Source organism: Aquimarina algicola (assembly GCF_006443095.1).
Taxonomy (GTDB): Bacteria; Bacteroidota; Bacteroidia; order Flavobacteriales; family Flavobacteriaceae; genus Aquimarina; species Aquimarina algicola.
Window position 1 is genome coordinate 1 of record NZ_VFWZ01000002.1, and the last position, 57,671, is coordinate 57,671.

At 33.5% G+C, this 57,671-nt stretch carries 58 protein-coding genes (1 of these 58 running past the window's edge); 19 read left to right on the forward strand and 39 right to left on the reverse strand.

Annotated features, from left to right (window positions below; translation table 11 throughout):
- Positions 1-313: 313 nt before the first annotated feature.
- Positions 314-1,558: a DUF6242 domain-containing protein gene (locus FHK87_RS03600; protein ID WP_140589894.1), complete on the forward strand. Its 1,245-nt coding sequence runs from the start codon at positions 314-316 to the stop codon at positions 1,556-1,558.
- A gap of 314 nt (positions 1,559-1,872) precedes the next feature.
- On the opposite strand, the gene FHK87_RS03605 is transcribed toward FHK87_RS03600, so the two are convergent.
- Complete coding sequence (locus FHK87_RS03605) at positions 1,873-3,843, reverse strand: putative porin (RefSeq protein ID WP_140589897.1); 1,971 nt, start codon at positions 3,841-3,843, stop codon at positions 1,873-1,875.
- 148 nt (positions 3,844-3,991) lie between these two features.
- Between FHK87_RS03605 and FHK87_RS03610 the strand changes: the two genes are divergently transcribed.
- Entirely contained in the window at positions 3,992-4,591 is a 600-nt protein-coding gene (locus tag FHK87_RS03610; RefSeq protein WP_140589900.1) for a ribonuclease HII, read from the forward strand.
- A gap of 151 nt (positions 4,592-4,742) precedes the next feature.
- Complete coding sequence (locus FHK87_RS03615) at positions 4,743-7,211, forward strand: hypothetical protein (RefSeq protein ID WP_140589902.1); 2,469 nt, start codon at positions 4,743-4,745, stop codon at positions 7,209-7,211.
- 23 nt (positions 7,212-7,234) lie between these two features.
- Here FHK87_RS03615 and lipB read toward each other — a convergent pair whose 3' ends face one another.
- Both lipB and FHK87_RS03625 read right to left on the reverse strand, forming a co-directional pair.
- Positions 7,235-7,948 carry a lipoyl(octanoyl) transferase LipB gene (lipB, locus tag FHK87_RS03620; protein ID WP_140589904.1) on the reverse strand — a complete coding sequence of 238 codons (714 nt, stop codon included), beginning with the start codon at positions 7,946-7,948 and terminating at the stop codon, positions 7,235-7,237.
- 87 nt (positions 7,949-8,035) lie between these two features.
- Positions 8,036-8,194 carry a YqaE/Pmp3 family membrane protein gene (locus FHK87_RS03625; protein WP_140589908.1) on the reverse strand — a complete coding sequence of 53 codons (159 nt, stop codon included), beginning with the start codon at positions 8,192-8,194 and terminating at the stop codon, positions 8,036-8,038.
- Between the two features lie 349 nt (positions 8,195-8,543).
- Between FHK87_RS03625 and FHK87_RS03630 the strand changes: the two genes are divergently transcribed.
- The 3 genes from FHK87_RS03630 to lysS all read left to right on the forward strand — a co-directional run bounded on the left by FHK87_RS03630 (position 8,544) and on the right by lysS (position 12,363).
- On the forward strand, positions 8,544-9,602 hold the full coding sequence (locus FHK87_RS03630; protein ID WP_140589910.1) for a response regulator transcription factor: 1,059 nt from the start codon (positions 8,544-8,546) through the stop codon (positions 9,600-9,602).
- 105 nt (positions 9,603-9,707) lie between these two features.
- Positions 9,708-10,604, forward strand: a complete 897-nt coding sequence (locus FHK87_RS03635) for a thioredoxin family protein (RefSeq protein WP_140589912.1) — start codon at positions 9,708-9,710, stop codon at positions 10,602-10,604.
- Between the two features lie 70 nt (positions 10,605-10,674).
- Entirely contained in the window at positions 10,675-12,363 is a 1,689-nt protein-coding gene (gene lysS / locus FHK87_RS03640; protein ID WP_140589915.1) for a lysine--tRNA ligase, read from the forward strand.
- Positions 12,364-12,483: 120 nt separating this feature from the next.
- Here lysS and FHK87_RS03645 read toward each other — a convergent pair whose 3' ends face one another.
- The gene (locus FHK87_RS03645; protein ID WP_140589918.1) at positions 12,484-14,241 is read right to left on the reverse strand and encodes an alkaline phosphatase D family protein; all 1,758 of its coding nucleotides are present in this window, start codon (positions 14,239-14,241) and stop codon (positions 12,484-12,486) included.
- Between the two features lie 223 nt (positions 14,242-14,464).
- Between FHK87_RS03645 and FHK87_RS03650 the strand changes: the two genes are divergently transcribed.
- A complete protein-coding gene (locus FHK87_RS03650) occupies positions 14,465-15,082 on the forward strand; it encodes an SPOR domain-containing protein (RefSeq protein WP_140589920.1) in 618 nt (205 codons plus the stop codon).
- Between the two features lie 67 nt (positions 15,083-15,149).
- On the opposite strand, the gene FHK87_RS03655 is transcribed toward FHK87_RS03650, so the two are convergent.
- From FHK87_RS03655 to yiaA, 7 genes are all read right to left on the reverse strand, one after another.
- Complete coding sequence (locus FHK87_RS03655) at positions 15,150-15,497, reverse strand: DUF6515 family protein (protein ID WP_140589923.1); 348 nt, start codon at positions 15,495-15,497, stop codon at positions 15,150-15,152.
- 75 nt (positions 15,498-15,572) lie between these two features.
- Entirely contained in the window at positions 15,573-16,046 is a 474-nt protein-coding gene (locus tag FHK87_RS03660) for a DinB family protein (protein ID WP_140589925.1), read from the reverse strand.
- 79 nt (positions 16,047-16,125) lie between these two features.
- Entirely contained in the window at positions 16,126-16,584 is a 459-nt protein-coding gene (locus FHK87_RS03665; RefSeq protein WP_140589928.1) for an SRPBCC family protein, read from the reverse strand.
- Positions 16,559-16,948, reverse strand: a complete 390-nt coding sequence (locus tag FHK87_RS03670) for an ArsR/SmtB family transcription factor (RefSeq protein WP_226294068.1) — start codon at positions 16,946-16,948, stop codon at positions 16,559-16,561. Before FHK87_RS03670 ends, FHK87_RS03665 begins: the two co-directional genes overlap by 26 nt.
- 167 nt (positions 16,949-17,115) lie before the next feature.
- On the reverse strand, positions 17,116-17,709 hold the full coding sequence (locus FHK87_RS03675) for a GDYXXLXY domain-containing protein (protein ID WP_140589930.1): 594 nt from the start codon (positions 17,707-17,709) through the stop codon (positions 17,116-17,118).
- Between the two features lie 11 nt (positions 17,710-17,720).
- Positions 17,721-18,998: a DUF2157 domain-containing protein gene (locus FHK87_RS03680; protein ID WP_140589933.1), complete on the reverse strand. Its 1,278-nt coding sequence runs from the start codon at positions 18,996-18,998 to the stop codon at positions 17,721-17,723.
- Positions 18,999-19,132: 134 nt separating this feature from the next.
- Positions 19,133-19,597 (reverse strand): inner membrane protein YiaA, encoded by a 465-nt coding sequence (gene yiaA, locus FHK87_RS03685; RefSeq protein ID WP_140589935.1) that lies wholly within the window; start codon positions 19,595-19,597, stop codon positions 19,133-19,135.
- Between the two features lie 169 nt (positions 19,598-19,766).
- Here yiaA and FHK87_RS03690 point away from each other — a divergent pair, with 169 nt between their 5' ends.
- On the forward strand, positions 19,767-21,251 hold the full coding sequence (locus tag FHK87_RS03690; protein WP_140589938.1) for a hypothetical protein: 1,485 nt from the start codon (positions 19,767-19,769) through the stop codon (positions 21,249-21,251).
- A gap of 167 nt (positions 21,252-21,418) precedes the next feature.
- Positions 21,419-21,961 carry a TIR domain-containing protein gene (locus tag FHK87_RS03695; protein WP_140589941.1) on the forward strand — a complete coding sequence of 181 codons (543 nt, stop codon included), beginning with the start codon at positions 21,419-21,421 and terminating at the stop codon, positions 21,959-21,961.
- A gap of 288 nt (positions 21,962-22,249) precedes the next feature.
- Here the strand turns inward: FHK87_RS03695 and FHK87_RS03700 are convergent, their stop codons facing one another.
- Genes FHK87_RS03700 through FHK87_RS03715 form a run of 4 tightly spaced genes read right to left on the reverse strand, consistent with a single transcriptional unit; the run spans position 22,250 to position 26,035 of the window.
- On the reverse strand, positions 22,250-22,816 hold the full coding sequence (locus FHK87_RS03700; protein ID WP_140589943.1) for an adenylate kinase family protein: 567 nt from the start codon (positions 22,814-22,816) through the stop codon (positions 22,250-22,252).
- Between the two features lie 30 nt (positions 22,817-22,846).
- Positions 22,847-24,133, reverse strand: coding sequence for a glutamate-1-semialdehyde 2,1-aminomutase (hemL, locus tag FHK87_RS03705; RefSeq protein WP_140589945.1), 1,287 nt, complete (start codon positions 24,131-24,133; stop codon positions 22,847-22,849).
- Positions 24,134-24,150: 17 nt separating this feature from the next.
- Positions 24,151-25,062 carry a glucosaminidase domain-containing protein gene (locus FHK87_RS03710; RefSeq protein WP_140589947.1) on the reverse strand — a complete coding sequence of 304 codons (912 nt, stop codon included), beginning with the start codon at positions 25,060-25,062 and terminating at the stop codon, positions 24,151-24,153.
- Between the two features lies 1 nt (position 25,063).
- Entirely contained in the window at positions 25,064-26,035 is a 972-nt protein-coding gene (locus FHK87_RS03715) for a 1-aminocyclopropane-1-carboxylate deaminase/D-cysteine desulfhydrase (protein WP_226294069.1), read from the reverse strand.
- 61 nt (positions 26,036-26,096) lie between these two features.
- On the opposite strand from FHK87_RS03715, the gene FHK87_RS03720 reads away from it, so the two are divergent.
- On the forward strand, positions 26,097-27,029 hold the full coding sequence (locus tag FHK87_RS03720; RefSeq protein WP_140589950.1) for a polysaccharide lyase family 7 protein: 933 nt from the start codon (positions 26,097-26,099) through the stop codon (positions 27,027-27,029).
- Between the two features lie 29 nt (positions 27,030-27,058).
- Here the strand turns inward: FHK87_RS03720 and FHK87_RS03725 are convergent, their stop codons facing one another.
- Entirely contained in the window at positions 27,059-27,385 is a 327-nt protein-coding gene (locus tag FHK87_RS03725) for a hypothetical protein (RefSeq protein WP_140589952.1), read from the reverse strand.
- 28 nt (positions 27,386-27,413) lie between these two features.
- Between FHK87_RS03725 and FHK87_RS26025 the strand changes: the two genes are divergently transcribed.
- The 7 genes from FHK87_RS26025 to FHK87_RS03755 all read left to right on the forward strand — a co-directional run bounded on the left by FHK87_RS26025 (position 27,414) and on the right by FHK87_RS03755 (position 31,707).
- Positions 27,414-27,590, forward strand: coding sequence for a DUF5522 domain-containing protein (locus FHK87_RS26025; RefSeq protein ID WP_226294070.1), 177 nt, complete (start codon positions 27,414-27,416; stop codon positions 27,588-27,590).
- An 80-nt stretch (positions 27,591-27,670) separates the two neighbouring features.
- Positions 27,671-28,201 (forward strand): DUF4136 domain-containing protein, encoded by a 531-nt coding sequence (locus tag FHK87_RS03730; protein WP_140589955.1) that lies wholly within the window; start codon positions 27,671-27,673, stop codon positions 28,199-28,201.
- Between the two features lie 91 nt (positions 28,202-28,292).
- Entirely contained in the window at positions 28,293-28,907 is a 615-nt protein-coding gene (locus tag FHK87_RS03735; RefSeq protein WP_140589957.1) for a DUF4230 domain-containing protein, read from the forward strand.
- 138 nt (positions 28,908-29,045) lie between these two features.
- Positions 29,046-29,372 (forward strand): single-stranded DNA-binding protein, encoded by a 327-nt coding sequence (locus FHK87_RS03740; RefSeq protein WP_140589959.1) that lies wholly within the window; start codon positions 29,046-29,048, stop codon positions 29,370-29,372.
- Positions 29,373-29,582: 210 nt separating this feature from the next.
- On the forward strand, positions 29,583-30,824 hold the full coding sequence (locus tag FHK87_RS03745) for a peptidase U32 family protein (RefSeq protein ID WP_140589961.1): 1,242 nt from the start codon (positions 29,583-29,585) through the stop codon (positions 30,822-30,824).
- Positions 30,824-31,054 (forward strand): ferredoxin, encoded by a 231-nt coding sequence (locus tag FHK87_RS03750; protein WP_140589963.1) that lies wholly within the window; start codon positions 30,824-30,826, stop codon positions 31,052-31,054. Before FHK87_RS03745 ends, FHK87_RS03750 begins: the two co-directional genes overlap by 1 nt.
- A gap of 47 nt (positions 31,055-31,101) precedes the next feature.
- Positions 31,102-31,707 carry a methyltransferase domain-containing protein gene (locus FHK87_RS03755; RefSeq protein ID WP_140589965.1) on the forward strand — a complete coding sequence of 202 codons (606 nt, stop codon included), beginning with the start codon at positions 31,102-31,104 and terminating at the stop codon, positions 31,705-31,707.
- 25 nt (positions 31,708-31,732) lie between these two features.
- Here FHK87_RS03755 and FHK87_RS03760 read toward each other — a convergent pair whose 3' ends face one another.
- From FHK87_RS03760 to FHK87_RS03855, 20 genes are all read right to left on the reverse strand, one after another.
- A complete protein-coding gene (locus FHK87_RS03760; RefSeq protein WP_140589967.1) occupies positions 31,733-32,263 on the reverse strand; it encodes a hypothetical protein in 531 nt (176 codons plus the stop codon).
- Between the two features lie 30 nt (positions 32,264-32,293).
- On the reverse strand, positions 32,294-34,357 hold the full coding sequence (locus FHK87_RS03765; RefSeq protein ID WP_140589969.1) for an alpha-ketoacid dehydrogenase subunit alpha/beta: 2,064 nt from the start codon (positions 34,355-34,357) through the stop codon (positions 32,294-32,296).
- A 50-nt stretch (positions 34,358-34,407) separates the two neighbouring features.
- On the reverse strand, positions 34,408-35,481 hold the full coding sequence (locus tag FHK87_RS03770; RefSeq protein WP_140589971.1) for a branched-chain amino acid aminotransferase: 1,074 nt from the start codon (positions 35,479-35,481) through the stop codon (positions 34,408-34,410).
- Positions 35,482-35,569: 88 nt separating this feature from the next.
- Positions 35,570-36,868: a dihydrolipoamide acetyltransferase family protein gene (locus FHK87_RS03775; RefSeq protein WP_140589973.1), complete on the reverse strand. Its 1,299-nt coding sequence runs from the start codon at positions 36,866-36,868 to the stop codon at positions 35,570-35,572.
- 44 nt (positions 36,869-36,912) lie between these two features.
- Positions 36,913-37,692, reverse strand: a complete 780-nt coding sequence (locus tag FHK87_RS03780) for a DUF3050 domain-containing protein (RefSeq protein ID WP_140589975.1) — start codon at positions 37,690-37,692, stop codon at positions 36,913-36,915.
- Complete coding sequence (locus FHK87_RS03785) at positions 37,689-38,288, reverse strand: acyltransferase (RefSeq protein ID WP_140589977.1); 600 nt, start codon at positions 38,286-38,288, stop codon at positions 37,689-37,691. Before FHK87_RS03785 ends, FHK87_RS03780 begins: the two co-directional genes overlap by 4 nt.
- A 73-nt stretch (positions 38,289-38,361) precedes the next feature.
- Positions 38,362-38,727 (reverse strand): four helix bundle protein, encoded by a 366-nt coding sequence (locus FHK87_RS03790; RefSeq protein WP_140592691.1) that lies wholly within the window; start codon positions 38,725-38,727, stop codon positions 38,362-38,364.
- 140 nt (positions 38,728-38,867) lie between these two features.
- Positions 38,868-39,620, reverse strand: a complete 753-nt coding sequence (locus FHK87_RS03795; protein ID WP_140589979.1) for an enoyl-CoA hydratase/isomerase family protein — start codon at positions 39,618-39,620, stop codon at positions 38,868-38,870.
- A 169-nt stretch (positions 39,621-39,789) separates the two neighbouring features.
- Positions 39,790-42,285, reverse strand: a complete 2,496-nt coding sequence (gene paaZ / locus FHK87_RS03800; RefSeq protein WP_140589981.1) for a phenylacetic acid degradation bifunctional protein PaaZ — start codon at positions 42,283-42,285, stop codon at positions 39,790-39,792.
- A gap of 146 nt (positions 42,286-42,431) precedes the next feature.
- Entirely contained in the window at positions 42,432-43,643 is a 1,212-nt protein-coding gene (gene pcaF / locus FHK87_RS03805; RefSeq protein WP_140589984.1) for a 3-oxoadipyl-CoA thiolase, read from the reverse strand.
- 90 nt (positions 43,644-43,733) lie between these two features.
- Positions 43,734-44,156, reverse strand: coding sequence for a PaaI family thioesterase (locus FHK87_RS03810; protein WP_140589986.1), 423 nt, complete (start codon positions 44,154-44,156; stop codon positions 43,734-43,736).
- The gene (locus tag FHK87_RS03815; protein WP_140589988.1) at positions 44,153-44,536 is read right to left on the reverse strand and encodes a four helix bundle protein; all 384 of its coding nucleotides are present in this window, start codon (positions 44,534-44,536) and stop codon (positions 44,153-44,155) included. The genes FHK87_RS03810 and FHK87_RS03815 overlap by 4 nt, the downstream gene beginning before the upstream one ends.
- Before the next feature lie 41 nt (positions 44,537-44,577).
- A complete protein-coding gene (locus FHK87_RS03820; protein WP_140589990.1) occupies positions 44,578-45,753 on the reverse strand; it encodes a 3-hydroxyacyl-CoA dehydrogenase NAD-binding domain-containing protein in 1,176 nt (391 codons plus the stop codon).
- A gap of 98 nt (positions 45,754-45,851) precedes the next feature.
- Entirely contained in the window at positions 45,852-46,631 is a 780-nt protein-coding gene (locus FHK87_RS03825) for an enoyl-CoA hydratase-related protein (RefSeq protein ID WP_140589993.1), read from the reverse strand.
- A 5-nt stretch (positions 46,632-46,636) separates the two neighbouring features.
- Positions 46,637-47,140: a 1,2-phenylacetyl-CoA epoxidase subunit PaaD gene (paaD, locus tag FHK87_RS03830; protein ID WP_140589995.1), complete on the reverse strand. Its 504-nt coding sequence runs from the start codon at positions 47,138-47,140 to the stop codon at positions 46,637-46,639.
- A 47-nt stretch (positions 47,141-47,187) separates the two neighbouring features.
- Positions 47,188-47,943 (reverse strand): 1,2-phenylacetyl-CoA epoxidase subunit PaaC, encoded by a 756-nt coding sequence (paaC, locus tag FHK87_RS03835; protein ID WP_140589997.1) that lies wholly within the window; start codon positions 47,941-47,943, stop codon positions 47,188-47,190.
- Between the two features lie 88 nt (positions 47,944-48,031).
- Entirely contained in the window at positions 48,032-48,316 is a 285-nt protein-coding gene (gene paaB, locus FHK87_RS03840) for a 1,2-phenylacetyl-CoA epoxidase subunit PaaB (protein ID WP_140590000.1), read from the reverse strand.
- A 10-nt stretch (positions 48,317-48,326) separates the two neighbouring features.
- Entirely contained in the window at positions 48,327-49,283 is a 957-nt protein-coding gene (gene paaA, locus FHK87_RS03845) for a 1,2-phenylacetyl-CoA epoxidase subunit PaaA (protein WP_140590003.1), read from the reverse strand.
- A gap of 64 nt (positions 49,284-49,347) precedes the next feature.
- Positions 49,348-50,421 carry a 2Fe-2S iron-sulfur cluster-binding protein gene (locus FHK87_RS03850; RefSeq protein ID WP_140590006.1) on the reverse strand — a complete coding sequence of 358 codons (1,074 nt, stop codon included), beginning with the start codon at positions 50,419-50,421 and terminating at the stop codon, positions 49,348-49,350.
- Positions 50,422-50,523: 102 nt separating this feature from the next.
- Positions 50,524-51,093, reverse strand: coding sequence for a TetR/AcrR family transcriptional regulator (locus FHK87_RS03855; RefSeq protein WP_140590009.1), 570 nt, complete (start codon positions 51,091-51,093; stop codon positions 50,524-50,526).
- A 156-nt stretch (positions 51,094-51,249) separates the two neighbouring features.
- On the opposite strand from FHK87_RS03855, the gene FHK87_RS03860 reads away from it, so the two are divergent.
- Entirely contained in the window at positions 51,250-51,678 is a 429-nt protein-coding gene (locus tag FHK87_RS03860; RefSeq protein ID WP_140590012.1) for an META domain-containing protein, read from the forward strand.
- Between the two features lie 12 nt (positions 51,679-51,690).
- On the opposite strand, the gene FHK87_RS03865 is transcribed toward FHK87_RS03860, so the two are convergent.
- Positions 51,691-53,472, reverse strand: a complete 1,782-nt coding sequence (locus FHK87_RS03865) for a T9SS type A sorting domain-containing protein (protein WP_140590014.1) — start codon at positions 53,470-53,472, stop codon at positions 51,691-51,693.
- Positions 53,473-53,584: 112 nt separating this feature from the next.
- On the opposite strand from FHK87_RS03865, the gene FHK87_RS03870 reads away from it, so the two are divergent.
- Positions 53,585-55,348: an aromatic amino acid hydroxylase gene (locus FHK87_RS03870; RefSeq protein WP_140590016.1), complete on the forward strand. Its 1,764-nt coding sequence runs from the start codon at positions 53,585-53,587 to the stop codon at positions 55,346-55,348.
- Between the two features lie 31 nt (positions 55,349-55,379).
- Here FHK87_RS03870 and FHK87_RS03875 read toward each other — a convergent pair whose 3' ends face one another.
- Both FHK87_RS03875 and alaS read right to left on the reverse strand, forming a co-directional pair.
- The gene (locus FHK87_RS03875) at positions 55,380-56,327 is read right to left on the reverse strand and encodes a GSCFA domain-containing protein (RefSeq protein WP_140590018.1); all 948 of its coding nucleotides are present in this window, start codon (positions 56,325-56,327) and stop codon (positions 55,380-55,382) included.
- A gap of 47 nt (positions 56,328-56,374) precedes the next feature.
- Positions 56,375-57,671, reverse strand: the final stretch of a protein-coding gene (gene alaS, locus FHK87_RS03880; protein WP_140590019.1) for an alanine--tRNA ligase. It continues 1,337 nt past the right edge of the window; 1,297 of the gene's 2,634 nt are visible here — the last part of the coding sequence; its start codon lies beyond the right edge, outside the window; its stop codon occupies positions 56,375-56,377.

Consider the following 57,671-nt stretch of genomic DNA (forward strand, 5'->3'; position numbering starts at 1 on the left):
GGGTGCAAACATACAACCCTTTTTTAAATCAACAACAAAAAAATTACCTTTTTTTAACCAAAAAAAATAACAAAAATCTTAACACTCTAGTAACCTTAGCTTTACAATAAAAATAATCCTCAAAATAAAATCGCTTTTTTCTGAAACAGGTGTAAACACCTTGATTTTTATTCTAGAAAATAGAGTATTGATGAACACTCATATTTTTTACATACCAAACTTAAAGTTGAATAAAAACTCCTAGATGTAGTAGTTTTTTTACTAAATCGTGAATATAGATTTGTTTTTACTACAAACAATACCAATTTATATTATGTACACACGCTTTTTTTTAATTTTAGTATTTATAATTACCAATTCCGTTTATATAAGTTGTAGCAGCAGCGATGATTCTATAGTCGATGATCCTGGTTCTTCTGTTAATTTTGAGAATGCTTTGCTCAAAACCTTTCCTTTGTCTGAAGTTGATCCTGGTTCTGAGGAACGCTTTTCTACTGAACAACCTACGTTGGTTAATGGAGTTCCTCAAAATAAAGGAAAGATCACAATACAGATTTCTTATACAGAAGTATCTAAATTTAGTCTCAAACAAGTTGAGTTTAATTCTTCGGATTTTAGTATTTCTCCAGAGGTAGGGGAACCAAGTATTATTCCTAATCAGATTATTACTTATACCATAACTTCTACCAAAGACTCTTCTATTTCTTTGCAATACGATGTACTAGTTACCATTAAAGAAGTAAATCCCGGGGATGAAATGTTGGGGATTACGAGTTTTCGTTTTCTAAAAGACAATAATAGCACCCTTGATAAGGACATTAATAGTTTTGAAATCAGAGAAGAGAACACTGTTCCACATATTCGTAATGCTAGAATTGCAATTGTTGTCCCTCCGGGAACTGATTTTTCTAATCTCACTCCTACTATAAATTTTAAAGGCAGTTCTCTGACTTATCATACAGACACAGATGGTAATGATTCAGATTTTAAAGAATTTACCAATGAAACATCCTTAGATTTCAAATACCCAAACATTATCACTTTTAGAATTTACAATAGTAATAAATCAAAATCTTATACTGTTCCTATTTATGTAGATGTTAAAAACCCTATTGTTTTTGATGAATCTAGAGTTACCCTCAATAATGGAAATACAGTATCCAGAGACAATTTATTTGATAATGTTGTTGAATTTACAAATCAAGGGAATTACCCAATTACCGCTAGCCGTATTAATGCTTCTGAAATAAAAATTACGGAGACTCCAGAAGTGAACTCGGTAAACTACTATCGTAATATTAGCTTAAGGTCTGGCAAAATAATACATGCCGGGAAAAAAGGAAGATTAGTCGTTCAAACCAACTTTCCTGCAAATTTTGTTGGGCCGGGGTTTCCGGGTATTAAAGAATATATTGTTAATGCCAAGTTTGAAACTGTGCTTAATGTTACTAATGAAGAAATTGATCTTCTACCTTTTTCTATCCGTTCAACAGATTTTCACATATACGATCCTGTCGATATAGAAATAATAGCTAAAGTATTTGTATTTGAAACATAATCATTCATTCACTTTATATGTATAATTCCAAATGCTCTGGTTATAAGAATCTAATCAGAGCATTTTTTTACTTCTTTTGAATACTATAGTACTTTTATTGAAAACCCTATGAATGAATATATTTAAAATACCAAACTTTTTGAGGATTACTTACTATTTATCTATTCCAAAAAAGACAAAAAACATTCAACTTTGTTCATGAAAATGATTGATAGATCGCTTTTAAATTCTCGAAACAAGAAGTTTCAATTATTTATACAATTATACTTATAATTATATAAATCAAATCTTATATGTGGTCTAAAAGCAAAACATTACAAAAAGAAATTCCAAACTAAACCAAAACGTAATACTGCATCTCTTGTAGCATATCCGGGAGCAGAAAACTCATTGTTTTGCATGAAAGCTTCTCCTATGTTTTCAAATTTTAAGTAAATACGCGTTTGTCTAACTTTGGCATTGAAAAAGATATCAAACTGAGGAAAACCTCCTATTTCTTCTTCATTTTGAACATAAAATTCTGCCAAAACAGGATCATAGGCATCTGCCGTATAGCTTGTAAAATATTTAAATGTCACTCCCGTCTGTAAGAAAAGTGCTCTTTTAAATAAATGATTTTGATAATACAATGTGTTTCTTGTTACGATATCAGGAACATTATAAATCTGGTCTCCTCCTTGAACATTTTGATACATTACTGTATTATTAAGTCCAAAATTACGAAATGTTAGATCCTGACTTAACTTAACCTTCAGCACATCGATATTATCAGAAAATTGATCTGGCTCTATAATTCCTTCCGAATTTTGGTTGAAATATGTATAATTTTTGATCGTGGAGTATTCAGCTTGAATTTCAGCAAATTTCTTTGCCTTAAGATTTACTTGAATTTTTTGAGTCTCGGTATTATCGAGATCATTTTGCCAATTGTAATTTACATAATCACTTTGATATAAAAGAAAATTATAATTTGGCGCTACAGAACTGGTTCCTATTTTGGCTTCGATCTGATACTGTTCATTTAATTCATATCCCGCTCCGGCATTAAAATAATTGCCTGTAAAATCTCCTGACACAATCGTCATCCCATCTGCAAATAGTTGAAATCCCCTATAATTATTATGATACTCTCCTCCTATAGTAAATATATCTCCTTTAATTCTGTTTGTAATATTGGTCAAGTTCCCCAAAGTATCAACTTGTGTCAAGATTGAGTTATACCCATAATTATAATTAGAGTTACCTCCTTTTATTTTAAGATTACCCAACCATGTATTCGTAAAATCAATAAACAACTGGTTACTCAAATCTTCTAGTGCTACATTATCAGAGATAGCTGCTGCCACGTATGCCTCTCCCAGTAATCCATTTGGTGCTATTGCGGCCTGGTCGTATGTATATCTCTTGTCTGTAAGATCGAGAATATGCCCTATTGATAACCCTGTATCGGTACTATCTGTTTTTTTGATTATTGAATATTCGTGGTTTACATATGTTCTTCTACCTACAAGTTTATTTTCTGCATCTTCAAAATTTACTGAAATAGCGCCTCTATCTGAAAATTCGCTTTCTTCTCCTACAAACGCCCCTCTACCTAGATACTGATCTAAACCTTCTTCTGAGAGTCCTCCATTCTCTTCATTAAGTAAGTCTTGTGATACAAAATGAGCTTTCATTTTATATCGTTCATTTTTGGTATAATAACTAGCTGTTGCTCTAAAGTTCCCTGTACTTGTTAGCGCATGTTGAAATTTACCAAGAGAACGCACTCCTTTGTATGCGATAGATAAATTTAATCTAGGCGAAGTATTTACCGTAAAAAATGCATCTAATTGTTGTCCTTGCTCAAAAGTAGTTCTAAAATATAATTCTGTAAGTGGTGTTGGAACAAGATAATAGTTAATATCTTCTGCTTCCATAAAATTAAAATGCCTAGATCTCGCTCCAAAAAGTGGTAAGACATGGTCTCGTTCTGTTCTTTTTGCTAAACTATTATAAGATTGTCCGACATTATGAATAGGCAACAACTCAAAATCATCTCTCCTTAAATAATTAAATTTATAGTCTTTTTGAATTGTAAGGGTCGTATCTACATAGGTTGTATCGTTATCAACAGTAATAATCCTATAAGATGTAACAGGAGGTCTCTCTCTTTCATCTTCCTGATTTCTTAGCGACTTAAAGTCTCCTTCTTCTCCCTCTGGTTCTGATTCTTGATTTTGATTTTGTGCGCAAACAACCGAAACCACCAATACCAAAAATGTAAATATTATGTTTTTTCTCATTAGAATATTCAACTGTGGCAAAAATATACTTTTTTACTGAAAGTAAGTACTCATCATTATTTATACTAAAACGATATTTTTGTGACTTTGATTATAGATTCTATCAAATAGTTTTTTTGAAACTAAACTCATACTGTATATTCGTAACATGCTTAAATTAAAATTAAATCAAAATGTTTTAGAATGCGGCACAGATGAAGCCGGAAGAGGATGTCTTGCGGGCCCAGTTACTGCTGCTGCTGTAATTTTGCCAGATGATTTCAAAAATCAAATACTCAACGATTCTAAACAACTAAGCGAAGCGAAGCGACAAAAATTAAAACCTTTATTAGAAGACTGTTCTTTGTCATATGGTGTTACACATATTTTTATGGAAGAAATTGATAAAATCAATATTTTGAATGCATCTGTTTTAGCTATGCAAAAAGCAATTGCTCAATTATCTCCTCAACCTGAGCATATCATTGTAGATGGAAACAAATTTAAACCTTATCATAATATACCTCATACTTGCGTTATAAAGGGGGATGGTAAATTTTTAAATATTGCAGCTGCATCGGTACTGGCAAAAACATATCGAGACGAATTTATGGAAAAAATACATGAAGAATTCCCGATGTATAATTGGAAAAAAAATAAAGGATACCCTACAAAAGAACATAGAGAAGCCATACGAAAGTATGGTATAACAAAATATCATCGAAAAAGTTTTAGATTATTACCAGAGCAGCTTACAATAGATTTTTAATACCCTTTTTTATATTGAAAAATATAAAAATACAAGTATATCAAAGTTTTAATCTATTTTATTGAATTAGATTTTAATAATTTATAAATCATAAATGTTGAAATTTTTACCTTTGAGAACTAATTTACAGATTATAAAACGCACGCTTACTATGAAAAAAATAGCTATTCTTATTTTATTATTATCTGCTATTTCTTGTAAAAAAGTATCAAAAACTTCTAATTCTTTAATCGATCACATTCCCAAAGACACCCAGATTGTTATAAAAATTAATGATTTAGAAAAAGCTTCGAGCAAACTTAGAGATAATTATCTGATAAAGAATAATACTAAAATAGATTTCATAGACTATTTTAAAAATCTATTTATTTTAGAGAAAACACAACAAAAAGAAGCGTTATTATGTTTTTCTCCTGTCGGAAAAAGTAATTTTGAATATACTTTTATTTCAAAATTTGACCCTTCGATTATAAAAAAAGATTCTTTGAATACTAATACAATAGAAACCATTAGTTATTCTAATAAAGAAATATATAAAATCACATCAAAAGGTCAATCATTTTTTGCTACTCAACAAGATAGTATTTTGGTGGCTTCTTCTTCTCAATTACTCGTTGAAAACGCTATACGATTACATGCTAATCCTATTCCTGTAAACGGAGATTTACAAAAAGTTTACGATGTATCCGGAAATGATAATATTTTATCCTTACTCGTCAATGGAAAACGATTACAGAATATTCAAAAAACATTATTGCCAAATGATAGTATAGATGGGCTCAAAAACTTTAGTGGATGGATATCTGTTGATGCCACTGTTGATCAAAATGCAATGTTCTTAGATGGCATTGCTATTGAAAAAGATTCTTTATCTAGTACCATAGGAATATTTGATAGTACCATTCCTCAAGAAAATCGTATTTCTCAAGTAACTCCTATTACAGCAAAGGGGTTTGTCTCTTTTACATATGATGATTTTCCTGTTCTAAAACGTAATTTATCTCTTGCTCAAGAAAGAGCTATTGAAGACATGCCAACTGTTTTGGATAATATCTTGTCAAGTGTATCTGAAGTTGGGATGATTTTTATGGATAAAGAAGAAGCGTTATTAATTAATTCTCTGGATATCGAAACTTTACAAGAAGACCTATCCGGAAAAAAAACAGAAACATATAGAGGTATTACTATCTATAAATATGATGATCCATCTTCTTTTTCAAAAGTACTTACACCGCTGATTTCGGATTTTGAAGCTAACTATTACTTTATCAAAGATGAATTTGTAATTTTTGGCGCTTCGGTGAATGTCCTTAAGGATATTATAGCCAATATTTTAAATCAAACTTTGCTTCACCAACAGGAGTATTATAAAAACACCATCAAAGACTTATCCGATGAATCTTCTATTTTAATGGCAGGTACTACAAAAAGTCTAAAAAGTTTTATTGCAGAAAACTCAAATAGCAAATACCAAGAACAATGGAAAAACTTGGACGATAAAGGATACCAAATTGGAATTTTACAAATTGTTAAAGAAAATGATTTTGCACATATTCATGGAGTCTTACAAAAAAATATTGCGCGAGGTTCTGCAACTTCGGTAACTCAGACAGCTTCTACAACATTAGAAAGTAAGGTACTTAACAATCCTGTTCTTGTTAAAAACCATAGAACAAAAGGTATGGATATTGCCATACAAGATATAGAGAATAATCTATATCTTATTTCTGATAAAGGTGCTATCTTTTGGAAAAAACAAATTGATGGAGAAATACTAGGTAAAATTCAGCAAATTGATATTTATAAAAATGGTAGATACCAACTACTATTTAATACTGCAAATACATTGTATTTATTAGATCGAGACGGAAAAGACGTAAAACCATATCCTAAAGCATTCGACAAACCCATTACGCAACCTTTATCTCTTTTTGATTATGATAAAAACAAAAGGTATCGTACTGTTATTACCCAAGGTAATGCTGTTACCATGTTCAATGCAGAGGCTGATGTTGTGACCGGCTTTAGGTTTAAAGGTACAGAGACTGATCTTATTCTACCTCCTAAACATATCCGAATCGGCTCTAAAGACCATATTTTATTAACTGAAAAAAATGGAAAACTTACTATTCTTGACAGATTAGGAAGAACAAGAGTTGATGTAAAAGAAAAAATTGATTTTTCTAATAATGAATGGTACCAATACCTTGACAAATTTACTTCGATCAGCAAAGATGGAACTATGATTCAAATCCAAAAAGATGGTAAAGCTGTAAAACAAAATATCGGTTTAGAAAAGAACAGTAAAATTGTAGCTACTAATAAGACGCTGGTTACAATGCATGAGAACAAATTATCGATAAAAGGAAAAACTATCGAATTAGATTTTGGAGTGTATACCAAGCCTATATTATATTATATTAATGACAAAATATATGTAACTGTTACCGATATACAAACCAAAAAAGTCTACCTATTCGACAGCAATGCCGAACTGTTCCCTAATTTTCCAGTATACGGAAGTTCTGCTATTTACATGGGGAATATGGATAAAGACCCTAACCTTGAATTTGTCGTACAAGGAGAAGATAATAGTGTGTTGATATATCAGGTTAACTAAAATAATATATCTAAAGAAAAAGACTAAACAACCTCTTTTTGTATTAATTCTGCTTCAAAAAGAGTAGTAAAGTGTTTGAGTAGTTTACTTTTCACTTCTTCTTCGTCAACTTTTTCTAATCCTAATTCTACATTAAGGGAGGTTACTGCTTTTCCTCTAATACCACAAGGAATAATATTGTCAAAATATCCTAAATCTGTATTAATATTAAAGGCAAAACCATGCATGGTAACCCATCTACTTGCTCGTACACCCATTGCACAGATTTTACGAGCAAAAGGAGTACCTACATCTAACCATACTCCGGTTTCTCCTTCACTTCTTGTTCCTACAATACCATATTCTGCAAGCGTAAGAATAATCATTTCTTCTAGAAATCGAAGATATTTATGAATATCAGTAAAAAAATTATCTAAATCCAAAATAGGATATCCAACAATTTGCCCAGGACCGTGATACGTGATATCCCCTCCTCTGTTTATTTTATAAAATGTTGCTCCTTTTTCTTTGAGTTGCTCTTCGGATAATAATAAATTACTGATATCACCACTCTTACCTAATGTATACACATGTGGATGCTCGACAAAGAGAAAATAATTTGATGTTTGCAAACCGGCGTCCTCTCTACGGTTCTTTACTTTTGTGTCTAAAATATGTTTAAAAAGATCTTCTTGATACTCCCAAGTTGTTTTAAAATCCTTTCTCCCTAGTTCTCTTACTTCAATATTCTTGTTCATGCATCTATCTTTTATAAAAAATATTCAATTACATTTCTACAAAAATAAGGATTTTGATATTATGGAGCAGCGCTCAGAAGATTGAGATCAGGAATTGGGGTTATTGAGGATTACCAACGCTGCGATAGTACCGGGAACCCAACCACATAACGTAAGTAATAAAACGATTAGAACAGAACCACATCCTTTGTCTATAATAGCCAAAGGTGGAAAAAAGATAGCAAGTACAACTCTCCAAAAACTCATTGATTGATATTATATTTTAAAATTAAGTGTTATATCTATATGTAGTCAAAACACCTGCAATGTTACAAGTATAGGTACAAAATAAGACAATAATCCTCAGAATAATTTCGAAAAATACAGTCAAATGATCAAGTAACAAAGGTAAAATCTCTTAAATAGCGTCCCATCACTTTCAAAAAAACTAAAAAATGTTTTATAATTAGGTTACTGAAATAAACTTTTTTCAACATAACGCAAGTTATCGTTACTATGCTATTATCATATTGTATTGATATAACATTTTATTTTGTTCATTTTTTTAAACCTACAATGAGTTAATTTTAGATATTTTAAATAATTTTAGCACACCATGAGAATATACTTTATCATCATTTTGATAACCTTTACTATATGCAATACAGGTGTTGCACAGTATAATTTTTCAGGCTTTGTACATCAGGAACATACTTCTGTAGAAGTTTATTTATCTCTTATTGAAGACTATAGACAATTATCAGGTGTTTATCCCGAACAGATCATCCAAAAAACAGTTTGCGATTCTACAGGATATTTTAGTTTTTCAGGAGATAATTTACCTGTAGACAATAGAATTTATAAAATACATATAGAAAATTGTTCAAATCAGGAGCAAAAATTAGTTCATTTTGATGGTTTTTGTCCTGATAGTAAAGAGATTCTCTTCATTGCCCATAATAAAGACAGTATTTCTTTACCATTTTCTTTTGATACAGAGGTTTTTTGTAAAGTTGTTTCCAGTAATGAAAAGAGTGATGCTTTTATTAAAGTAGATTCTATAGTTGAGGAGATGCGATTTGCTTTTACTACTTACAGAAGTGAAACCAACCGCAAATTGAACTCTCAAAAATGGTTTTCTACGTTACAAAAATATGCACAAGAGACTCAAGAACCTTTGGTGGGATTATATGTATATGCTTTTGTATCAAACAAATCAAACCGTTTGCATTCTTTTTATCTCAAAGACTTAAAAAACAATTCTTTTTATCAAGAGGTGTTAGCACAGCTTAAAACAGTATATCCAAATAGTCCATACACCACTCAATATGAATCAGAGCTAGCTTCAGATACATTTATTGCGCTTCCAAAACAACCCAATAGGGCATCATATTGGATATGGGTTCTTGTTGGCCTACTCATTATTTCCTTAACTTTTAATATGTATCAATATTCAAAATCCAAAAACAAAAAAGTTTTGAATGCGATTGAAAATCAATTGACACAACAAGAAGAAAAAGTACTTCAACTAATTCTAAACAATAAAACAAACAAAGAGATTGCTTCATCAATGTTTGTAAGTGTAAGTACTGTAAAAACACATATCAACAACTTATACAAAAAACTAAAAGTCTCTTCTAGAGACGAAGTTAAATCCCTATATATCAAACGGTAGAAAAAATCCACCTGGGTTCTAGTACCGGTTTCAACCCTTACTTTATTCAGATTTTATCTTTCAATTTAGAATTTTATTTCAGCGAATTCAAAAAATCTGAATATTATGAAAAAACACACATTTCTCACATTATTATTAATTGTGCTTTATAGTACTAGCTATGCACAAGTATTTAACCACGAAGTTATTCAACAAGATCAACCCCCTATGCTTTTGGGCAAAATCAACAACGAAAAACTTTCGACAGCTCCTTATGATCAATGGTTTTTAAAAAATTATGATGACTATGCACCTCAAGAAAATAGTGTAATTACTCTAAAAACACTATTACCAAAATATACCATATCTATTTTTATGGGAACATGGTGTGGGGATAGTAAGAGAGAGGTCCCTCGTTTTTATAAAATATTGAAGGAAAGCAATTTTCCATTAGATCGATTAACCACTGTAGCTGTAGGTCGAAACAGAGAAGATTATAAACAAAGCCCTGGAGGAGAACAAGAAGGTTTAGGCATACATAGAGTTCCTACTTTTATAATATATAAAGATGGGAAAGAAGTCAATCGAATTGTTGAATCTCCAAAAAACACACTTGAAAAAGATCTTATCGATATCATTACAAAAGAGTATACTCCAAACTATGAGTCTGTACAACTTATGCATGGTATTATTTCTGAACATGGTATTGACTACCTCAACAAAAATACTCAAGAAACTATAGATCTATTGAAACACAAAACCACATCTCTTTATGAATTGAATACTTATGCAAGTGTACTATTCTATTCTCATAAACAAAATGATGCATTAGCAGTATTACACTTCAATACATTATTATTCCCTGAAGAAGCAGATGTTTATATTAGTCTTGCCAAAAAATATGATCAATTAAAGAATGTAAAGAAGGCTATCACCTACTACAAAAAAGCATTACAATTTGAAGATAATTCTAAAATAAAAGATAAAATCAAAGAATTGCAGCAGCGACCAAATCAAGGGTAAAAGTTTTTTGAGAAGACTTTTCTTTAAATTCTTCAAATACTATACTTTTGTGCCTTAAAATGTAGAATTTATGCAACTATCAGAACAAGAACTTGTAAGAAGAGAGAAATTAAAAGCTTTGCGAAACATGGGCATCAATCCTTATCCTGCTGCTCAATACCCTGTAAATCACACCTCAAAACAGGTTAAAGCTAATTTTGAAGAAGGTAAAAAAGTAATTATCGCTGGTAGGTTAATGTCTAGAAGAATACAAGGTAAGGCTTCTTTTGCCGAAGTACAAGATGCAGATGGACGCATACAGGTATATTTTAACAGGGATGAGATTTGTCCCGGAGAAGACAAAACACAATACAACGAGATCTACAAGAAATTATTAGATATCGGAGACTTTATTGGTGTAGAAGGAGAACTTTTTACTACTCAGGTAGGAGAAAAAACAATACTTGTCAAAAACTTTACGGTATTAAGCAAGGCTTTAAGGCCTTTACCTCTGCCTAAAAAAGATCAAGAAGGTAACGTATATGACGAATTTAATGATCCTGAGCAACGTTACCGACAACGATATGCTGACCTGGCTGTAAACCCTCATGTAAAAGAAGTTTTTGTGAAAAGAACTAAGCTATTCAATGCGATGCGTAGTTTTTTTAATGATCGTGAATATTTTGAGGTAGAAACTCCGATTTTACAACCAATTCCTGGTGGAGCTGCAGCACGTCCTTTTGTAACTCACCATAACTCTTTGGATATTCCTTTATATATGCGTATTGCCAATGAGTTATATCTAAAAAGATTAATTGTTGGTGGTTTTGATGGTGTTTATGAATTTTCTAAAAACTTTAGAAATGAAGGAATGGATAGAACCCATAATCCTGAGTTTACAGCGATGGAAATCTATGTTGCCTACAAGGATTATAACTGGATGATGGAGTTTTGTGAGCAATTATTAGAACATTGTGCTATTGCAGTAAACGGTACTACTACTGCTACTTTTGATGGTCATGAAATTGATTTTAAAGCTCCATATGCAAGAGTGACTATGGCAGATTCTATTAAACACTTTACAGGATTTGATATCACCGGAAAATCTGAAGATGAAATCAGACAAGCTGCTGTAGAAATGGGAATACAAGTTGATGAGACGATGGGTAAAGGAAAGCTTATCGACGAGATTTTTGGAGAAAAATGTGAGGGCAACTATATTCAACCTACATTTATAACTGACTATCCTAAAGAAATGAGCCCTTTATGTAAAGAGCATCGTGATAATCCTGAATTAACCGAACGTTTTGAATTGATGGTTTGTGGTAAAGAAATAGCCAATGCTTATTCTGAGCTTAATGACCCTATTGATCAAAGAGAACGTTTTGAAGATCAATTAAAGTTGAGCGAAAAAGGAGATGATGAGGCTATGTTTATCGATCACGATTTTATAAGAGCGCTAGAATATGGTATGCCTCCTACTTCTGGAATGGGTATTGGTATGGATCGATTGATTATGTATTTAACCAACAACCAATCAATACAAGAAGTTCTGTTCTTTCCGCAAATGAAACCGGAGCGCAAAGCCGTTGCCATTAGTGATGAAGCAAAGGGTATTCTGAAAATCTTAAAAGATGCAGAAAAACTTCCTCTAGATGATCTTAAAACTCAATCTGGATTAAGTAATAAGAAATGGGATAAATCTGTGAAAGAACTTACTAAAAATAAACTTGCTAAAGTAACCAAGACAGAAACTTCTCTAGATATAGAAATTGTATAGATTAAGGATAGTCTTCTAAATTCCTAACTCTAAAACCAACAATCTCTAACAGCTACAGAATAATTTAAAAATAAAAACGCAACCAAATATTGGTTGCGTTTCCCCCTATTAAAAACAATTCTAACTATACGACACTGTATTTCCTACAGTTTCTGTATAACCTTCTTGGGCAATCGTATTGATAAAATTCCATTGCGCCTCGGCATTACCTGCCGTAAATGTTACTTTGAGATATCCTCTATTAGAAGCATCTGTATATTGTAAATCATCTATGAGTATTTGTAATGATTGTTCAAAACCTTTGACCTGTTCTACTGAACCAAGTCCTACATATTGTTCTAGACCCGGCGAGGTCACTGATGACGTTGCAAACTCGACTCCTACTTCTTTGCCTGTCAAATCTTTGAGTTTATTATGCCAAGCGTTATGAGTATCTCCTGCCAAACACACTAATTTTTTATCCCCTAATGCCTGATATAGTTTTTCTCGTTCTGCAAAATATCCGTCCCAGGCATCAAGGTTATAAGGTACTACGTTTGTAACTCTAGCTTTTTCTTCATCTGTAAGTGTAGCATCATTTGCCAAAATTCTTGACTTGATCTCAGTAAGATCTTGCAATGTTTTCTGAAAAGTCGCTGCTGTTTCATCAGAGATTCCTCCTGTGGCAGAAACTTCTCCTATAATTCTGCCCAGTAGAATAAGTACTTCTGCCGGCATAAACATTTTACCCATCAATACTTGTTGTCCCAGTACTTGCCAAGAAGCACTGCTCCCAGACACTACTCCCGATAACCAGCTCAACTGTTCTGTTCCCAGTAAACTCCTATTAGGATCTTGAAGCGCAGCTTGAAAAGCTGCTCCGTCCAATTGCCCTGTTGTAGTATCAATAAAAGTACCAAAAGCAAGTTGCTCATCTCTACCAATAATTCTGGTATCTAGCATATGTAAACTTAAAAGTGATCCAAAATCGAAAGATCTGTATATTTTCTCCAGATTATCAGGATTATCAAATCTAAGAGGTAAAAACTCGCTATATACTTGCAAAGCTACTCTTTTTCTTTCTTCATAAGACCCTTCACTTGCATCGTGATTTTCTGCCCCGTCTTTATAAGCATCATTAGTAATCTCATGATCATCCCATACGCAAATAAATGGCTTTTTTTGATGCGCTAGCTGTAATTGAGAATCACTTCTATATTGCTTGTAGCGTTCTCTATACTCTTCTAATTTAATAATTTCGGTAGATGGTTTGTGCGTTCTGCCTAATCGTTCTGTATTTTCGTTTGTTCCATATTCTCCATCTGCATATTCGTAAATATAATCCCCTAGGTGTACAATAACATCTGCATCAGAATTTGCCATAGCACCATATACATTAAATAAGCCGGCTGCATAATTTGCACAAGAACATACTGCTAATTTTACATTTGCAACACTGTCTCCTGCCGCTGGTAAGGTTATTGTCTCTCCAACTGCAGAAACTGCTTTAGATTCGGCGTTAAAAAATCTATAATAAAATTTACTGTTAGATTGTAGTTCCCTTACATCTACAGCGATAGTATAATCACGTTCTTTTGAAGTTAAGAACTCTCCGCTTCGTGCAATATTTTCAAAATTTTCGTCTGTAGCTACTTGCCAATTAATTGAGATACCTTCTGCCACAGATTCTTTGCTTTCTGGCGTATAGCGACTCCATATAATTACACTTGTACCAGTAGGATCAAAACTTGCAATACCTTCAAAAAAGTTATTTTTAGTAAGATCAGGAATTTCTATATCAGGCCCTTCATCATCATCACTGCAGCTGATATATACAGATGCTAACATAAGGCCCCCAGTAGCTAAAATTGATTTTTCAAAAAATTTTCTTCTATCCATTTCAATGATTTTTGTTCGTCCCTAAAGGTATTGGGGGATAACAACCTTAATGTTATGTATGGATTAAATAAACCTTAATAATCTTATGTTAAAAGCATACTTCCATATATCAACTTTAATCTTATTTTATGTGTCTCATAACAACTTGTTAACATGTTGATTATTCGTAAAGCTTGGATTTTTATCAGAATCATTTATATTTGAAGCATTAAATACTAATCAAATGCCTTTTATAACAGACGCAGAGTTAAAGAATTATAAAGATCAAATCGAAAATGCCGATGAGGCAAAACGTACCGCAGAGTATATTCATAAAAAAGCAATTGAAGGAGAAAAAGAGAAAGCTAAAAAGTTTAAAATTGCAACCATTATTTTAGGAATAATAGCCATACTCGGTGTCGCCGGAACAGTTTATTTTATGAATTTTAACACTCCTGCAAATATGATCACTCAAAAAGATCACAAATCTGCTCTGAGTCTAAGAGATTCTAAAATAAATGAACTGAAAGAAACGATTCAAAACCTTTCGATGAATCAAGAAATTCAAGCCGATGGGGGTACTGCTACTCAAGTTTCCAAAACAGGAACTTTGACAGGTCAAATAATATATGCTGTTCAGATTGGAGCTTTTGAGGATAAAAATTTGTCTTTATATTCTGAAAATTTTGTCAATTTTAAAGAAATTAAAAGCGAAGGGTTTAATAAGTATGCTTTAGGTAATTTTGAAACACTCAATGAAGCTAAAGAATTCAGAAGAGAATTGGTAAGATTAGGGTTTAGTAATGCTTTTATTGGATCGTATCAAAACGGACAACGCATTAAAATTGAAGAAGCCTGGTAAAAAAACAAGAGACTTTTAAATAACATAAAAGCCTCTTTGTTGTAGTTATCAACCATCAATTCAATATCTATATAGTTACGATAATGTATCTCTCTCCGGATTTTTTGTAATGTACCCCATTACATCTGTAATATTTTACACCACGAATTTTCACATTTTTAGAACCTCTAGGCAGAGTTTTTACCCTAGCTCCCACAGGTGCTGCCACTTTTCTATAGCCTCTATTATTTTTTAAATACCAGACACCTCTGCTTCGATAATATTTTATATTATTATGCACAATCATTTTTGGATGGCGAATTTTGGTAATCACTATATCATTAGAGGGTCTCGTATGAACGGTAGTAGCACAAGATGTAGTTACTACTCCTAATAGCATAAAAACAGGCAATACAATGTTAAATAATCTTTTCATATCCTTTACAATTTTTGGGTTCCTATTTATTTAGACATCTACATTGTAAAAAGGTTTAATCGAAGATGAAAAAAATTAATCTGTGTGTTCTACTAACAGTTTTTTAATTAATACTATTTGACCCAGATGATAGTGTGTATGCTCTATTAGTCCTAAAAAATTCCGATAATAATTTCCATATTTTTTATCCACAAAATCATCCCATAACTTTTCTTCCGGAAACTTTTCTATCAACTCTGCTAATTTCTCTGTATAGTCCCAAGTTTCTTGTAACAATGCTTCCCAATCTTGAGGAGATTGAACAGGAGGGTGATCAAAACTATACTTGTCTTTGGCTTCTAGTGGTTTTCCTTCTAATACTCCTGCAACAGCTTTTATATAATACCCTGTGTGATATACCAAAGCTGCAATAGTATTAAGAGATTGTATTTGTTTTGTCGCTTGATCCCATGAAACACCTTCCAAGGTGTCTTTAAGGTTTGATATGCACCAGTTCCCACCAAAGTGAACATCACGTAGGTGTTTTGCTATTTGAGTAGTTGATTTCATAATTACGATTTGAATGTTATATCTCCAAAAGATTAAATTTCTAATTTTTAAGTCAAAATCACAAAAGCATGTTTTTACATTATTCTTCTTTTAAAAATTCTGCTAACCTATCAAAAACAGATCCCCAACCATTCATAATTCCTAATTTTTCTTGTTGTTTGCAGTATTCTTCTGTTTGGTGAACTACATTGAATGTAAAGTTAGTTTTGTTTCCATCTGCTTCAAAAAGAGCTTGTATTTCAACATTTTCGGTCATTGGTTTAAAATCCGCTGAAGAAATAATTTTCTCAAACTCCACAATTTCGGTATAAACTCCTTCAGAAATAAATTCGTTTCCGTTAGGCATCATCATACTATATCTCCATTTTCCACCCACTTTAAAATCGTGTTCCAAAACCTTTACATCCATTCCCTTTGGCCCCCACCATTTGGCAATATGCTCTGACTGTGTCCAAGCTTCCCAAACAAGTTGTATAGGAGCATTAAACGTTCTTTTTAATGTTACGGTTCGGTCATTTGTTTGATTTGTTTTTTCCATTTTCTTGAGTTTTAGATTGTAAATCGTTTAAATATGCTTCAAAAGAATCGAGTTTTTGTTCCCACAATTCTCGATATTGATCGATCCAAAGAAATGCAGGAACGAGATTTTTGGGCTCAATTTGGCAGAGTTGTTCTCTTCCTTGCTTATTAATTGTAATAATACCGCATTCTCTTAGTATTTTAAGGTGCTTTGAAACTGCGGGGCGACTGATGTCAAAGTTTTCGGCTATGGCATTCACAGTAAGCATCTCCTTCGCCAAAAGCGATATTATATCTCTTCGTATTGGATCTGCTATTGCTTGAAAAACATCTCTTCTCATAAAATTAGGTAACCAAATGGTTACAAATATAAACGTAACCATTTGGTTACACAAATATTTTTTATACAATTTTTAAAAAAGGATTGTCTCAACACTAAGAAAAACATAATGAAGCCTTCATAATATTATTTCATAAAAAAATAAAGCTCCAAAAGTCAATACAACTTTTGGAGCAAATATAGTATGCTCGAATACCACTTTTGACAACGCTAATTCGTTAGCAGAGAATCTTTTGTTTGTTCTACATATTTCTTGATCGGTATATCATCTATGAAAACATTATCCAGTACTGATTTTCCATCTTTAACATATACTAAACTGTATACCTTTTTTCTTAAGCGCCTTCTATTTGCCTTTCTATATGCAAGTTCTGCATCGTATGCTTTTGTTTCTTCCATATAAAATCTTGTAAAAGGTAATTCAAACATTACTTTTCCTTTGTATGAATCTGTTACTTTTGCCATTACAAAATCTGTATTCATATCTAAAGGTTTTTTACTAATTGTGTCTACTACAGCAAAGCCTGCTTGATCATTTTTAATATATACCCTTATATCATCTCCCGGCGCAAATGTGGTTAATGATGTGAATGTGGTGTCTGATGTGATAAAATATCTCATTTTATATTGTAGTGTGATATACTTTCCTCTGAATGGATCTGTAGGATCGATCGGCCTTGTTTTAAATTTATAAGGTGTTCCAGAAGTGATTACATTTTCGCTATCATGCATCATTTTAAAAGGAACAACAAGTTGTATCAAGGCTAGTACAATAAATCCAATAAACATATAATTAAGTTTCATTTTTCTTTTTATTAAGTATTACTTATTACTTTCTTTCTTTTTAGCATGATATAGTTTGAGAAAAAGAACCCCAACCCTACCAGAACAAATGCAAAACCTTTGAGAACAAAATTGATTTCTGTATCAAAGAATCTACATATGATTAGTATCGAAACGATTAAAAGTCCAAAATTAAGAAGTCCAAAATTAAATTTTTGCGCTCCTGATATCACTGTAGATACCCCTAATGCAAAAACGAGTAGGTTCATCAAAATAACAGGAATATTTTCTGTTTGATATAATAAAAAGTATATCAATACAAAAACAACAAAAGCAACTTGAAAAAGGTTTATAGATCGGATTCCTTTTCTAAAAATGTTGTATCCCAAAGCTAACAAGGCTATTGTACCCATTATGATAACATTAAAAAGTTCTCCCATATAGGATGAAACCTCGTCTAACAAATCTCCCCAAATCCACTGAAATGTTGTTACGACCAAAAGAATTATGGTACCCAAAGAACCTATTATCAAAAAACCATTACGTAATCTTTTTACTTCTTTAAATATTGAAAACTTACCAATATTATATAGGATTCCGAATGTAATTACATACAAAACAAAGACCATATGATCATGACTTCTAAAAAAGGTAAGCGATCCAATCATGAGACTTAAAGGCAGCATCCAACTAAAAATGGTTACTGCATTGCTCGATGCATTTCTTTTCAAAAGACTTATATAATATGGAAGTATTGATAAAAAGAAAGCCATATACACCCATGGTGCTTCTATAATCTTATGATCCCAAATCTTTGCGGCTAATGCATAATATGTACCTGTAAGCAATACAAGTAATGCCACGGCATGTGATCGTAATAGATATAATAATGGAATACAAAGTATTGTCCAAATGATAAGAAAAGAACTTAAACTTCCAGAAACATTATAAATCTGGCTTATCATCGAAATACTAGATCCTACAGTAAAAAAAAGGAATGTTCCCGAAGCTTCTTTCCAAGCTTTCCCCTTATTTTTAAATATAGAAAATCCTACCAAAGATTGTGCTATTACCAAAGGAGCAAAAGCAAAGATAGTTTTTGTAATCTTTGAAAAGTTATCCCAATTATGTGCGATCATCAGAATGATGCCAGAACCTATTAATAATGCTCCAAAAATTCCGAAAACCAAAAATAATAGATTAGGTTTTTCTTTATTTTTAGCGATATAGTATGCTTTAATTTTATTTGAAGTTTCAAGAGAAATGACATTATCTTGTACAAGTGTTTGTAATTCTTTATCCAATCTCATATCAAAAGATTTTTATTATAGACTTGATGTATTCTTATGTATTAAAAAATACGGCCGCAGCCACACGACCGTCTTCTTAATCATCAAAACAAGAAGCCAAGCTGTATTCCCCTTTGCAAGGCTTCTTCTCTTGATTATTGCTCTCTATTTTCTATAAACTTTTTATCTCTTGTGTTTTTTTGAACTGCAATTGCTGCAAACAAACTTAATGTAAAAGACATTCCATAAAATCCTTTTTCGCTAAGATCTAAGTCTGCATTCCACAATCCAATAACAAGTAATAAAATAGAGGCTAACGTAGTAAACCAACTAATCCCATAATATATGTCTGTAACGGGTATTCCTTCTAATCTATCTCTTACACTTTTTTGTACAGATACTGCAGAAAATAATCCAAACAAAAGAATTGTAAAATAGTACCCTTTTTCATTGAGTTCCATATAAGCATTCCATAATCCAATACAGTATGATGTCATCCCTATAAAGAGTGCTAACCACGATGCTGATATAAAAGCAGGTGTTGGTTTTACATTATACTCTTGTTTTTCGGTTTTCTCGTTTGTAATATCTGATGTATCACTATTAAATTTATGTTCCATTGTAATTGATTTTGATGATTATTTTATAGTTCAATTCAACGATACAAATGTGCAAGGATTCTATTGAAGGTGAAATTCAATTTTGCAATAAAACTTATGATATATTTCAAATCAATTTTCTATTTTATCAGTATTTATAGTATTTTTAAAAAATTAAACTTACTATATAATGAATACAATTTCTTCAATCATACAAACATTATCTGTAGAAGAAAAACGAAGTTTTATTTCTCTATTGAAGCAAAAAAACAAGAGAAATGACACCAAAAACATTCAATTATTTAAGATTTTAAGTACTACGACTATTACTCCAAAAGACATAGATATACAACTCTATGGCAAAAGTGCCAAAGGTGCTTATCATGCATTAAGTAAACGATTACATGATTCTTTAATCGATTTTGTAGCTTCCAAAAGTTTTGAAGGTGAAACTTCTGAAGAAATGGAAATTCTGAAACTACTAATAGCCGGCAGGATATTTTTTGAACAAAAGCAATATAAAATAGCATTTAAAACTATTGATAAAGCTGAAAAAAAAGCCAAATCATATGCCCTCTTTAGTATTTTGAATGAAATTTATTACTCACAAATTCAATATGCGCATCTTAATCCTTCTATCGAGCTAGAGACTTTATTAATTAAATTTAAGGACAACAAAAAACTATTACAATTAGAAGAAAATCTAAATTTATTTTATGCTACTGTACAGCATGAATTAAAAAAACAACATAAAGACGTAGTCACTACGATAGAAAAATCTTTAGATAGATTTGAGATTTCGATTACAAAAGATTTAACGTTTAGATCTCTTTACAAGCTCTTAGAAATTCTAAATAAGACAGCCTACATCACAAGAGATTATCAAACGATACTCCCTTTTGTAGAAAAAGTGTACACAACCATTGACAATAAAGAAAATCTTGCCGACAAGCATTTGTTTTATCATATCCAAATCCTGTATTATGTAGCAAACTTCTATTTTAGGAATAAGAACTTTAAAAAATCTATCGATTATCTTGCTATGATGTTGATTCAAATGAAAAAGCATCAATCAAAATATTACAAGCGTTTTTTTCCTCAATATACTTTATTACAAACATTAAACCTCAATTATACCTATCAAGCTCAAGAAGCCATACAGATATTAGACAGCTTTGAATATGAAAAATTTAAAGATCAAATTTCTTATATATTAGACTTAAAGCTAGGACTTGTTGTATGCCTTTTCCAACAACAAGAGTGCAAAAAAGCGCTTCATACACTCAATAGCTTCTATCATAGTGATCATTGGTATACAGAAAAGGCAGGTACTGCATGGGTTGTAAAAAAGAATCTTATCGAAATTCTATTGCATATCGACCTAGATCATATCGATTTGGTAGAATCCAGAGTTAAAAGTTTTAGGAAAAAACACCTTTCTTATCTCAAAGAAAATAATGAAGAACGTGTACTACAATTTTTAAAACTTTCTATACTATACCATAATAAACCAGAATTATCAGCCGATCAAGAGTTCAAAGAGATCATCAAAAACACACTCAACAAAAAAGAATTTCGAGAAGAGGATATTTTTGATTTAAGTTTTTATGCCTGGTTAAAAGCTAAAATCTATAGTACTAATCTTTATGAGACTACGTTAGCATTAGTTTCTTAATCGTCAGAGTAAACTATTGTCTGTTTTTATTCTATAAAAATCAATTAACCTTTTACACATTTATCGTTTTACAAATCATAAAGCTTTAACATCTTTTAATACAGTTTCTTACAACAAAAACAAGATGCAGAGCGTTATCACTAGAACACAAATCAGGGAAACAATTCATGAATATTATATCAAAATTCGAGTTGCTTCAGTTTAAAAATGCGGCAAGAATATATCTCAAAAGTATCGAAGAGAGTCTGCAACTTTTTAAAGAAGAGACCAAAAACCTAAAGATTCCCGTATTTATTGTATATCAAAAAGGTGAAGAAGAATTATTGGAGTGTGCAGTTAATTTTTTAAAATGTTTCGAGATATTAGTGTACGCGAATTGGGTAGATGAAGATATTCCTGAAAACAGTGATGACATTACCCAACAGCATATACAACAAAAACTTCAAGAATGCCAGAAACTCGTTTTTGTTGCTACAGAAGATGCTCTACAATCTAAATGGTTAAACTGGATATTACGGTATACAAAGACACAAAAAAACATAGCTGATATTGCTATACTGCCTATTAGAGAAGACTATGCAGATTATGGTGGGCTATCGCTTTTAGAAAGCTACGCCTATATACAAAAGAGTGATGTTGATGCTAAAACATATAATGTACAATTGAGTGATGGAAAAATTATAAGTGTCGAACACTGGCTATCTTCTTAATGAATATGTAATCCAAAATGAGTGTCTAACCTATTACTTATTTAGAATAATCCTAAGTCTCAATAAGTGTTCCCAGAAAACCAGAGATGTTTTCCGGAAATCCATGAATAATGCCAGAATACCTCTAATCATTTTTAAACTCAAAAGAGTCATTTCATAGATTCTGAGAACATTTTAAGTAAAATTGGAGTGTTGTTGATACCTTACAAAATTCCTTGTGATAAAGTTACTTTTACGTATTCTATATCTTAAAAAGATAGTTTCTATAAAAATCAATAACAAATAGGATTACCTCAGTTTATTATATATAACTTCATAGATATCTTTAATAGGCTGGTTTCCATCAATTTCAATTAAATTGATCCCTGATTGATTCATATAATCTATTGCAGGAATTGTAGAACTACTAAATTCGTTAATCCTCTTTATTACAACATCACTATTTTTATCATCTTTTCTATTTTCTTCTTCTGCTCGTTTTACAGCTCTTCTAAGAAGTTCTTGTTTAGAAACTTTTAAAAAAATAATATAATCGAAAGATGCATTATCCTTTTTTACTACATTTAGTAGATGCTTAGCTTGTTCTATATTTCGCGGATATCCGTCGAATAAAATCCCTTTTTCAGATTTATGACCGTGATAGAAATTTTCAACAATTTGCGCTACTAAACTATCAGGTGCCAATAAGCCTTTATCGCTATATTTTGAAGCTTTGATCCCTAATTCAGTTTTTCTTGCTTTCTCTTCCCTTAACACATCTCCAGTCGAAAGATGAATTAAATCAAAATCTCTTATTATTTGCTTACTTTGCGTTCCTTTTCCTGCAAGCGGCGGTCCAAAAATAATTATATTCATTGTTACAATTCTAATAAAATTAAACCGTATTTATAATATCTCTGCCACTTCTTCTACTGCTTTAATAGTTTCATCAAGATCTTCATAAGTCAATGCATCGGTAATAAACCAAGATTCAAAAGCACTTGGAGCAATATAAATACCGTTATCAAGCATCCCATGAAAGAACTTTTTGAAGGTATCATTATTTCCTTTTGCAGCAGCATCAAAATCAACAACCTTGTCTTCTGCAAAATGTACAGAAATCATAGAACCGATTCTATTAATCGTATGTGTTACTTTATGATTTGTAAGCGCATTTGCAATACCTTTATGCAAATATTCTGTCTTATCAGCAAGACTGGTAAATATTTCTGGTTTTGTATGTAGTTCTGTAAGCATTGCTAAACCGGCTGCCATAGCCAAAGGGTTACCACTTAAAGTTCCTGCCTGATACACAGGGCCTAATGGTGCTAAATGGTTCATAATTTCTGAACGTGCTGCAAAAGCCCCTACCGGTAATCCTCCACCAATCACTTTACCAAAAGTTACAATATCTGCATTGACTCCTAGGAGTTCCTGAACACCTCCCTGTGCCAATCTGAAACCGGTCATCACCTCATCAAATATCAACAAAATATTATGAGTATCGCAAAGCGTTCTAAGCTCTTCTAAAAATCCATCTATAGGAGGAATACATCCCATATTACCCGCAACAGGTTCTATGATCACACATGCAATTTCACCTTGATTAGAAGACATGATTTCTTCTACATGTTTGATATCATTATATCTTGCAAGCAATGTATCTTTTGCAGTTCCTTGTGTCACTCCCGGACTATTAGGACTACCAAAAGTAACGGCTCCACTACCTGCTTGAATTAAAAAAGAATCACTATGCCCGTGATAGCACCCGGCAAACTTAATGATCTTGTCTTTACTGGTATATCCTCTAGCTAACCTTACTGCACTCATACAAGCTTCTGTACCTGAGTTTACAAATCGTATTTTATCAATATTAGGTACCATTTGCACAGCCAATTCGGCTATTTGCGTTTCAATTTCGGTAGGCATTCCGAAACTGGTTCCCTTTTTAGCTTTTTCTACAACAGCTTCTACAACAGGTGGATGTGCATGCCCCAGAATCATTGGGCCCCAAGAATTGATATAATCGATTAAACGATTGTTATCCTCATCATATAAATATGCACCTTTGGCTTCTTTTACGAATATAGGATCGCCTCCAACTGCTTTAAAGGCTCTAACCGGAGAATTAACCCCTCCAGGGATAACTTTTTGCGCTTCTGCAAACAACGCGCTGCTTCTTTTGTAAATCAAGTGTGTAAAGTTTATGACTAGTTAAAATCTTCTTCCTCTTCTGCTGCTGCAACTCTAAGTACTTGTCCAATCTTAATAGTGTTATCAGAAAGATTATTGAATACTTTAAGTTTTTCGACAGTTATTTTATATCTTCTGGAGATCGAATATAATGTATCTCCTTTTCTTACAATATGTTCTCCATCATTAGAAGTTGGTATTGTTTGTACCTCTTCTTCTTTTTTCACTATCGTTTTCACCTCTTTTGTACTTTCTACTCTGGTATATTTTCTTTTCTTTGAACCTAATACTTCATCATCAAATTCATATAGCTGATAGCGTTCTATAATCGATATTAGTTTTTCAGGATATTTCTTGTCGGTTGCATATCCAGCAGCTCTAAGTCCTCTAGCCCAAGATTTGTAGTCTTTTTGCTTGTATGTAAAGAGTTTTGCATATCGTTTTCTATTTTTTAGAAATAACGAATGATCTCTAAAAGACTCACTTGCATATTTATATTTTCTAAAACACTCTTGAGAACGATCATCATCATGATATACACGAGCCCCTTGCCAATCATGACATTTGATTCCAAAGTGATTATTTGCTCTTTGTGTTAGGTCTCCATACCCGGCACCCGACTCGAGAATCCCTTGGGCTAATGTGATACTAGCAGGAATCCCATATGTTTTCATCTCATCTTTGGCAATACCAGAAAACTCGTAAATGTAACGTTGTACTTTATCTTTGTATGACAATACCGGAGCAACTTTTTTAGGAGTCGCAGGAGTAGTTTTTCTAGAAGGAATTACTCTTGTACTTCGCTCTATTCGGTTTACAGAAGTAGGTCGAGAGTTCGTTTTTGACCTTTGGGTTATTACTGTTTTCTTTCCTCCACAAGAAGAGACCAAAAACCCAAGTATGCCTAGCAATACGATAAGTTTCTTCATTTCAATCATTTATTGCAATAAGGGGTAGTTTCTTTTTCATTAATTTCTTGTTCATTCCGGCTATACCTTGCAAACCACCAGTATGGATGGCTAAAATACGAGTATTTTTTGTAAAAAACCCTTTTTCAATACGATCAAAAATACCAAAAATCATCTTTGAAGTATAAACCGGATCCAGAGGAATATACTGTTCATTATTGAATGTATTGATAAATTCAATTAATTCACTATTTATTTTACCATAACCTCCAAAATGATAATCGTGTATAAGTTTCCAATTTGTTCGAGATGTATATTTTTTAATTTCAGAAGTAAGAAAATCTCCTTTCAAAGCTGGAAAACCTAATACTTTCTGATGTTCAAAAGAACTATTAATAATACCAGAAATCGTGCCTCCTGTTCCTACTGCACAGCATAAAACATCGTAGCTAGCATCAGATGCTTCGAGAATTTCTTCACAACCTTTTATTGCCAATTCATTTGTCCCACCTTCTGGTACAATATAACTATCTTTATATTCTTTTTGTAATTGTTTTAAAAAAGTAGAAGTGCTTTTTTGCCGATACGCCTCTCGGGTAATAAATCTAAATTGCATCCCACAGGACAAAGCAAAACGCAAGGTATCATTCTCTTTTAAGGTTTTAACAAGATCAACACCTAATTCTTCCCCTCTTATGATTCCGATTGTCGGAATATTTAAAATTTTTCCGGCCGCAGCTGTAGCAGCAATATGATTACTAAAAGCCCCCCCAAATGTTAAGACAGAGGTATACCCTAATTGCTGGGCCTCGATAAAGTTATATTTTAACTTTCTGAATTTATTTCCTGACACATCTTTATGAAGTTGATCTTCTCTTTTGATATCTAAAACTATTCCGAAGCGATCAAGAATTGGATGACGAACAGGTTGATTCTTTGAATATAGCTCTTCCGAAGAAAAAAAATGCATAGTAAGTACTCTAATTAATTGCATAAAAGTACATTAATTTATTTTTAACTATTTTTGGTTGACCAAAATAATCAACTATAAGATTATGATTAAAAACATACTTTCATATCGTATCATTCCTTTCGTATTTTTACTTTTTACAATAGCATTAGTAAGCTGCAGTAGTTCTGAAGAAGATAATACTCCTGAAACAGAAGCGGTTGCTACAGAAGGAGAAGAAGAACCTGAAGAAGACAATAAAGAACCCGAGAATCCTCCTGTACAAGATCAACAAAATTTTGTTTGGAAAAACTGGTATCTCTCTGTTCCTATCAATCGAGGTAATGGCAAAGCCACTTCTATATACTATGAAACCATCGAAAATTATGCGCTTACTTCTGATCAGCAACAATATTTTTATAAAAATGAAGATGGAAGCTATACCTTTTTTACTCATTTTACAGGTTATACTACATCAGGTGAATCTCAGTTGAATGCAGGAAAATATTGTCGTACTGAATTAAGAGAATACTGGAGAGGCAATCAAACTACAAAAGATAATTGGTCTATGGCAACAGGTACACATGAGATGGAATCTACCTTAAAAGTGACGTATTGCGAAGGAAGAAAGCAAACATATATTGCCCAAATACACGGGATAAAAAATGAAGAGCTTGGTCTTAAAAACTCTCCTGCAACAGTAAAAGCGCAGTGGTATGATGGCGACATCGTAATCGAATATTATCAAAAACCCGAAAGTGGAGAATGGACTAGTGATGGAGATGCAAAAGTTACCATAGGAAAAGTCGACCACGAAAAGTTTACAATTTATCTTAAAATCGAAGATGGAAAATTAATATACAAACTGGTTTGCACTACTAAAGGTATAGATACTGGATATGTAACTTTATATGACTATGTTGGTAATGGATATCGTTATGATAATTATTTTAAAACAGGTAATTATTTTAAATGGAATTCAGATTACACTCAATCCTCAGAAGCAATTCTTTATAGTGTAAAAACAAAACATGATTGATGTTGTAAAGAAAAAGAAACAACACAGCACTACCAATATTTCATAAAACTCCAGAGTTTTCTGTTTTTTAGATAGTCTAAATCATCTTCATTATAATAAGCTTCACGCTCAAATGATATGTTCCGGTATGCTTTCTGTGTATCTCTATATTGTAGGACTCTAATAACGTATTCTACAAAATAGATAAGATAAAAAGGTAAAACCAATAATTCTGCTTGTTGTCTTATATGAATTCTTTCATGATTTATAAACGCTTCGTCTTCCTTTAGAAGAGAGTCTTTTACAACTATAAAAGGCCAAAGTGCGATTCCTACAAATCGACGACCTATCAAATATTTGTTAACAACTATGCGCATATACTACTAAGATAGTATTTTTGTAAATATGAATGACCCTAAAAAAGTATTAACTCCAAAAGAAGGAGATTATTATATAACCCCAGAAGGATACAGATGTTTTACAGAACAGTATCATTTACGAAGAGGGTATTGCTGTGAGAGCGGTTGTAGACATTGCCCTTACGGATATGATAAGAATACTAATACCTACAGCAAAAAATAAAAAAACTTATACTTCATGGTATAATTTTTGTGGTTAGGATAATAAAATAGCTATTGTTAAATTTATAAAAATTAGGGATTATGAAAATTTTTTCACTTTTATCATTAATCCTTATCATAACTCTCAGTTCTTGCTCGAGTGTGCGTGTGGCTTCGGATTATGATAAGCAAACTAACTTTAACGGATATAGAAGCTTTGCATTCTTCAAACCAGGAATAGACAAGGCAGAGATCAGCGACTTGGACAAAAAACGTATCCTTCGTGCAATAGAAGCAGGAATGGCTTCAAAAGGATTCTATAAGTCAGAAAATCCCGATATGCTCGTTAGTATTTTTACAACTACCAGAGAAAATGTAAACATACAACAAAACAACTTCGGCTGGGGCTGGGGTTGGGGATGGAACCCTTGGTTTTGGGGAGGCAACCAAAATTATGTATCTACCAATACCGAAGGAACATTATATATTGATCTTATAGATGCGTCTAAAAGAGAACTTGTTTGGCAAGGTATGGGTACTGCTGTATTGACCGAGGACATCAGTAAAAAACAAGAAAGAGTTAATAAAATTGTTGCTGCTATCTTAGAAGAATACCCTCCTTTGGCAAAATAACCTTTATCCGACAAAAAATACAAATAAGCTCTCTTTTATCGAGAGCTTATTTTTTATTGTACATTTATAAAAGAAATTATACCTTAAAAGTATGCGTAACTTTCTTTTAGGAGCCCTATTGGCTGCGTTATTAGTGTTCGGAATAAAATACTTCATAGACCAATCTCATCAAAGAAAAACAGAACTTCAATCTTCTGATTTAATTCTGGATCATATTCAAAATGTAGGAAAATTAGTCGTTACAGAAGGGCATTTTTCTGAAGTCATTACCTATAAAGATGCAAAAAAACTATACTTAGATATGCTCACTGCCAGAAAAAAAGCAATAGTTGTGGTAAATGCAGATGTAAGTGTCTCTTACGACCTAAGTAAAATAAAACATACGCTTGATCACGAAACAAAAACAGTAACCATTACTCAAATCCCAGAAGCAGAAATAAAGATTAACCCCGACATACAATATCACGATTTACAAGAAGATTTTTTTAATAAGTTTAGTCCCGAAGACCATAATTTGATCAAAAAAAAGGTCAGCAACCAATTAGATAAAAAAATAAAAAAATCAACTTTGGTCAAAAATTCAAAAAATAGATTGATCAGCGAACTTCAAAAAATATATATTCTTACTAGCTCATTAGGCTGGACATTAAAGTATAACAATAGTGTAATTGAAAGTTCAAATACAATAGAAACTCTAATTCAGTAATCATTTTTAAACGACTACAAACGATTACAACCGAAAATAAACACTTACTAACCGAATCTTAGTTGTGCTACACTCTAGGTTTGTACTATCGATCATCTACATCGACATCATAAAGTGTTTAACCATAAAAAAATAGTAATGAATACACTAAAAAACAAAGTACAATTAATTGGAAACTTAGGACAAGAACCAGAAATAATCAATCTTGAATCCGGAAAAAAATTAGCCAGATTCTCTCTTGCAACAAATGGCTTCTATTATAACAAGCAAGGAGATAAAATTACAGACACACAATGGCACAATATCATAGCATGGGGAAAAACAGCAGAAATCATCGAAAAATATATCAACAAAGGACAAGAAGTTGCCATCGAAGGCAAATTGACTTCGAGAGATTATGATGACAATCAAGGTAATAAACGATATATCACAGAAATAGTTTGCTATGAGTTGCTTATGCTTTAAAAACAAATTACCAAAAGCCTACTTATTTTTCATGAGTAGGCTTTTGGAATAATCATTAATAAACACAACATATTATCGTATTATTTAAACTTTACATTGCACTAAAATATTCCCAAATCTGAATAAAACGTAACCCTAAGAATTAAGAACTTATTAGATCAATGAAGGCAAAAAATAACGTACTTTTGGGCCGAAAATAATAGCGCAAAGATGACAAGTACAGGTACAATAGAACTAATGGCTCCGGCAGGTAATTTTGAATCCTTGCAGGCAGCAATTGATAATGGAGCAGACTCAGTGTATTTTGGTGTAGATCAGTTGAATATGCGCGCACGAGCAAGTATTAATTTTACGATCTCAGATTTACCTGAAATTGCTCGCCGTTGCAATAAGAAAAATATTCGTACTTATCTCACCTTGAACACCATAATTTATGATCATGATTTATCAATAATAAAAACGTTACTGGATGCTGCAAAATCTGCCGGTCTTACTGCTGTAATTGCTATGGATCAAGCAGTAATTGCATATGCTCGCCAAATCGATATGGAAGTTCACATATCAACTCAAATCAATATTACCAATATCGAAACAGTAAAATTCTATGCTATGTTTGCCGATACCATGGTTATGAGTAGAGAATTAAGTTTAAGGCAAGTAAAGAAAATTTGTGATCAGATTGAAAAAGAACAAATAAAAGGCCCATCAGGAAATTTAGTAGAAATCGAAATATTTGGTCATGGCGCTCTTTGTATGGCTGTATCTGGCAAGTGTTATTTAAGTCTACATTCACATAACTCATCAGCTAATCGAGGGGCTTGTAAGCAAAATTGTCGTAAAAAATATGCTGTAGTAGATCAGGAAACCGGTTTTGAAATGGAAATAGATAATGAGTATATCATGTCTCCAAAAGATTTGTGCACCCTTGATTTTTTAGATCAAGTCATCGATACTGGGGCAAAAGTACTTAAAATTGAAGGTCGAGGCAGAGCACCGGAATATGTAGCAAAAGTGATCAAAACCTATCGTGAAGCTATAGATGCCTATGCAAATGGAACCTATACACAAGAAAAGGTAACCACTTGGATGGAAGAACTCAATAAAGTGTATAACAGAGGCTTTTGGAGTGGATATTACCTTGGTCAAAAATTAGGCGAATGGAGCGACGTTTCTGGATCAAAAGCAACACAAAAAAAAGTATACATCGGAAAAGGAGTACATTTTTTCCCAAAACCCAGTATAGCCGAATTTAAAATTGAGGCATATGATATAAAAGTAGGTGACACTTTATTGGTTACAGGCCCTACTACGGGTGTCGAAGAATTTGATCTGGAAGAAATGATGGTTAATGATGAACACCTAGAAGTAGCAAAAAAAGGAGATTCATGTACAATCCCTACATCCTTTAGAATTCGTCCATCAGATAAACTCTATAAAATAGTACAGGAATAATGGTAGTCGTCACACTACAACGTGAGAAATGTATTGGCTGCAATTACTGTGTAGAAATGGCACCAGCTCAATTTCAAATGTCTAAAAAAGATGGAAAAACTGTATTAATGCATGCCACAGAGAAAAAAGGTTTTCACACATTAAAGTCTCCAGACAATACAATATTTGATAGCTGTGAACAAGCGCAAAAAGCATGTCCGGTTAAGATCATTACCACCAAAATGATTTGATAATCTAATCAAAATTGAACAATATTAAGTGTCAATAGTATAAAATCATGAAGAAAAGTCAAGCTGAAGAAAGTCAATATTGGACACAAAGATACATCGAAGAACGTACAGGATGGGATATTGGTTATATTTCTACTCCTATCAAAGATTACATCGATCAACTTACCAATAAAGATATTAAGGTATTAATTCCTGGTGCGGGCAATGCATATGAAGCAGAATACTTATTCGAACAAGGGTTCAAAAATGTTTTTGTTTTAGATATTTCTCAAACACCTCTTGACGCTTTTGCCGCAAGGGTTCCAAATTTTCCTAAGAATCAATTACTATTAGCTGATTTTTTCAGTCTTGAAGGAAGCTATGACCTCATCTTAGAACAAACGTTTTTTTGTTCTTTTCCTCCAACTTCAGAAAATAGAAAAGCATACGCAAAACAAATCTCTGACCTTTTATCCAGAAATGGTAAATTGGTCGGATTATGGTTTGATATCCCATTAACAGGAGATATGGAAAAACGACCTTTTGGCGGAGATAAAAACCTTTACTTATCTTACTTAGACCAATATTTTGATGTCAACATATTTGAAAAATGTTATAATTCGATACCAGAACGACAAGGCAATGAACTCTTTGGAATTTTTATAAAAAAATAGACCCCAAAAATCATTAATTCATCTTTTAATCAATAGGCTTGATACGATAGGGTCTGCTAGGATGTATCGAAAACCAATCTATTTTAATTTCTACCGCATTATGTTTAAGAAAAGGATATCCTTTTTTTCCTACATCCGAATAAAACCAATATGCTGCATCCTTATCACTGAACACAAATTCTAGATTTTTATGTAAACTCTCTTTGTTTTTGTTTGAGTAACACAAATTTTCAAGTATGATTTGATTGTGATAAGGCCCCGAATACAGAAGCCTTCCTTCTGGATTATTGATCGTATCTTTTTTATCAATAATTTCAAGCTTTCCATTAAAATTGACTAATGGATATCTATATGAAAATTGAATTTTGAGATCTTTATGATCATATCCGATAGCACTACAATCTATAGAAGATACTTCTTGATATACCAGATGTTCGGCTTCATGAATTTCAAATTGATCACTAAAAGTCATCATTGTAAAAATCGATGAAAGTACCCAGACAAGTCCAAAAATAGCGACACCAATTATAAATATTATTTTTATTATTTTTTTCACTCTTCCTTTTACACTAGACCTGTAAAATCATCAATACTTTAATACTTCTTCAATCTTTGTTTTTACTTTTTCTGTAGAAGGAATCATAGTCTGTTCTAAAGTACTATTCAAAGGTATAGCTGGCATATTTTCTGAACCAATCGTCATCACTGGAGCATCGAGATACCTGAAACATTCTTCTTGGATCTTTCCTGCCAATGCTCTTGCAAACGAATTGTTACTCGGTTCTTCGGTTACTACCAAACATTTTTTAGTTTTCTTTACCGATTCTATAATTGTTTCTTCATCCAAAGGATATAATGTTCTCAAATCTATAATTTCTACAATATCAGAAATATCTTTTGTTGCGTTTAACGCCCAGTGTACCCCCATCCCGTAGGTTACTACCGTCAAAGTTTCTTTTTCATCCTGAGACCATATCTGTTGTACGATATTTGCTTTACCAAACGGAAGTATATACTCTTCAGAAGGTTCAATGGTTCTGGCGGCATCTGTTCCTTTTACTTTAGACCAATACAATCCTTTATGCTCAAGAATCACAACCGGGTTAGGATCGTGATATGCAGCTTTCATCAAACCTTTTAAATCTGCTCCATTACTTGGGTATGCAATTTTAATTCCTCTAATATTAGTGATTACAGACTCTACCGATGATGAATGATAGGGCCCACCACTACCATAGGCTCCAATTGGAACACGCAAAATCATCGATACAGGCCATTTTCCGTTAGAAAGATAACAAGATCGACTTACCTCTGTGAACAATTGATTAAGTCCCGGCCAAATGTAATCGGCAAACTGAACTTCTACAATGGGTTTTAATCCAACCGCAGACATCCCTACGGTAGATCCAACGATAAAAGCCTCTTGAATTGGGGTATTAAATACACGTTCATCACCAAATTTTTGCGCCAATGTTGCCGCTTCTCGAAATACTCCTCCTAATCGCCCACCAACATCCTGACCATATAGTAAACACTCTTTGTGTTTCTTCATTAATTCTTCTACAGCAAACAAAGCGCAATCTACCATGACCACTTCTTCTTTGTCTGATGGAGATCGTTCTCCTTGTTCTTCTGTAATAGGAGTCGGAGCAAAGTCATTTGTAAATAAATCCTCAGGTTTAGGGTCTTCAGCTTTCATTGCCTTCTGTAAATCTTCGGCAACAACTATTTTTGCATTATTCTCTAACTCCTGTATTTCCTTTTCGGTAAAGCCATTTGCTAAAAGTTGATTTCTAAGTACAGGATATGGATCTCTGGATCGTGCTTCATCAAGATCATCACGATACCATTCCATTCGTACTCCAGAAGTGTGGTGATTCAATAAAGGAACTTTAGCATGCACCAACATCGGTCTGCGTTCTTCTCTTATTGTTCGGATCGCCTCTTGTATTGTCAAATAACTTTCTGTAAAATTGGCTCCATCTATAGATACAGCATCTAATCCATTAAATCCTCTGGCATATTCAAAAGCATTTTGTGCTCTGGTTTCAGCTTCATTTGCCGAGATATCCCATCCGTTGTCTTGTACCAAGTATAAAATAGGAAGCTGTTTTAAAGCAGCCATTTGAAATGCTTCTGCAATTTCACCTTCGGTAACAGAGGCATCTCCCAATGAGCAAAGCACCAAAGGTTTATCTTTTATATCTTTATCATCAAGTCCTACCAATTCTTTATACTGTAAACCTAAAGCGACTCCCGTTGCAGGAATTGCCTGCATACCAGTCGCAGAAGACTGATGTGGTATCTTTGGTTTATCGGCATCTCGTAAACTAGGATGAGAGTAATAGGTTCTTCCTCCTGAAAAAGGATCATCTTTTTTAGCCAACAATTGCAACATAAGATCATACGGTCTCATCTTGATTCCTAACAACATTGCATCATCGCGATAATACGGAAATGCAAAATCCTGAGGCAGTAATTGCATTGCAACTGCAATTTGTATCGCTTCATGACCACGAGAAGTAGCATGCACATATTTTGAAACTACTTTAAAGTTTTCTTCATACAGTTCTGCCATTGATTTTGCCTTGCAAAGTGTTAAAAATGCCTCTTGCAATACTTCTTTGGCAATTGTTTTTTCAGCTAACATAATCTTCAATTTTTTAACATACAGATTGCTTTTTCAAGCATACTATTACTTTATCCTACTTTCTCCTCTATAGTGACAGGAATAATCCAACCATGTTTATCTTCTCTCTTCTGAGTTTTGATATCATCGAGGGTGGTTTTCATATCTCGGCTTACAACATTATCTTCTGGTAAAGTGATTACTTCATCTTTATAACCAATCGCTTCAACCATAGCAATAGCTACAGCAGTTCCGGTTCCAAAAGCTTCTTCAAGTTTTCCTTCTTTAGAGAATTGAATCACCTCATCAATAGTAATTGGGCGTTCTTCTACTTCAAATCCTTTATCCTTTAGTAATGTGATTGCACTATCTCTGGTAATTCCTTTTAAGATAGAACCGTCAGTACTTGGGGTGATAAATTTACCATCAACTTTAAAAAAGATATTCATGGTTCCTACCTCTTGTACATATCTATGTTCATTAGCATCCAACCAAAGTACCTGATCATATCCTTTGGCTTTAGCTTTTTCGGTAGGCAATATTGCGGCTGCATAATTTCCGGCTGCTTTTGCTTCACCTGTTCCTCCATCGGCAGCTCTAATGAATTCTGTCTCTGCGTATAATCTAATTTTCTTTGTAAAAAATGGCCCTGCTGGAGAACAAATCACAATAAACTTATAGCTTGTTGCTGCCCGCATCCCGATAAAAGGCTCATCGGCATACATAAAGGGCCTTAAATACAAGGCACTACCGTCATGTGGCGGAATCCAATTATGCTCTACACCTACAATCTGTTTTACAGCTTCTACAAATAAGGTTTCTGGAACTGTTGGCATTCCCATTCTCACAGCACTATGGTTAAAACGCTTGGCATTTTCTTCTGGTCTAAACAACAGTGGAGTATTGTTTTTCCCTACTGTAGCTTTCATTCCTTCAAAAATGGCTTGTCCGTAGTGAAGTGCCATAGCTGCAGGATGTGTAGGAATGTGTTCTAAAGGTTCTATTCTAGGATTTTGCCAAGCTCCATTTTCATACTCACAAACAAACATATGATCGGTAAATACCGTTCCCAAGGGAATATTGTCAAAATCAATATCCTTTAATCCTGAATTTGAAGTTCTTGTAATTTTGATCTGTTGTTCCATTTTTATGTTGTTTTTGGGCGCATCCCTTCGGGTCGGGCTATTTGCGCTACATGGTAGCTTGCTTCTATCCCTTGCGCATGTATTCTACTTATATTTTTCTATTCTTATCAAATGCTTCGAGTTCGTCTCCTACTTTTCGTAAAAACGAACCTCCTAAAAATCCATCTACCACACGATGATCAAAAGACAGGGATAAATACATCATGCTTCTAATCGCTATTTCATCTCCTTTTTCGGTGGTAATCACTTCTGGTCTTTTCTTGATAATACCTAATGCTAATATGGCTACCTCGGGTTGATTGATAATGGGTGTTCCCATCAAACTTCCAAAAGTTCCAACATTTGAAATGGTAAATGTACTTCCTCCTATTTCATCTGGTTTTAGTGCATTGTTACGAGCACTATTAGCTAAATGATTTACATTTTTGGCCAATCCAAGAAGGTTTTTCTCATCAGCATTTTTGACTACAGGAACAATCAAATTTCCACTAGGCAATGCTGTCGCCATCCCTACATTCACATCATCATGAACTACTATTTTATCTCCATCTACAGACACATTGATCATTGGGTATGCTGTGATCGCTTTTGCTACGGCTTCTACAAAAATGGGAGTGAATGTTAGTTTTTCACCATACTTTTCTAAAAACTCGTTCTTTACTTGATTTCTCCAGTTCACAATATTGGTCACATCAACTTCAATATAGCTGGTTACATGAGGTGAAGTATGCTTAGAGTATACCATATGGTCCGCAATCATCTTTCGCATACGATCCATCTCTACAATACGATCTTTTCCTTCAATAAAATTAATCGGTGGAGCATTATATGCAGGTTTTGGTGCTATAGCTTGAGGGCGGCTTGGTAAAGGATATGTTCTATTTTTAAGATATAGCATCATATCACTTTTGCGAATCCGACCGCCTTCTCCAGTACCTGCAATACTTTGTACCTCTTCTATACTTAAGTTTTCTTTTTTGGCAATACTAATTACCAAAGGTGACAAGAAACCATCATTGTCTCCGGTGTTTAACGACCTAAATTCTTTATCTGCTATAGGTTTCTCTTGTATAGCAACCTCTTTTTCAGGCTGTTTTTTATCTTTAGCTACCTCACTTTCAACAGAGGGGGTCACTGTCACTTCACCACTGGCATCGATAACCGCAATAACAGTTCCTATCTCAACTACTTCATTAGGCTCAAATCGTATTTCAGCAATCACACCATTACAAGGTGACGGTACTTCAGAATCAACTTTGTCTGTTGCTACCTCTAGTATGGTCTCATCTTCTTCTACTGCATCTCCGACTTTTTTCAACCAGTTTAAGATCGTCGCTTCTGAAATGCTCTCGCCCATCTTGGGCATTTTTAATTCTACTGTTGACATTTTAGTTAACTAATGTTCGTTAGTTTAATATTTAAATAAATGTACTATGCAAAAATTGCATTATTATCTTTTAAGGTTTTATGGATTCCTTTCCACAATGCTATTCGTTTCTCTAAGGCTATTTTACTGTACTGCAAAGCTTCATCCCAATCTTCTTTTTGTTCGCAAAGTGATGTAACCATTTCTAAACTTAAAGGTCCGTGTTCGTCTCCATCTAATTCGATATGTCGTTCAAGATAGTAAACAAGTTGTCCTAAACCAGATGTCGAATTGTTTCCTATATTTTTCACCAATTCTATAAACATATCCGGAATCAGATCTTCTCTCCCAAAAGTAAATACTGCCGCAATAATATGAGGTTTACGAGTTTCTATCACCTGAAATGTAAATTTCATAAAATCTTTAACCTCATCAATAACCGAAAGCGATGCTATACCATTTTCTATTGTGCCATGATTAGATATATGATTGATCAATGTATCGATTTGAACTGTATTTGCACCTGCTTCTTTCATCGCATCCAAATACATTTCAAAATGACTAACTGATTTTCCTGACTGGTCTATATCGCTTTCTTCACCTAATACAATTTCATTAACAAAGCGTCGAACTTTTGGGTTCTTCGACGGAATCCATGGGATATCTGTAGTTGTGAGATGTAATTGTAAGCTCTTTAATAAAGACATAAAATCCCAAACGGCAAACACATGATTCTCCATAAATACTCTTACGTCTTCAATTTCCTCAATTTCAGTATATAATGGGTGCGTTGCAAGTTGCAATCGTAACGGTTCTAGTTCTTTTATGATATCCTTTATATTCATGTTTTCTGTTTAAACTCTTCTAAAGTTTTATAAAAAGCTTCTTGAGTGGGTCTATTTTTTGGCACTTCTCTCAAAGGTTCAACTTCTTCTAATGATTCAAAACAATCAGCAGGTAATTGCTGATACAATCGTGTACCTTTTGTTTTCCAATTGATCATTTCGTCACTTACTTCCCTAACTATTTTTGCTGGGTTTCCTACGATCAGACTTCTTTTTGGAACAATAGTTTTTGCTTTTATAAATGACATGGCTCCTACGATGCATTCGTCTCCTACCTCGGCATCATCCATAATTACGCTATTCATTCCGATGAGGCAATTACGTCCTAAATTTGCTCCATGTATTACTGCACCATGTCCTACATGGGCACTTTCTTTGAGTACAATAGATTTACCCGGAAACATATGTACTGTACAATTTTCTTGTACATTAACTCCATCTTCAAGAATGATCTCACCCCAATCTCCTCGAATAACAGCACCAGGACCGATATAGCAATCTTTACCAATAATTACATTACCGGTAACCGCTGCAAGAGGATGCACAAAACTGCTTTCGTGTACTACGGGTATATATCCTTTGAAACTGTATATCATGTATAAAGTCTAAATTTTAAATGTAAAATGATAAAGTTTAAAGTATTTATTTTACAACTTTTACACTTTATATTTATTTTTTTGTATTTGATGTTTTTATACTTGAAGTAAAAATTGCTACTAGCTCTTTACATTCCTTTATAATATTTTCAAAACTATCTAGATCTTGAATTAATTCTGATTCTTTCAAAATCTGCAAATTTACCTGAGATTCTCTTAATTCTTTAAGACATATTTTCATCTTATGAATAAAATCTCTTTTTGATTCTGCTCCTTGCGCTTCACCATAATTCAAAGCAGCAGACGTGGTTGAACGAATCAACTGCTTAGCCAAATGCTCTGATGCAAAACTTTTTTTCAAAGTATTAATATTTAAAATAATACTTGAAGAGAATTTGACTAGTCTTTGTTGGAGATCATATTTTTGAACAACTTTCAAAACTTCTAAATTTTTCAGTTTTACATTTTTATAAAGTCTAAGTTTTAAATATAAAGTAGCAAAGTTCAAAGTATATCAACAAATTCACTTTTTACTTTTAAATTTTACATTTTGCGGTTTTACATTTTCTTCTTTTCGTTTTATTTAAATCTTTTCAAGGTTTCTTTTGTAAAGTCGCTTAATACCAATCGCCCACTAATCACTGCTCTTTCTGCTAACAATGTATCCCAGTGTTCTGTACCTTCCCAGAATACTTTTTTCATTTCTCGCATGGCTTCAGGATTATACGAACATAAATGCTCTGCAAATGTTTTTACTTCGGTATCTAAGGTTTCGATATCTTCAAACACTTGGGTAAATAGTCCTTTTTCTTTTGCCCATTCGGCGCTATAAAAAGTATTAGCATCTATTGCAATTTGCGACATTGCCGAGAGGCCAATTTTACGTTCTACAGCGGGTCCAACAACAAAAGGTCCAATACCTACATTAAGCTCACTTAGTTTTATTGATGCGTATTTGGTAGCCATACAGTAATCAGTTGCAGATGCCACTCCTACTCCACCTCCTACAGTTTTACCCTGTACTCTACCAATGATGAATTTAGGGCATTTTCGCATGGCATTAATGACATTAGCAAATCCTAAAAAAAACACTTTGCCAGTTTCGGCATCATTTATATTAATTAACTCTTTGAAACTTGCACCCGCGCAAAAAGTTCGATCTCTTCCACTCTTCAAAACAATAACTTTTATCTCATCATTATTTCCTGCATCGGTTATCGTTTGCGCAAGTTTTGCCAGAATATCTCCTGGTAGTGAGTTGTGAGCAGGATGAAAAAATTCAATCGTTCCTACTCCGTTTTCTATTTCTATATTTACGTATGGTTGTGTCAAAATAAAGTCTAAATTTTAAATGTAAAATGATAAAGTTCAAAGTATATCGGCAAATTCACTTTTTACTTTTAAATTTTACATTTTTAAGTTTTACATTTTAAGTTTTATGTTATCATCACACTTCGACAAGCTCAGTGTGACAGCTCAGTGCGACCTTGTTTTACTTCAATTATAATATTCCAAACTGTTCAAAATGATGATTCAAATGTTTTGTATTCAATAAATTCCACTCAAACTTATTCATTTCACCAAAGACAGCATTTTTGGTTATGGCATTAGGATTTTCTTCAAAAAATGTTTCAAACTCATCATATGCTTCTAATAGTTTCGTTTTGGCAACAGATAAATTCTCATGAATCAAATTTTCTAAACTCCCTTCTTTCATTAAAGGATGGTTTACCTCTTTAGGCATTGGTTTATGATTATAAATCATTTCTTGTACTTTCTCCAGATGCTTCTCTGGAGTAGCGATCTCAAAATCTTGGATTTGCCCTGCGCCAATTCTAATTGTTTTTTCGAGATGTTCTACCATGTGTTGTGGGGTCATGATTCCCCATTTAACTTTTGCATCTTCATTTAGCTTTGCTAAATATCCTTCAATATTTGATCGATCTACTTGTACAAATGGTGATTTCTTTTGTACCATTGTTAAGATCGTGGCAATCGCTGCCAATTCATCTTCTTGATCAAATACTTCTACAAACCATTTTACAATTCCGCTAGGTAGTTCTTTACCTCTATGATCTCGATCAATTTTTTGTTTGCACGTTAATCGTACATATACCGTATCATTATGATATATAGGACGTAAGAAACGACATTCTTCGAGGCCATAATTAGCAGCTACCGGCCCTTTATTTGGATATACAAATAATCCTGCTGCTGCTGCAAGGATAAAATATCCATGTGCAGTTCTTTTTTCAAAAATACTTCCCTCTAAAGAGGTGATATCTGTATGCGCATAAAAGTGATCCCAAGTAAGGTTTGCAAAATTGATAATATCAGTATCGGTTACTGTACGCTTATGTGTCTTGATAGACATCCCAGGTTCGATATCTTCCCAATGATATGCAAATGGGTGTTTTTCTGAAGGTTTATATGCAGAGTTTGCTTGATATATCCCTGTTACTTCTGTTAGTGTGGTAGGAGTTCCTTGTACTGCACATCGTTGCATATAATGTTTAATACCTCTCATACCTCCCATTTCTTCTCCTCCACCTGCACGGCCCGGGCCTCCATGTGTCAACATCGGTAATGGTGAACCGTGACCTGTACTTTGCCTTCCGTTTTCTCTATTTCCTACCAGAATACGCCCGTGATGCGAAGCTGCTCCTACCACAAATTCTTTTGCAATAGTATCATCATAGGTAAAGATAGAGGATACCAACGATCCTTTGCCCATATGTGTTAAAGCAATTGCATCGTCTAAAGAGTCGTAAGGCATTATTGTTGAAACCGGACCAAATGCTTCTATTTTGTGAGCTTCTGTATTTTTGAATGGATGATCTTCCCTCAATAGAATCGGAGATACGAATGCTCCTTTTTGAGCATCTGCGCCTATGGTTTCTATTGTATCTAAATCTCCATATACCATTTGAGCGGTTTTAGCAATTTCAGACACATTATTTCTAAAACTTTCAACTTGTTGCTTACTAGCAAGTGCTCCCATTCTGACTTCTTTAAGCCTTGGATCTCCTATGGTAACTTTATCAAGTTGTTGTCCTAAAGCAATTTGTACATCTTCTACTAGATGAGTTGGCACAATAATTCTACGGATAGCAGTACATTTTTGACCGGATTTTACAGTCATTTCTTTGCGTACTTCTTTGATAAACAAATCAAACTCAGGTGTTCCAGGCACTGCATCTTTTCCTAATACAGAAGCATTAAGAGAATCAGCTTCCATAGTAAATGGGACAGACTCTTCAATTAGTCTAGGGTGTGCTTTTAATAGTCGTCCCGTATGAGCAGATCCTGTAAAGGTTACTACATCTTGAGACTCAACAGTATCTAGTATATTTTTGGTCATCCCACTAAGGAGTTGTAAAGCGCCTTCAGGAAGAATTCCTGAATTGATGATCACTCTTACTACTGCTTCAGTTAAATAAGACGTTTGTGGTGCCGGTAAGACTACTGCAGGAACTCCTGCCATCCAGTTTACAGCACATTTTTCTAACATTCCCCAAATAGGAAAGTTAAATGCGTTTATGTGTACTGCTACTCCTCGCTTAGGCACTAAAATATGATGTGCCATAAAGCGTCCTCCTCTTGAAAGATCAATAGGATCTCCTTCAACATGATACGGTTGATTAGGGAAAAGTTTACGCAAAGAAGCATTTGCGAATAAGTTACCAAAACCTCCTTCGATATCAATCCAACTATCAATTCTTGTCGCTCCGGTTCGGTAGCTTAATTCATAAAAATCTTCTTTTCTTTTTGTAAGGTATAGTGCTAATTTTTTGAGCATATTACCTCGCTCTTGGAACGTCATTTTGCTCAGTACTTCTCCTCCCTTAGTTCTACCATATTGCAAAACCTCTGGAATATCTAATCCTTCTGTAGTAGAGCGACCTATTGTTTCGCCGGTAACCGCGTCATGCATAACAAGTCCTTCTCCAGAACCTGCAACCCATTGACCATTAATATAACTTTCTAATATTTTCAAAATCTTAAATTTTAAATGTAAAATGATAAAGTCAAAAGTTTAAGTTTTATCCATTCAACTTTTACATTTTAAATTTTTGGTTTTATATTCATCTTCGACATCTATAAAGTGTACAAAACAAACAGACTCAGCCCTCACAAACTCAACTACTCAGCCACTCGTTCTATCACACATGCATATCCTTGTCCTACTCCTACACACATCGTAATTAAAGCGTATCGTTTTTTCTTTTCTTGTAATTCTAATGCTGCTGAGTATGCTATCCTAGCACCTGTAACTCCAAGAGGATGACCTAATGCAATTGATCCACCATTAGGGTTTATTCTAGGGTCATTATCTCCAAGTCCCCATTCTCTAATACAGGCTAGTGCTTGTGAAGCAAAGGCTTCATTGAGTTCTATCACATCGATATCACCCATAGTAAGTCCAGCTTTTGCCAGCGCTTTATTTGAAGCTTGAACAGGGCCTATACCCATAATTCTAGGTTCTACACCAACTACAGCAGAACTAACAATTCTTGCAATAGGCTTTAGGTCATATTTTTTTACCGCATCTTCAGAAGCAATTATTGTTGCAGCAGCACCATCATTGAGTCCCGAAGAGTTTCCTGCTGTTACACTTCCATCTTTTCTGAATGCCGGACGTAATTTTGCCAAAATCTCTTTGGTTGTATTTGGCTTTATAAATTCATCTTCTGAAAATAAAATCGGATCTTTTTTTCGTTGTGGGATTTCTACAGTTACAATTTCTTTGGCTAGACGTCCTGATTTTTGAGCGTGAGAGGCTTTAAATTGACTCCAGTATGAAAAAGCATCTTGGTCTTCTCTAGAAATATTATATTTTTCCACTAAATTTTCTGCGGTTACCCCCATACCATCTGTTCCATAAAGGTCATGCATCTTTTGGTTTACAAAGCGCCATCCGAAGCTAGAATCATACATTTTTGAATCATTACCAAATGCCGATGATGATTTTGCAATAACATACGGGCCTCGTGTCATATTTTCTACTCCACCCGAAATAAACAGCTCTCCATCTTCTGCCTTGATTGCTCTATTTGCATGAATGATTGCCGATAATCCAGAACTACATAGTCGATTCACAGTCTCTCCCGGTACCGAATATGGTAGCCCTGCCAGTAATGATGCCATTCTGGCGACATTGCGATTATCTTCGCCTGCTTGATTAGCACACCCCATGATCACATCATCATATGCTTCTTTTGGAATATTAGGATTTCGTTCTACTAATTTTTGTATCACCAAAGCTGCCAAATCATCAGTTCTTATCGTTGACAATGTTCCTTTATAATTTCCGATTGGTGTTCGGATTCCATCTATAATGTATGCTTGTTTCAAAGTTTTAAAATTTTAAATGTAAAGTGATAATGTATCAAAGTATTTCTTATAACTCATCATCTGTAATTACATATTTTATCTCTTGTTTATTTATTCCCAATCTTTATTGGTTCTGTAGACTACTCCTTTGAACAGTGCTACAATTTGATCTTTTCTTTTTACTTCTACAATATTAAACCCTACTCGAGTTTTTGCGATATCAGTTACAGCTTCTGCAGTCAAATAGTCTCCTTCTTCTAAGGCTTCTATATGATTGATCGAAGTTTCTATAGAAACCGCATATTTACCATGTGTATTTGCAGAAAATCCAAAAGCGGTATCTGCTAAACTATAGGATATTCCTCCGTGAGCTTTACCCATGCTATTTAGCATTTCTTTTCTTATTGTCATTCCTACCTTACATCTTCCTTTTTCTACTTCTATAACTTCAATTCCTAACCATTGACTAAAAGGGTCAAGACTGAGCATCTTGACAGGTATGAGGTGTGAGGGAGTTGGTGTGAGGTTTTTCATTTTTTAGTCTCAATTCTTGTTGAAATTCGATTTCTAAGTGTAGTGATCATTTTTGAAAGCTCAGTTACCATCCTTCTATTTTCTTCATCTTCCTGAAATGTAATATACCCTCTCATCTTTGCTTTAGAACTACACGCAATACATTCGTGTGCACTGAACCAAGCATTTCCGAGATAATTATAAAATTGTTTATCACTTCCTGAGGAACCTTCTGCAATATTTAACGCAATAGAATCTGCTGCTCTTCTAAATTGAGAGGCCAATTCAAATCTTTCTTCATTTGGAAATTTTTTAGTCAAACTATTCACTATTTCTCCAAACTCCATTGCTCTGTCATAAACAGTTAAATTTTCAAACTTAAAATTATATCTAGATTCCATTTTTAATTATTTAAAGCACAATAATCCTCAATCCTCATCCTTCAAACCTCATTCCTAAGAAAGAATACTTTATTTTCTTTTACCATTTTTCGTAATAGTGGGCTGCATCTGTATCGATCTTCCCTATATTCATCGTATAAATAGTCTAACCTATTCATACACCATTCTATTCCTTTTTCATCTGCCCAACGTAATAGTCCTTTAGGGTAATTTACTCCTTTGGTCATAGCGTTGTCTATATCTTCTGCAGAGGCAATATTCCAAAACAGCGCATCTGCAGCTTCATTGATCAACATCACCAACACTCTCTCAAAAATATAGGCAGACAATTCTTCATTGTATTGAGGAGTTGGTTTTTCAGCATGTTTTGAATAATCATAATATCCTTTCCCAGACTTTCTACCTAGATACCCCGCTTCTGAAAGTCTTTTCTGTGTAAAAGAAGGTTTATATCTTGGATCGTAATAAAAGGCTTTGAATACCGTTTCTGTAACAGTGTAATTCACATCATTGCCAATAAAATCCATCAATTCAAAGGGCCCCATTCTGAATCCCCCTAATGTTTTTAAGCTTGAATCTATAGTAGCAATATCAGCAATTCCTTCTTCTAAAATTCGTAATGACTCTCCATAGAAGGGTCTAGCCACACGATTTACAATAAATCCAGGCGTATCTTTGGCTAGTGCTACTACTTTCTTCCATTCTTTGATTGTATTGACTACTGTATCTGTCACTTTGGTATCGGTTTGTACTGCCAGAATAACTTCTACCAACTTCATCAAAGGAGCAGGATTAAAGAAATGAATCCCTATACAACGTTCTGGTTTTTGTAACGAAGAAGCAATAGAAGCGATAGATAACGAAGACGTATTAGATGCTATAATGGTATGATCAGAGACATAATTTTCTAATTCGGAAAATACTTTCTTTTTAATATCAAGGTCTTCAATAATAGCTTCTATCACAAGATCCGAATCTCTTAAATCTTGTAAAGTGGTAACGTGTGATATATTTTCTTGAATACGTTTTTTTTCTCCCTCGTCTATCCTTCCTTTTTCTACCAAACGAGATAAAATCTTTTCTAAAGCGACTTTACTTTTTTCTAAAGCGCTAATATTGGTATCATACACCTTTACTTTACAACCGGCTGTAGCGGCAACTTGTGCAATACCTCTGCCCATAGTTCCAGATCCGATTATACCTACTTTATGAATCATAAATTCTAAATTCTAAATGCAAAAATGAAAGTAAAAATGATTTTTCATGAATACTTTTGACTTTTTTATTTTACATTTTTCGGTTTTACATTTTTAGTTTATTTCCCTTTAAAAACAGGTTTTCTCTTTTCTATAAAAGCGTTTACTCCTTCTTGGTAATCTTCACTTTCTGCAGCTTCGATTTGTAATTCAGACTCCATATTCAGTTGTTCTTCCAGAGTATTAGTCATAGATTCGTTGAGTAACCGTTTTGTTAGCCCTAAAGCTTTTGTAGGCATCAACGCTAATTGGGTAGCAAGTCTATGCACTTCTTCTTCAAAAGTATCGTGAGTAAATACTTTATATAACATTCCTAGTTGTTCTGCTTCTTTTGCATTTACTTTATCACCTAGCATCATAAGGGCAGATGCTTTTTGAAAACCTACTAATCTAGGTAAAAAGAATGTTCCTGCACTATCGGGGATTAACCCTATTTTGCTAAATGCCTGAATAAAACTCGCCTTTTCTGTGGCCACTACTATATCGCATGCCAAAGCTATATTTGCTCCTGCACCTGCTGCTACTCCATTTACGGCTGCAATTATAGGCTTTTCAATAGCTCTTATTCTTTCTACAATTGGATTATAATGTTCTTCAAGTATTTTTCTAAAACCGGGATTTTGTTCAGGAGAGGTTACTTCATTAAGGTCTTGACCGGCACAAAATGCTTTACCACTACCGATTAGGACTATCGCTCTTACTTCATCATTAGTTTTACAATTATCTAATGTTGTTTGTAAAAGCAGTGCCATTTCTCGATTAAAACTATTAAACGTTTCTGGTCTATTGAACGTTATGGTGGCAATACTATTTTCTATTTTTAATTCTATTGAAGGCATTTATTTTATTTTAAACATTTAAAATAATCAAAAGGTTCTAAGCAATCTTCACACTGAAAAAGTGCTTTGCATGCTGTCGACCCAAATTGACTTACTAATTTAGTATTACTGGAGCCACAATTTGTACATTTCACTACTTTTTTACCTCCCAGTAGCGCTTCTTTGTCTGCTTCTGCTTCTAATGGAGCTGCAATACCGTATTCTTCTAGTGCTTTTCTTCCTCTTGGAGTAATCCAGTCTGTGGTCCATGCGGGTGATAATACGAGAGCGACTTTTGCTTTCTTTCCCACATCTTCAAATGCATTAATAATATCATCTCCCATAACATCCATTGCCGGACACCCGCTATACGTAGGAGTAATAGTTATGTTTACAATATCATTTTTGACATAAGCGGAACGAACAACACCCATATCCATAATCGAAAGTACAGGGATTTCAGGATCAGAAACTTTTTCCAAAATAGGAATCAGTAATGGATCTATATGTTGTTCTAATTTTGTAGACATTTTTTAGTAAACTAACTTAATTATATATCAAATAACTAAACTACTTATTACCATTTCATATCAGGATATGTACGTTGCATATACTGTAAATCCGAAAGCAAATATCCCATATGCTCACTATGGATACCTTGTTTGCCTCCTTTTTGAAACCAAGATGTTTCGGGTATATCAAGTGTAGCTTCTTGAAGTATTTCTTTTACTTGTTGGTAATACTTATCTTTTAGCACTCTTACATCTATTCCTACACCAGATTCTAAAGTTGCGATATCATCTTCTGTCATATGAAATAATTCGTCTGTAAAACGCCATAAATCATTTACAGCTTCTTGAACTTTTTGATGACTTTCTTCTGTACCATCTCCTAATCGTTTTATCCAATCAGAAGAAAATCTTTTGTGATAACTCACTTCTTTAATCGCTTTTTTTGCTATTGCAGAAAGTGTTTCGTCAGTACTATTCTGTAATTGTTGAAGTAGCTGAAGATGAAAAACATCAAAAAAGAATTGTCTTACTATAACATAACCAAAATGAGTATTGGGTTGTTCGACCAATAACACATTTTTATATTGTCTTTCTGTTCTGAGAAATGCGATATCATCTTCTGTTTTATCTTCGTCGAAGAGTTGAGCTACATATTGATAGTAGCTACGTGTTTGACCTAATAGGTCGAGTGCAATATTTGTACAGGCAATATCGGTTTCAAGACTTGGGCCATGACCACACAATTCTGATAGGCGTTGTCCAAGAATTAAGACATTATCTGCAATGCCGTAGATATATTGTTTTAAATTTTCTTTTTTCATACCAATGGAATCGAATTTGAAACTGAAATTGAAACCTAGATCGAAGTTGAAATTGTTTTTATTCTAACTTCGATTTCAATTTCTATAATCACATATGTTTTACCTCGTCTGGCAAATCATAAAAAGTAGGATGTCTGTATACTTTATCTTGAGCTGGCTCAAACAATTCGCCATTATTATCAGGGTTTGAGGCTGTGATATGTTTTGACTCTACCACCCAAATACTCACACCTTCACTTCTACGAGTATATACATCTCTGGCATTTTCTAAAGCCATTTCGGCATCTGCGGCATGCAGACTACCAAAATGACGGTGTTCTAAACCATTTTTGCTTCTTACAAATACTTCCCAAAGGGGCCAATTATTTTCCATTTGTCATGTATTATATTGCTTCTCTAAGCTTCTTATCTTCTTGTTTCTTGGCATACGCCATGGCAGCATCTCTTACCCATTCTCCTTTTTCCCAAGCATTTACTCTGGCAGACAGTCTTTCTTTATTACAAGGTCCATGACCTTTTACAACTTGCCAAAACTCATCCCAATCGATTTCTCCAAAGTCATATCCTCCTTTTTCTTCATTCCATTTTAAATCTTCATCAGGAATCGTTAATCCTATCAATTCTGCTTGAGGAACCGTTTGGTCTATAAACTGTTGTCTTAGCTCATCATTTGTTTTACGTTTCAACTTCCATTTCATGGATTGAGCTGTATGCACAGATTCTGCATCTGTAGGACCTAACATCATTAACGAAGGCCACCACCATCTATTAAGGGCATCTTGAGCCATTGCTTTTTGTTCCGGTGTACCTTTGGCAAGTGTCATCATGATTTCGAATCCCTGTCTTTGATGAAAACTTTCTTCTTTACATACACGTATCATAGCACGAGCATATGGTCCATAAGAAGTACTACAGAGAGGCACTTGATTGATAATCGCTGCACCATCTACCAGCCATCCTATCGCACCGATATCTGCCCAAGTGATTGTGGGATAATTGAATATACTTGAATATTTTGCTTTTCCACTATGTAACTGTTCATATAGTTCATCTCTGGAAACCCCTAATGTTTCGCAAGCACTATATAAGTAAAGACCATGACCTGCTTCGTCTTGCACCTTAGCTAGCAAAGCTACTTTACGACGTAAAGAAGGCGCTCTGGTGATCCAGTTTCCTTCTGGCAACATTCCTACAATCTCGGAGTGTGCATGCTGAGAAATTTGTCGAATATGCGTTTTTCGATACTTCTCAGGCATCCAGTCTTTGGGTTCGATTTTTTCATCTCTTGCAATTCTTTGCTCAAAGATTTCTTCTAAATTTTTTACTTCTTTTTCGCTCATAACAATTGTTTTTTATTATGAATTTGAATTCCTGTCAAATTCAGAAATTACAAATAAACTTATACTACACATCAAAATCTACAACTACTTTTTCAGTTGTAGGCACAGCTTGGCAAGATAATACCAATCCTTTAGCAACTTCATCTTCTTCTAGCGCGTAATTAATTTTCATCTCTACCTCGCCTTCGATTACCTTGCACTTGCAAGTACTACAAACGCCTCCTTTACAAGCGTATGGTAAGTCTGCTCCAGATGATAGTGCTCCATCTAATATATTATCACAATCATCATCCATCGCAAAATGAAATTCTTTTCCTCCGTCAATGATTGTTACTTTTGTTCCTTCGAATTTTTGTTCAACTATTTTAGCAGCTTTTTGTTTATCTTCTTCACTTTGACCAGAGAAGAATAATTCATAATGAATTTTTTCTTTGGATAAGCCTGCATTTTCTAACCCATCTCTAATCAAAAAAATCATTTCTTCGGGACCACACACAAAACACTCGTCTACATCTGAAATGTTTATGATTTTGTTCGTTAATTCTTTTATTTTTTCTTCTGTAAACCTTCCATTAAGAATAGGAATATCTCTTTGTTCTTGTGTCAGAAAGTAGAAGATTTCTAAACGACCAAAATATTTGTTTCGTAGCGCTTCTATTTCTTCTTTAAAGATAATTGATTTTACATTTCGATTCAAGTAAAACAACTTGAAAGTGCTATTCTTTTCTGAAGCTAGATGCGTTTTTATAATCGATAATATTGGTGTGATTCCACTTCCAGCAGCAAAAACAATATAATTTTTAGGTTTCGATTGATCAACTTCTACATAAAAATTACCCAGCGGAGGCATAACTTCTATTACGTCACCTTCTTTGAGTATGTCATTGACAAAGTTTGAAAAAACGCCTTCATGAATTCTTTTTACTGCAACTTGCCATTTATTTTCGATTGGACTAGAGCACAAAGAATACGAGCGCCTTATCTCTTTACCATTGATATCTGTTTTGAGCGTTAAGTATTGCCCTTGCTTGAATTTAAATTTATTTTCAAATTCTTCTGGCATGTCAAAGGTAATCGAAGTACAATCTTTTGTTTCTCGTTTTAGTTCTTCAACCTTTAAAGGATAAAAATCAGTCATATATATTTAACTATAACGTTATAGCTAAACAAAACTAACGATTGTTAGTTTCAATCACAAATAATTGTTTGTTAATTTTATAACACATTAAATGAGAATACATTACACAATACCACTTAACAAAACAGATATCATATCTTTTTTCAAAATATCAGCATCTATATCTTTTTGTTTAGGATACCACAAATACAGAGTTCTTAGAGTAGAAAGTGTTGAAAAGACTATAATTTCAATATTAAATGATTTAATCTCTTTATCCTCTGTTCCTTTTTGGACTATTTTTCTAAAATTATTCTCATAATCATAGCGCATTTTTTCAAAATATTGCAAATTATCTTCTTCAAGATGCATCCAATCATTATTTAATGAAGCTAGTCCATCTGCATTTCTAAGGGTCACATCAATATGCAATTCTATAATATTCTCAATTTTTTGAATTGTTTTTTGATCTGATTCACTAATCTTATTCATTCCTTCTGTAAATTCTTCTGCCAAATCAATAATAATCGTAGATAAGATTTCTTGTTTGGACTGAATATGATTGTACAAACTAGCTGCCTTAATCCCCATTGCTTTTGCCAAATCTCTCATGGTAACTGCACTATATCCTTTTTCTTTAAAAAGAATAGAAGCCGCCTTTACAATTTCTTGTTTCCTATTTTCTGGTTTCATAAATATTTATCAGGTTAGCTAGATGGTCATCACAAGTATAAAACCAACTCGTGATTTGTTATTATAGTATTAATAATAGTTATTATTTTTTAAATATATTCTAAATGCCATACAATTTCCCTTAAAGTTTTACTTTTACTATTCAATTTTTAAGTTATGAAACACCTGATAACAACATTAATCAGTATTGCACTTTTGTTTAATTGTAAAACAAAAAATGAATCCATTGCTCAACAAAGCAACACAAAAAGTCAAGAATTTTCAAAAGTTAAGTTTTATATCACTACTCTTGAGAAAGAGAATATTGCAGAAAAAAAATTAAGCATTGTTTTTGATGAAGACAATAAAACTGCATCTGGTTTTTCTGGATGTAATTCTTACATAATAAAATACACTATTGATAAAGACATCATATCCTTTGAGTATCCTGGCACTACAAAAATATACTGCCAGAATACAGACAAATTAGAAAAAAGATTTTTAAGTCTTTTGACTCAGGTAAAAATAAAAGAAATCAAAAATAATACTATTTACCTAAAGAATAATAACAAAGAAACTCTTATCACAGGGATTCGATCACAATAGAAACTAATCAAATTATTTTCTATTGTTGATAATTACTTTTCTAGTAAACTTGCTCCCATCAGTGTTATTCTCTACACGAACAAAATACATTCCCGAAGACTTTGACGACATGTCTATAACCTCTTCATCTTGTGATGAACTACCAGAATCAACAAGCATACCGGATATATTATAAACATAATATTTTAAGTCTGCTCTTACATCTTCTACTACTGCATTAGAAATTGTAATATCTCCTCTAGAAGGGTTGAAAAAGATTACCAACTCTCTTGTTAAAGGATCTGGCTCTGGCTCTACTACCGGAGGACCTTCTCCATTCCCACAAACTATATCGTTTTGCTCTGTTGATGTTTCACCATTCAGTTCTTGTGAGAGCATATTAAGTTTAGTTCTCTTAGTATCATTTGGATCCAGCCAAGACACTAAACTATTTGTATCTCCTGTACTTTCTGAACACCACGAAACACCAAATCTACCATACAAATCAGGAAGACCATTATCAATGGTTGTAACAAAATTTCCAGCTGCATCTCTACCTCCACAGGCAGCTCCACCTCCAGCAAGCTGACCAATAATTCTACCATTCTGATCAAAAAGAGCAGAACCTGATGAGCCTCTTTCTGTAACTCCAAGATCCCAATCTCCAACCTGCCAAGAATCTACAGGTGCTACCAAACCTCCTACAGGAGCTTGTTCTTCTTTAACAGCGGGATTATTATCCCTGGCAACCTTCATGATATCTCCACTTGGATGATGTATTCCTACCGTAAAACTAGGAGCATCTCCTGTTCTATCCCAACCTGCCCATTCTAAATCCCATTCGTCAGGCAATTCAGAATCGATATTGACCAACATAAAATCAGATCTAGAATTACGAGCCAATATCGTAGCCCCACTAGTAGTCTGATCAAAAGCTCCATTGGTACTTGGATCAGTAGTTGCGCAAGATGGATTAGGACTTACCCAATTAAAACGGAATGCCCATGTAGATGGAGATGAACCTATACCGTTTATATCTTCGAAACAATGATTGGCTGATAAGAAATAAGGTTTTCTATCATTATCAGTATTATTAATCAAAGTACCCGTGCATGTTCCTCCTCCTAATATAAAAAGTGCTACAGATCTTTTTAATCTATCTTTTAAATCATCAAAGTTATCGCTTGCACCACTGACAGGACAATCTACATCCTGATTACAATTTCCTGAATCTCCTAATGCTTTACTTTGAATTTGAGCATCTGTTACAGATCGATACCCATGTACAACTTTAGACAAGTGTAATTCTCCTTTAAATTTTGCAGAAGCAGGTTCATAGTATTCTATCCACACATTTTCTCCTTCAATCATCCAGGTACCTAACATTTTATCAGGTCTATTAAAAGTATGCGTATAAGCTCCTAAAATATCAGTTCTGTCATTATTATATAAAAACATTTTTGCTCCTTCGGGGATTTTGAAAGTATCAAAAACAAAATTCATGGTTAGCGCCCCTTTTGAAACAATATTGATTCTCCAAACTCGATCACCATTTGACAGTCTATCCCATGTTCCAGAATTATTAAGTCCCAGATTCACTTTAAGCTCGTATCCAAATCTCCAGGGACCGGATTTATCCAGATCATTTTTAGCATCTTCTACTCTAAGCTTGTTGAGATCAAAACTTTTCATACTCACAGGAGTACTTTTTCTCAAACTTGACTTACCCCAACTTACAGGAGATTTTTCATTGGTAACTTGAGCATTTACTCCTAAAACAATAAACAATCCTAATATAACTAGCCTAATATTCACGATACTATTTTTTAATGAAAAACAAATTTAACTATTTAAGAATACTTCATTATCAAAATAAAACTATTAATTTTCCGGTAAAATTGTTCTGAATAAAAATTATTTTTTAGATATGTCGTTGAATATAGTGTCGAATCCCTTAATCGAAAGGCTTCCAGCTCATTTAAAACAATTTATAAAACCTCAAAATTATGATGAATACACTCCAATCGATCAAGCTGTTTGGAGATATGTAATGCGAAAAAACATTGCTTCATTGAGTAAAGTAGCACATCATTCTTATATAAATGGTCTTAAAAAAACAGGTATTTCTATAGACAACATACCTAGCATGTATGGCATGAATAGAATTCTTAAAGAAATCGGATGGGCTGCCGTTGCTGTAGACGGTTTTATTCCTCCTAATGCTTTTATGGAATTTCAAGCGTACAATATTCTCGTTATTGCTTCTGATATCAGACAACTCGAAAATATAGAATATACTCCTGCACCTGACATCATACATGAAGCTGCAGGGCATGCTCCGATTATTGCTAATCCGGATTATGCAGAGTATCTAAGAAGGTTTGGAAAAATTGGTTGCAAAGCTATTTCTTCAAAAAAAGATTACGATACTTATGAAGCCGTAAGAACACTTTCAATTTTAAAAGAAGCACACGATACTACCGAAGAAGAGATTAAAGAAGCCGAACAAAAAGTTTTGGATTTGCAAAACCAAAAAGAAACGCCTTCAGAAATGGCACTTATACGTAATTTGCATTGGTGGACTGTAGAGTATGGATTAATAGGTACTACTGAAAGCCCTAGAATCTATGGTGCCGGATTATTGTCTTCTATCGGTGAGAGTGAATGGTGTATGACAGATCATGTAAAAAAAATACCGTATTCTCCCGAAGCAGCTTTTCAGGATTTTGACATTACTCAGCCACAACCTCAACTGTACGTAACCCCAGATTTTGCCTACCTATGCCAGGTTCTTGAAGAATTCGCAGATATTATGGCACTAAGAAAAGGAGGACACAAAGGGTTAGCTAAGCTGATTGAATCTGAAAATCTCGGTACTATCGAACTGAGTACAGGACTACAGATTTCTGGTGTTTTTTCTAAAATGATCAAAAACGAGGACAATGAAGTAATTTACTTTGAAACCAAGGGACCTACTGCTCTATCTTATAGAGAAAAAGAACTAATTGGTCACGGAATTGAGGTACACCCTGATGGATTCAGGTCTCCTTTAGGCAAATTGAAAGGAATAAATCTTGCTATTGAAAATATGTCACCAAGAGACCTTAAAGCCTATAATTTTTATGATGGTGAATATATAGAATTCGAATTTGAAAGTGGTATAACCGTTGCTGGAAATAATATTACTGGAATGAGAAATATAAAAGGTAATCTTATTCTTATCCAGTTTAGTGAATGCACTATAAAATACAATGATGAATATCTCTTTAAACCAGAATGGGGAACTTTTGATTTTGCTGTAGGAAAAGAAATTGTTTCAGCATTTTCAGGACCTGCCGATGATAACTCTTTTGACCTTGTGACTCATCAATCTCTTGCCACCGCCAAAAGAACATATTCTGATCAAGAAATAGAATTACATTCTTTATATCAATCAGTAAGAAACATCAGAGAAGGAAAAAACACTACATTTTCTCTTGAAGCTGTATTTGATATTTTACAAAAAGAACACGATAACGATTGGCTACTTCCTTTAGAAATATATGAGCTTGTGCATGATAGAAATGCTCAATTTGCAGAAAAAATATTTACACATCTAGGACATCTTAAAAAACAAAGACCAAACATTAAACATTTGATCGAAAGCGGACTTTATATTATCGCAGAAAAACAGTCACAGTCTGTATCTTAAAAACAACAAAGAATATAGCTTGGTCAAAAATTTAGAATACAATGAAGTTATATTCTGCTTGAAGTTGTTGTTTTTTTGCTTCTAGTCGGCGTAAAAATGTTTGATACTGCTCACTATTGGGATTAAATGGACGATGAGACAATCCTTTTTGAATTTCTTCTACTCTTTTCATGATGTCTATAGCAGTTTCTGATATCCAGGTCTCCGAAACGTATTGCCAAATACATGCTATAGCTAATTCATTAGGGTGAATCATATCAAGATCATAAAACCTATAGTCCCTCAATTCATCCATTACAATTTCATACGACGGAAGATATGAAGTATATTCATTATCATCAACTACTTGATGTATAGACGCTAACAAATGAGATTTACTTCTATTATTTTCTATATATCCATCTTTGATGTGTCGAACAGGAGAAACAGTAAAGACAACCTGTACATCAGGATTTATAGCTCTTATTAAATACAAACTATTTTGAAGACTTTGAGATATCTCATCAATACTTAATAATTCTTTCTGAAACTCTTTTTGAGGAATTTTATGGCAATTTGCTACAATCAAATCAAGTGCTTTCAAACGATATACCCAAGAGGTTCCTAAAGTTATAAAGATATGGGTTGACGTCTTGATTTTTGCATTTGTAAAGAAAAGTGCATCATTCAAATCTGCCAGCAATTCATTTTGATCAGTGTTACTCATTGAAGAATGCGCATCAAAACAGTGCCATTGCTCATTATGAAAAAAAACATCGGCAGGTGTATATTGCTCTCCTTGAGTAGACATCCATAAAAAATTTTCTATTGCTTTTGGATGAAATAAAATACCAATAGGATTAATTGCATTTTTAAACTTAAAATACTCAAATTTATCCCCAATATTTTCGGCAAAACACGAACCAAACAACAACACTTCCGAAGCGTACCCGATTTTAGGTTGCTTAGGAAGTATTGGTATTTTGGTTTGTAATTTCATTCTATTCTAACAATATAGTGTTGATGTCTCTATTTTTTGTATCCTATCTAGTCCAAATATGATATAGCATTTTGCAACGCTTCTTCAATCCCTGACGGGTTTTTACCCCCTGCAGTAGCAAAGAAGGGCTGCCCTCCTCCACCTCCTTGGATATACTTACCTAATTCTCTAACAATTTGCCCTGCATTAAGTTCTTTTTCTTCAACCAAATTTTTAGAAATATAACACGACAATAGTGCTTTTCCTTTTTGATCGGTTCCAAACAACATTACAACATCTTCCATCTCGCCACCAAGCTCAAAAGATAAATCCTTGATCCCAGCAGCATCCAAATCTACTTTCTTTGCTAAAAAATTTACTCCATTAATGGTTTTGAATTCAGACTTAAGTTCTGCTTTTAGATTTTTTGCTTTATCTTTTAATAAAGCTTCAATTTCTTTCTTAAGACTTATGTTCTCTTCTTGCAAAGAAGTAATTGCTTTTATAGGATCTTTCAGGTTTTTGAGTGCAATTTTCACTTTGTTATACGACTCTGATTGTGACGTGAAATATTCTTTAGCTGCATCACCGGTTATCGCTTCAATACGTCTAATTCCTGCTGCAATTGCACTTTCTGACGTAACATTAAAATGCCATATATCTTTTGTATTTTGCACGTGAGTTCCTCCACACAATTCCATAGATTCTCCAAATCGAATTGCACGCACAGAATCTCCGTATTTTTCACCAAATAACGCAATTGCACCTTCTTCTATTGCTTTTTGGTAAGAAATACTTCTTTGTTCTTTGAGCGGAAGATTTTCTCTAATGCGAGCATTAACAAAATTTTCTACCTCTTTTAATTCTTCCGAAGAAACTTTGGCAAAATGAGAAAAATCAAAACGCAAATTACCACTATGCACCATAGAACCTTTTTGTTCAACATGGGTTCCTAATACAGAACGTAGTGCTTGATGCAACAAGTGTGTAGCTGTATGATTTGATGATGTTCTAGCTCTTTGCTTTTGATCCACTACTGCCTTAAAACTACCAGAAACATTTTTGGGTAGATTTTTGGCAAAATGTAAAATTAAATTATTCTCTTTTTTGGTATCAACAATGTAGATAACATCGCCGTTTGATGCTTCAAGATATCCTTTATCTCCTACCTGACCACCTCCTTCGGGATAAAATGGTGTTTTATCAAAAACCAATTGATACAACTCCCCATCTTTTTTACTATCTACTTTACGATATCTTGTAATTTTGATGTCGGCATAAAGGTTATCATACCCAATAAATTCTTCTTCGGCATCATTGATTAGCATTTCCCAATCTCCCGTAGACACTTTTGAAGCCGCACGA

Excerpts from the sequence above, each read along its gene's own strand:
- FHK87_RS03780 (WP_140589975.1), bottom strand. The coding sequence starts at position 37,692 with ATGAATATAAAGGATATCATAAAAGAACTAGAACCGTTACGATTGCAA.
- FHK87_RS03735 (WP_140589957.1), top strand. The coding sequence starts at position 28,293 with ATGCGTAACTTTCTTTTAGGAGCCCTATTGGCTGCGTTATTAGTGTTC.
- FHK87_RS03875 (WP_140590018.1), bottom strand. The coding sequence starts at position 56,327 with ATGAAATTACAAACCAAAATACCAATACTTCCTAAGCAACCTAAAATC.
- FHK87_RS03630 (WP_140589910.1), top strand. The coding sequence starts at position 8,544 with ATGAGAATATACTTTATCATCATTTTGATAACCTTTACTATATGCAAT.
- FHK87_RS03710 (WP_140589947.1), bottom strand. The coding sequence starts at position 25,062 with ATGAAGAAACTTATCGTATTGCTAGGCATACTTGGGTTTTTGGTCTCT.
- FHK87_RS03730 (WP_140589955.1), top strand. The coding sequence starts at position 27,671 with ATGAAAATTTTTTCACTTTTATCATTAATCCTTATCATAACTCTCAGT.
- FHK87_RS03610 (WP_140589900.1), top strand. The coding sequence starts at position 3,992 with ATGCTTAAATTAAAATTAAATCAAAATGTTTTAGAATGCGGCACAGAT.
- FHK87_RS03720 (WP_140589950.1), top strand. The coding sequence starts at position 26,097 with ATGATTAAAAACATACTTTCATATCGTATCATTCCTTTCGTATTTTTA.
- FHK87_RS03695 (WP_140589941.1), top strand. The coding sequence starts at position 21,419 with ATGAATATTATATCAAAATTCGAGTTGCTTCAGTTTAAAAATGCGGCA.
- paaC (WP_140589997.1), bottom strand. The coding sequence starts at position 47,943 with ATGAAAAAAGAAAATTTAAAACAATATATCTACGGCATTGCAGATAAT.
- FHK87_RS03785 (WP_140589977.1), bottom strand. The coding sequence starts at position 38,288 with ATGATATACAGTTTCAAAGGATATATACCCGTAGTACACGAAAGCAGT.
- FHK87_RS03820 (WP_140589990.1), bottom strand. The coding sequence starts at position 45,753 with ATGATTCATAAAGTAGGTATAATCGGATCTGGAACTATGGGCAGAGGT.
- FHK87_RS03690 (WP_140589938.1), top strand. The coding sequence starts at position 19,767 with ATGAATACAATTTCTTCAATCATACAAACATTATCTGTAGAAGAAAAA.
- FHK87_RS03650 (WP_140589920.1), top strand. The coding sequence starts at position 14,465 with ATGCCTTTTATAACAGACGCAGAGTTAAAGAATTATAAAGATCAAATC.
- FHK87_RS03725 (WP_140589952.1), bottom strand. The coding sequence starts at position 27,385 with ATGCGCATAGTTGTTAACAAATATTTGATAGGTCGTCGATTTGTAGGA.
- FHK87_RS03700 (WP_140589943.1), bottom strand. The coding sequence starts at position 22,816 with ATGAATATAATTATTTTTGGACCGCCGCTTGCAGGAAAAGGAACGCAA.
- FHK87_RS03755 (WP_140589965.1), top strand. The coding sequence starts at position 31,102 with ATGAAGAAAAGTCAAGCTGAAGAAAGTCAATATTGGACACAAAGATAC.
- FHK87_RS03655 (WP_140589923.1), bottom strand. The coding sequence starts at position 15,497 with ATGAAAAGATTATTTAACATTGTATTGCCTGTTTTTATGCTATTAGGA.
- FHK87_RS03870 (WP_140590016.1), top strand. The coding sequence starts at position 53,585 with ATGTCGTTGAATATAGTGTCGAATCCCTTAATCGAAAGGCTTCCAGCT.
- FHK87_RS03855 (WP_140590009.1), bottom strand. The coding sequence starts at position 51,093 with ATGAAACCAGAAAATAGGAAACAAGAAATTGTAAAGGCGGCTTCTATT.
- FHK87_RS03745 (WP_140589961.1), top strand. The coding sequence starts at position 29,583 with ATGACAAGTACAGGTACAATAGAACTAATGGCTCCGGCAGGTAATTTT.
- paaD (WP_140589995.1), bottom strand. The coding sequence starts at position 47,140 with ATGTCTACAAAATTAGAACAACATATAGATCCATTACTGATTCCTATT.
- FHK87_RS03645 (WP_140589918.1), bottom strand. The coding sequence starts at position 14,241 with ATGGATAGAAGAAAATTTTTTGAAAAATCAATTTTAGCTACTGGGGGC.
- FHK87_RS03675 (WP_140589930.1), bottom strand. The coding sequence starts at position 17,709 with ATGAAACTTAATTATATGTTTATTGGATTTATTGTACTAGCCTTGATA.
- FHK87_RS03680 (WP_140589933.1), bottom strand. The coding sequence starts at position 18,998 with ATGAGATTGGATAAAGAATTACAAACACTTGTACAAGATAATGTCATT.
- FHK87_RS03615 (WP_140589902.1), top strand. The coding sequence starts at position 4,743 with ATGAAAAAAATAGCTATTCTTATTTTATTATTATCTGCTATTTCTTGT.
- FHK87_RS03860 (WP_140590012.1), top strand. The coding sequence starts at position 51,250 with ATGAAACACCTGATAACAACATTAATCAGTATTGCACTTTTGTTTAAT.
- FHK87_RS03810 (WP_140589986.1), bottom strand. The coding sequence starts at position 44,156 with ATGAAAAACCTCACACCAACTCCCTCACACCTCATACCTGTCAAGATG.
- FHK87_RS03770 (WP_140589971.1), bottom strand. The coding sequence starts at position 35,481 with ATGGAACAACAGATCAAAATTACAAGAACTTCAAATTCAGGATTAAAG.
- FHK87_RS03625 (WP_140589908.1), bottom strand. The coding sequence starts at position 8,194 with ATGAGTTTTTGGAGAGTTGTACTTGCTATCTTTTTTCCACCTTTGGCT.
- FHK87_RS03660 (WP_140589925.1), bottom strand. The coding sequence starts at position 16,046 with ATGAAATCAACTACTCAAATAGCAAAACACCTACGTGATGTTCACTTT.
- lysS (WP_140589915.1), top strand. The coding sequence starts at position 10,675 with ATGCAACTATCAGAACAAGAACTTGTAAGAAGAGAGAAATTAAAAGCT.
- lipB (WP_140589904.1), bottom strand. The coding sequence starts at position 7,948 with ATGAACAAGAATATTGAAGTAAGAGAACTAGGGAGAAAGGATTTTAAA.
- FHK87_RS03605 (WP_140589897.1), bottom strand. The coding sequence starts at position 3,843 with ATGAGAAAAAACATAATATTTACATTTTTGGTATTGGTGGTTTCGGTT.
- FHK87_RS03825 (WP_140589993.1), bottom strand. The coding sequence starts at position 46,631 with ATGCCTTCAATAGAATTAAAAATAGAAAATAGTATTGCCACCATAACG.
- FHK87_RS03815 (WP_140589988.1), bottom strand. The coding sequence starts at position 44,536 with ATGGAATCTAGATATAATTTTAAGTTTGAAAATTTAACTGTTTATGAC.
- FHK87_RS03635 (WP_140589912.1), top strand. The coding sequence starts at position 9,708 with ATGAAAAAACACACATTTCTCACATTATTATTAATTGTGCTTTATAGT.
- FHK87_RS03665 (WP_140589928.1), bottom strand. The coding sequence starts at position 16,584 with ATGGAAAAAACAAATCAAACAAATGACCGAACCGTAACATTAAAAAGA.
- paaB (WP_140590000.1), bottom strand. The coding sequence starts at position 48,316 with ATGGAAAATAATTGGCCCCTTTGGGAAGTATTTGTAAGAAGCAAAAAT.
- FHK87_RS03740 (WP_140589959.1), top strand. The coding sequence starts at position 29,046 with ATGAATACACTAAAAAACAAAGTACAATTAATTGGAAACTTAGGACAA.
- FHK87_RS03775 (WP_140589973.1), bottom strand. The coding sequence starts at position 36,868 with ATGTCAACAGTAGAATTAAAAATGCCCAAGATGGGCGAGAGCATTTCA.
- FHK87_RS03600 (WP_140589894.1), top strand. The coding sequence starts at position 314 with ATGTACACACGCTTTTTTTTAATTTTAGTATTTATAATTACCAATTCC.
- FHK87_RS03765 (WP_140589969.1), bottom strand. The coding sequence starts at position 34,357 with ATGTTAGCTGAAAAAACAATTGCCAAAGAAGTATTGCAAGAGGCATTT.
- FHK87_RS03715 (WP_226294069.1), bottom strand. The coding sequence starts at position 26,035 with ATGCAATTAATTAGAGTACTTACTATGCATTTTTTTTCTTCGGAAGAG.
- FHK87_RS03750 (WP_140589963.1), top strand. The coding sequence starts at position 30,824 with ATGGTAGTCGTCACACTACAACGTGAGAAATGTATTGGCTGCAATTAC.
- FHK87_RS03850 (WP_140590006.1), bottom strand. The coding sequence starts at position 50,421 with ATGACTGATTTTTATCCTTTAAAGGTTGAAGAACTAAAACGAGAAACA.
- FHK87_RS03670 (WP_226294068.1), bottom strand. The coding sequence starts at position 16,948 with ATGGTTACGTTTATATTTGTAACCATTTGGTTACCTAATTTTATGAGA.
- FHK87_RS26025 (WP_226294070.1), top strand. The coding sequence starts at position 27,414 with ATGAATGACCCTAAAAAAGTATTAACTCCAAAAGAAGGAGATTATTAT.
- paaA (WP_140590003.1), bottom strand. The coding sequence starts at position 49,283 with ATGAGCGAAAAAGAAGTAAAAAATTTAGAAGAAATCTTTGAGCAAAGA.
- yiaA (WP_140589935.1), bottom strand. The coding sequence starts at position 19,597 with ATGGAACATAAATTTAATAGTGATACATCAGATATTACAAACGAGAAA.